This is a genomic window from Sphingomonas degradans (assembly GCF_053502645.1).
Genome location: NZ_CP177172.1, coordinates 2824478 through 2881709, shown reverse-complemented (window position 1 = coordinate 2881709; position 57232 = coordinate 2824478). Strand labels below are relative to the sequence as shown.

The window sequence follows — 57232 nt, the reverse complement described above, 5'->3', positions numbered from 1 at the left end:
GTGGCGGGATTGATGCGATCGAGCGAGTCTACGGGGATGGACTGCGCCTCGGTCACGTCGATGATGGCCAGCATGGCGTCCTCGCCACTGCCCAGCAGGGTCAGCAACCGGTTGGTCGCCCGGCCGTCCGGAAGGGCGGGGAGGTGCCCTGTGGCGCGGTGCGCGTGGATTGACAGGGGCGCCCCCCAGGCAGTGGGCGGAACAAGGGCACCAATAACCTCTCCCGCGACAACGCCGGGCAGTAGATCGGCCATCAGTTGCATATCGCCGATCGCGCCGATCGCGTCGGCAAAGCCCAGGATCGCGCCAGCGAACGGAATCGCGGCCAACCTGCGTCCGAACGATTCGGCGACCAGGCAAAGGGCAAGCGGCCCCTGACCAACGCCGCCCTGCGCCTCATCGACCGCGACGCCAAGCCAGCCCAGCGCCGAAAGTTCGGCCCACAGGATGCGGTCCCACCCGTCGGCGCCTTCGGCGGCGATGCGGGCACGTTCGGGCGTTGCTTCGGCGAAGAATACCCGCTCGAATTCTCCCTGCAGGTCGCGCTGCTCCGATGTAAATGACAGCCGCATCTGACCCTCCCCAATTAAGTATCCTGTTAAGCCTAGTGTGCGCAGTCAGGCAAGAGCCCCCGTGGTGCTGGGACGCAGGTTTCTTCCGGCGACCCAGTGGCAGGCGGCGCCGACCAATGTCGTGGAAACGACAATGGCGAGGGCGGGTGAGAGCCCATCGCCGCCGAACCGGGGCGCCAGGGCGCTGCTCAACGCCCCCACCGCTAATGGGCCAAGTCCAGCGCCGATCAAGTTGATCGAGACCTGGGCGACGGCAGCGCAGGCGCCGCGCATCGTCGGTGGGGAGAGGTTGAGCAGCAGGCCGTAGCCGCTTCCCATGAAACTGCTGATGCAGAAAGAGCTGCCCGCCACGCCGACAATGGCGAGCGGCAGGCCGTGCGCAAGCACGCCGAGGAGCCCAAATGCCGCTGCGGCAGCCATGGTCACCGCCATCAGCGCGGATGGCGCGTTGGGGGCTGTGCGCGACAGTCGATCCGCGACCAGCCCCCACAGCACCGAACCCGCGCCGCCGAACAGCCCGACGCTTATCGACACGACCAGCGCTGCATCGGGTAATCCGAGGCCATGGCGGCGAACGAGCAGCGAGATCAGAAACGCGTTGAGCCCGGCGGTCACGGTCGCTGCGACGATAATCCCCAGCAGCGTCCAGCGCAGTGCCGGGGAGTCGAGCAGCACGGCGAGTACGGCTCGGAGGGGAGGGCGGGGGCCGGCGGCATCGCCATGCGCGTCCAGCCGCCCCCGCGCAGGTTCGCGCACCGTGGCCAGGAGGAGGAGTGCGAGGATCAGGCCCGGCAATCCCGCGACCAGAAAGGCTGCGCGCCAACCATGGGCGGAGGCAATGATGCCGCTCGCGAGATAGCCGCCAAAGATGCCGAGCGTGATGCTGACGAAAAAAATGCCGGTCGCCGTCGCGCGGCGGCGGGGCGGGAAATAGTCGGACAGGATCGATAGTGCCGTCGGCGATCCGCCCGCTTCCGCCGCGCCTACGGTCATGCGGGCGAGCAGCAGCGTCGTGTAGTTGCCGGCAAAGCCGCTGAGAAGGGTCAGTCCGCTCCACAGTGTCAGCAGCGTGGCCAGCAGTCGTACGCGGTGGACCCGGTCGATCAGGAGGCCGAGCGGAATGCCCGAAATGGCGAAGGCCACCGCATAAGCGGGGCCTGCCAGCAGGCCGAGCTGCGTGTCTGAAAGCGCGAATTCCCGACGGATCGGTTCGAGCACCGCGTTGATGACGCTGCGGTCGACATAGTGGATGGTGTAGACGAGCGTCAGGAGCGCCAGAACGTACCAGCGATAGCGGCGGAAGGGTTCCGCGCTCGCCCTGCTCGGCGGGCTGTCGTCCATCGGTTCGATCCTCTCCATGCCCTGGGCCTTGGTGCCCATGGGCCGGACGCGCTCTGCGTCTCGCTTGCTAGAACTGGTATCCTGAATATGCCGCGTCGTCTATAGCGCTTCGGGCCGCTCCACGGTTTCCGTCATGCGTACCAGCGCGCGGACCACGCCGGTGCCGAAGAGTTCGGCGCCCGCGAGCGAAATGGCGACCTCGGGCCGATCGAGGGGGGCTACGAGGCCGATGTTTGACACGGTGACATAGGCTGCGCCGCCTTTGGCGAGATAGCGTGGTGCCTCCTGCACGAAACGCGCGAGGATGCGGCCGCCGGGATCGCAGAGCATGTGCCGCTCCATCGAATTGCGGGGCTCTGCATCGTAGAGTGGTGCATTGAACAGGATCGTATCGAAGCGCTCCTCCGCTGCGATCGCCGCGAACAAGTCGGAATTGCGGACGTCGATATCCAGGGCGTTGCGGCGGGCATTGTCGCGCGCGGTGGTGACGGCAAGTTCGGAGATGTCGACACCAACATAACGGCCGGGACCGAATTTCTGTGTCAGCCCGAGCAGGATGGCGCCGCTGCCGATGCCGACTTCGAGGATCGCGGGCGGTGTAGTGCTGGGCGCGCGGCCGAGGTGGCGAAGGACGAAGGTGCTGCTCGATGCATAGGTGGCGTGATAGACGCCGGCTGGGCATCGGATCGCAAGATCGTTGATGTGATAGTCTGCGTCGCTCGACTGTGTCCGCAGATGCGCTTCGTGTGCCAGCGCCACCGCGTCGCGATCATAGGCCGCCCAGTGGCGGATGCCGAGCCGCGTCAGTACTGCTTCGTGGCGTTGGCGATCGGCTTCGTCCGCGGTGCGGACATGGCTCGTAAGGGGTGCGGAAGAGGCCATGGGATTCCCGAATAAAGGGTCTAAACCAGTAGACTCTTTATGGCGCCTTGCAATAAGAAACGCCGGTGCGCAGCGGAACGCGCCCTTGGAGAGGATCGAATGCGCAAGCTGGTTGGGGATATGGAGGCCGCGCTGGACGGGCTGCTGTTCGACGGCATGACGATCGCGGCAGGCGGCTTTGGGCTTTGCGGCATCCCGGAAAATCTGATTGCGGCCATCCGGGCATCTGGGGTGCGCGACCTGACGATCGTGTCGAACAATGCGGGGGTCGATGATTTCGGCCTGGGGCTGTTGCTGCGTGGGCGGCAGGTGAAGCGGATGATCAGCTCCTATGTCGGCGAGAACAAGGAATTCGAGCGGCTGTATTTGTCCGGTGAACTGGAGCTTGAGTTCACCCCGCAGGGAACGCTTGCGGAGCGGCTCCGCGCCGGGGGTGCGGGTATCGCCGGATTTTATACCCGCACCGGCGTCGGCACGCTGGTGGCCGAGGGGAAGGAGCGCAAGCAGTTCAACGGCGAGACCTACATCCTGGAAACCGGGATCGTGGCCGACCTCGCCATCGTGAAGGCTTGGCGTGCCGATGATTGGGGCAATCTGCGCTATCGGAAGACCGCGCGGAACTTCAACCCGATGGTGGCCGCGGCCGGCAAGATGTGCGTGGCCGAAGTAGACGAGGTCGTGGCGGCGGGAGGCATTGATCCCGACGATGTCCACACTCCGGGCATCTATGTCGATCGCCTCGTCGTGGGTGCGTGTGAGAAGCGAATCGAGCAGCGCACGGTACGGGCGGAGCTCGCGGCGTGAGCGCTGTGGTCCCGCAGGGCTGGTCGCGCCTTCAGATGGCCCAGCGCGCCGCCTCGGAGCTGCGCGACGGCTTCTACGTCAATCTGGGGATCGGCATCCCGACGCTGATCGGAAACAATATCCCGCCGGGGATGGCGGTCGTCCTCCAATCCGAAAATGGAATGCTCGGGCTGGGGCCTTTCCCGGACGAAGCATTGATCGACCCGGACATTATCAACGCCGGCAAGCAAACGATCACCGAGCTTCCGTACACGGCCTACATGTCCTCTGCGGACAGTTTCGCGATGATCCGCGGCGGCCACATGGACCTTTCTTTCCTCGGCGCGATGGAGGTGTCTGCAACTGGTGACATCGCGAACTGGGTGGTTCCGGGCAAGATGGTGAAGGGGATGGGCGGGGCGATGGATCTCGTTGCCGGGGCTCGGCGGATCGTGGTGCTGATGGAGCATGTCGCGCGCGACGGCGCGCCCAAGTTCGTCCCCGCCTGCAGCTTGCCTCTAACCGGGCGGAACGCGGTCGACATGATCATCACGGATCTCGCCGTCTTCGCCCGTCCTGATCGTTTAGGATCCCCGTTCCACCTGATCGAGATGGCGCCCGGCATCGGCCTGGATCATGTCCGGGCCTGCACTTCTGCGCATTTCATCGTCTGAGGTGCTCTGTGTCTGGATCGAGTGAGAATAAATAGGCTACCATTTTAGCGTGTGCCCTACTATCGTTGGCGCAGACCGGCCGTCGCGCTGCCCGAGGGGTGATGCGGCGGCACGCGATCGGGAGAGGAAATCCATGGTCTTCGTACGACCCAAGCAACTCGCGGATGATTCGCGCGCCTTCTTGAACGTCGAGGCGCAGACGCGCACGGCCGAGGAGATCGCGGCGCTGCAAAGGGCAGGCGTGGCGCGTGAATGGGCGCGGGTGTGGGATACGCCGCTGCCCTTTTATCGCGACAAATATGAGCGTACCGGTCTGCGCCGCGACCAGGTGCCGGCGCTCGACGAGATTCCGGTCACCACGAAGAAGGAACTGCAGGCCAACGAGCAGGCGGAAAACGTGCCTTGGGGTAGCTGGTGTTCCGTCGCGCTCGAGGATGCGACCTATGTCGGTGCCTCGGGCGGGACCACGGGGCGGCCAATGCTCTATCTCCGCTCGACGCGCGATGCCTGGTTCATCGCCGAATCGCTGCGGCGCAATTTCTGGCGCTATGGGCTGCGCCCGTTCAGCCGCTTCACCAATGCCTGGCCGGGCGGCATCTACAGCGCGGGCGGATCGGGGGATGCGGCGAGTTCGATGGGGGTGATGGACATCCCGGTCGGGATGCCGTTCACCGTCGACGCGGCGGTCGAACATCTGCGGATCTGGCGTGACATGAAGCCACATGTCTTCATGATCACCGGCTCTCAGCTGCTGATCTACGAACAGGCTGCCGAGAAGCTGGGTGTTGATCTGAAAGCGATTTTTGGTGGCGGGACCGTCGCCATCGTCGAGGCGAGCCTGCAATTCGCGGAGCCGCGCCGGCGGCTGGAGGCGCGTTATGGCTGCCGGTTCATCAACATCTCCGGCGCGTCGGAGATCCCAGGCGGGGCCGTGTCGGATTGCGAGCACCACACGGGCTTTCACACCCATGCGGACCTTACCATCGCCCAGGTCTGCGATCCTATAACGGGCAAGGAAGTCGCTCCCGGCGAGCGCGGGCATCTGGTCTGGAGCTGTTACGGCACCGACTCCTTCTGGCTTCGCTACGACGTGGAGGATTGGGTTGAGCGCGCGGTCGGCGAATGTCCCTGCGGCGAGGCGGGCGCGCGCTACGTGCTGCTCGGTCGTGACGGGGATAGGGTGCGGATCGGCTCCCGGCAGATCTTCCCGCTCGACGTCCAACTAGCGCTCGATTCGATGGGGGCGCCCGAATTCCAGCTGCTCAATGGCGGGGCGGAGGCCACGCATGTCGCGCTGAAGGTCGAGACGAACGAACCCGATGCGCTGCGCGATCACCTTGCCACCGCGCTGGGCGTCCCGGTGGAGCTGCAAGGGGTCGAGCAGAATGCGCTGCCGCGGTCCACGTTCAAGCCGCGCCGGACCTGACGTGGCGCGCGGACCCGCGGAAGCGGCGGACGTGCCGGAAGGCGTCGCCGAGGCCATTCGTACGCTCATCCGCTGGGCGGGGGACGATCCCGCGCGCGAGGGCCTGGTCGATACGCCCGGGCGAGTCGCCCGGGCGTGGAAGGAATATTGCGCAGGCTATCAGGACGATCCCGCGCGGCACCTGTCGCGCGTTTTCGAGGAGGTCGGTGGCTATGACGAGATCGTGCTGCTGAAGGATATTCCGTTCCAGTCGCACTGCGAACATCACATGGCGCCGATCCTGGGCAAGGCCCATATCGCCTATCTGCCCCGCAATCATGTCGTCGGGATCTCTAAGCTCGCGCGGGTGCTGCACGGCTTTGCGCGACGATTGCAGGTGCAGGAGCGGCTGACCGCCGAAGTCGCCGACTGCATCTGGAAGAATCTCAAGCCGCACGGCGTCGCCGTAGTGATCGAGGCGAACCACGCCTGCATGAGCGCGCGCGGCGTCCGAACGTCGGGAGTCGGCATGGTCACCAGCCGAATGATGGGTGTCTTTCGCGACGATCCGCGCAGCCGCGAGGAAGTGCTGACGCTGATGGGGTTGCGCAGCTGAACGGAGGGGCGGGATGACGGTGAAGGATGAGGCCCTGATTCCGGTGCTGATCGGTACGGGCCAGGTGGAAGACCGGCCGGCGCGTGGCATCGAAGGGCTGGATTCGGGCGCGCTGATGGCAGCCGCTGCGCGCCGGGCGGGCGAAGATGCCGGCGGCGATCTTCTCGCCCGCACCGATTGGCTGGGCATCGTGAGCCAGATCTCCTTCCCCGAACAGGGGGGGCGGCTCGTTGCCTTTCTGGCGGAGGCGCTCGGTATCCGGCCGCACCAGGCGCAGGAAACTCCGCAGCCAACGGGCGACAGTCCGGTGCGATTGCTCCATGCGGCGGCGAATGCGATCGGCAGTGGCCGCGCGCAGGTCGCGCTTGTGGTCGGCGCGGAGGCGCTGCGGACCGCCGGGATGCGGGCCGCCGAACTTGCGGCGGCGGGTGGCGCCGTACCGCCCAGTCCGTTTGGCCGGCGGCCAAAATCGCCCGAACTGCGCCACCGTTACGGACTGAGCACCCCGACTGACGTCTATCCGCTGTACGAGAATGCCGGTCGTGCGGCCTATCGCCAGTCGCTGTCGGAAGGACAGGAAGAGACAGGGCAGATCTGGGCACGGCTCTCCGAGGTGGCCGAGCGTAATCCCGCGGCCTGGATCCGCCGCAAGCGGACCCCCGAAGAGATCGTGCGCGCCACGGCCGACAATCGCCCGATTGCTTTTCCCTATACCAAGTTGATGGTCGCCAATGCCTCGGTGAATCAGGGGGCGGCTCTACTGGTTACCAGCCTTGCTGTCGCGCGTGCCGCGGGCGTCCCCGAACAGCAGATCGTCTATATCGGTCGCGGTGCGGCGGCGCAGGAGGCGGAGGATCCGCTCGCGCGCGCAAACTACCATGAAAGCCCGAGCATGACCGTCTCGCTGGAACGGACGCTTGCGCTCAACGGTTTGCGCCCGGACCAGCTCGACCATGTCGAACTCTATTCCTGCTTCCCTTGCGTACCGAAAATGGCGCGCCGCGTGCTGGGCTGGGGCTTGGATCGCCCGGCCAGCGTATTCGGCGGCCTGACCTTCGGCGGTGGGCCGATCGGCAACTACATGACCCATGCCGCGGCGAGCATGGCCCTCGCGCTGCGCACCCGGGGCACATATGGGCTGCTGTTCGCCAATGGCGGCTATGCTACCCACAACCACAGCATCGTGCTGACCAGGATTCCGCAGCCTGCGGGGACGTTCCCCCAGAACTTCGACGTGCAGGCTGAGGCCGATGCCGCGCGAGGGCCCGTACCGCCGCTCGACCCTGGCTATGCCGGGCCGGCCACCGTCGAGACCTACACCGTGCTGTACGATCGGGAGGGCGCAGCGCGCTTCGGGGTCGTGCTGGGCCGTACCCCGGATGGCCGCCGCGCCATTGCCCGCGTCCCGGGGGACGATGCGCGGACCATCGCATGGCTCACTGCGGGCATCCACGAACCCGTCGGCCAGCCGGGGCAGGTGGTTGCCGAGGGCGAGCTGAACCGGTGGGTTGTCGCCTGAACATGGCGGCGGCGCGGCGCAAGGCTCCGCAAACCGATCGAGACGGCGTCCGGTTGGACGGTGCGCCGGAACAAAGGAGAGATACATGAGCGACGCCTATTCGATGATTCGCCTGCACGGCGTTGGCGACATCGCGCGCGAGCATCGCCGCTCGCGGCCGACGCGCCTCGCGGCCATCGACGGTGTGGTGCGTCACGATTATGCGACGCTGGACCGACGGACGACGCGCCTGGCGAACGCGTTCGCCGCGCGCGGCTTGGGAGCGGGCGACCGCGTCCTGTGGCTGGGCCAGAACAGCCACCGTATTCTCGAACTGCTGGTCGCCTGTGCCAAGATCGGCGCGATCCTGTGCCCTGCCAACTGGCGCGCATCGCCCGAAGAGGTGCGCACGATCATTGCCGATTTTGATCCCGCCGTGATCATTTGGCAGGATTTCGAGGTCGGCGAGGCCATGCGCGCTGCAGGCGATGCGGCTGCGCCCGGCACCTTGTGGCTACAGCACGACCTGGAGGGCGACGGGGGCTATGAAAGCTTCCTGGAGAGCGGCGGCGAAGGGGATCGGGATCTGCGGATCGATCCGTCGCTTCCGCTGCTCGCGATCTTCACCGCGGCCTTCGAGGGCAAGCCGAATGCGGCGCTGCTGGCCCACGACACGATCATGTACCAGAATCTGATCGTCGGGCGCGGGCAGGCGATCGACGAGAGCAGTGTCCATCTGAATTCCGGGCCGCTGTTCCATCTCGGTACCCTGATGGGAGCGCTCGCCGCATTCCATCACGGGGCTACCAACGTCTATACGCCGCGCGTCGACGCGGCCACCCTGCTGCAACTGATTCAGGACGAGCGCGCGACGCACGCCTTCATTCCCGGCCCGACGATCGAGCAGATCCGCGTGCTGAACGCGGACGGCCGCTACGACGTTTCGAGTCTGTGGTCGACGCCGGCCGCGCCCGAGTGGAAATATGCGATGTGCATGCCCGCCGATGCGCCGATGCTGCGCAAGGTGGGGGGCTATGGACAATCGGAGGTGATGGGCCTCATCTCCTTCGCTTATCTGGGCGGCACGGGGGCGGGCCGGGTCTCGCCGATGGCGCAGGTGGCGTTGCTGGACGACCATGGCGAGGAAGTCCCGCCGGGCGAAACCGGCGAGTTCGCCGTGCGCGGCCCGATGGTGATGACCGGCTATCGCGGTGCGGACGCCGAAAATGCCCGTCGCTCGCGGTTCGGATGGCATCTCACAAACGATCTCGGGCGGCGGAGCGAGGACGGCTCGCTGCAGTTCGTCGGCCCCAAGGCGGCGCTGATCAAATCGGCCGACGAGAACATCTATCCCGCCGAAGTCGAAAACTGCATTCGCCAACACCCGGCGGTGGCCGATGTGTGCGTGATCGGCGTTCCCGATCCGGTGTGGAAACAGAATGTGAAGGCGGTGATCGTGCTGAAGGCCGGCGCGGTCGCGGATGAAGCCGGCATCGTGGAGCACTGCCGCGCGCACATGGCCTCGTACAAAAAGCCGAAGGCCGTCGCCTTTGTCGAGGCGCTGCCGAAGATCCCGGGAACGCCTTTCAACGATCGCGGGGCGATCGACGCCGCCCATGGCGGCGGTGGCTATCCCAGCCTCAGGTGATCAAGGATAAAGAGTATACTGGTTAGCGTTGACCCTGCCGACCATTCGGCCTAGAGTTGGTTTTAGATAAAGCGCGAATCTTGATGCCTTCGGAGGCATGGGTAAGCGTTGCTCCCGGAGAGGCTACTAATTTATGCCCGTTCCACCCCTGGATTTTCTGCCCGAAGCATCGACGCTGTTCATCGGCGGGCGATGGGTGGCTCCGGCGACAGACCGCATCATCGCGATCCGCCACCCTGCGGATGGCACGCATGTGATCGACGTTGCCGAGGCGTGCGAAGGGGATATGGACGCGGCGATCGCTGCTGCCGATCGCGCCTTTCGTGAAGGTCCCTGGCCACAATTTCCGCTCGACGCCCGGCTGGCGGTGCTCGAACGCTGGGCGGAGGCGATCTCCAGGCGGATCGAGGATCTGGCTGTCGCGCACAGCGCCCAGATCGGCGTCCCGATAAGCTTTTCGCGAAACGTGGCGGGTGGTGCGTTGGCCAGTCTGCGCAACACCATCGCCGCGGCGCGGGCGCGGCCGATCGTTGAGGAGCGGCCTGCCGCGGGGGGTGTCGCGCAGGTCACGCGCGAGCCCGTCGGCGTGGTCGCGGCCATCATCCCGTGGAACTATCCCTCGCTGCTCGGCATGAACAAGATGGCGCCGGCGCTGGCGATGGGTTGCTCGGTCATCGCCAAGCCCTCGCCCGAGGCACCGCTGGATTCGCTGATCTTTGCACAATGCGCGGTCGAGGCGGGTTTCCCCGAAGGCGTGCTGTCGATCCTGCCGGCGGGGCGCGAAATCGGCGAACGCCTGGTGCGCGACGTGCGTGTCGACAAAGTGAGCTTCACCGGTTCGTCCGCAGCGGGCAAGCGGGTCGGCGCGTTGTGCATGGAGCGGGTGGCGCGGGTCTCGCTGGAACTCGGCGGTAAGTCGGCGGCGATTATTCTCGACGATTTTCCGATCGAGGCGGCGGTGCCGGTGCTGGTGGGCCAGTCCACCCTGTTCAACGGTCAGGCGTGCATGGGGTTGACCCGCGTCCTCGTCTCGCGGGCGCGGCACGATGCCCTGGCGACGGCCCTGGCGGAGGCGTATGCCGCGCTGACGGTGGGCGATCCCTTCGATCCCGCGACGCGGATCGGGCCATTGGCCAGCCCAGCCCAGGCACAGCGCGTTGCCGGATATATCGAGGCGGGCCAGCGCGAAGGTGCGCGGCTGATGACCGGCGGCACGGTCGAGGGATGCTTCGTCGCGCCGACCGTCTTCGCCGAGGTGTCGTCGGCGATGCGGATCGCGCAGGAAGAGATTTTCGGCCCCGTCCTTTGCGTGCTGCCCTATGACGACGTGGACGATGCGATCCGGATCGCGAACGACAGCGCCTATGGGTTGAGCGGTGCGGTGTTCACCGAGGATGCCGCCGTCGTGACGCATCTCGCCCGGCGGATCCGTACGGGGTCCGTCGCTCAGAACGGCATGGGGCCGCAGGGCGGCCTGCCGTTCGGCGGCTTCAAGCAATCGGGCATCGGGCGCGAAGGCAGTGCTGAGGCGCTCGATCTCTATACCGAAATCAAGACGATCTACCTGGCGGCGCGTCCGCCGGTGGCTGCGTCGTGATCGGCGCGGGCGCGCTCCGTCGCAGGAGGGCGTGACATGCCCTGCTGCGCCGCCGCGATCTTCCTGCTCGGCATGGTCTACGACGCGGTGACGGCCATCGCCGCGGCGCTGGGCGCGCGCAGGGCGACGACATCGATGCGGTCCAACGAGGTGGTCGATTGGGCCCCGGTCAGGCCCTGACAGGCAGGGGCAGTCCGACGGAAATTACGGCCGGCGGCGGACGACGAGGAAAGGCGAGAAATGGGTTCGATCGAAATGACCATGGCGCCGGGTGGGCGCGCCGACACGCTGCCACTGGGTCGGAAGGGTGCGGTCACCGCGCGTCGCCAGCGGATCACCTGGGCGGTGTATGGCGGTCTCCTTCTGCTCGGCGGAGCGCTATGGGCCTTTGCCGGCTCGCCGGGGCTGCGCGCGTTCGGGCTCGGGCTCTGGGCGCCGGGGATGGGGTTTCTGGCGAGCGGCGGCTGGCCGATCCTGCTGATCGTGCCGACACTCGCGCTGTTTGGTCTGGCGGTGTTCGCCTGGTTCGGCGCTGGCGCGATCGTGGCCCCGGTGCTGATCTGGCTCGGCGCGGCGTGGCTGGCCGCTGGCACGGTCGGCGAAACACCCTGGAAAGGCGCGCCGATCGTGGCGGCGCTGTTGATCGGTGCCGCCTTTGGCTATCAGGCACGGCGCTTGCGCAAGGCCCGGAAAGCACTGCTCGGCATTCGTCAGTGGCGGAGCGCCGCGCTGCCCGCTGCCATCGTCGCGGTCGACGCGCGTGCGGTAGACGCACCTGCCGACGCGGATCGGGTGCTGGACGACGAGATGCTTTCGGCGGTCGACTATCTGTTGGACCGGGCGCTGCAGCCGGTGGAAGCCTTTGACGGTTTCGATCGGGTCGACATCTTCCAAACGGCGTCGGTACGCTACCAGATCAACTTCATCGGCTATGCGCTGTCGATCCTGCAGATGCGCTACCTGCCCAATTTTCGTGGTTATCTCGCGCAGGGGCAGCGGCAGCTGATCGAGAAATATTTGCAGAAGCGGGTGTGGTCCTACTGGATCTATGAGTCGATGTGGGGACACCTCAATTTCACCAACTGGGACCCCGCCGCCAAGGACAATATCATGCTCACCGGCTATTTCGGTGCGCAGGTGAACCTCTACATGCTTGCCACCGGCGACATGCGCTACACCGAATCCGGCAGTCTGCCGTTCCGGCTGAACCGTCGCACGGTCTATGCGCATGACGCGCACAGCATCACGCGTTCGATCCGGAACAACATGGATGCATCGGCTTATTGCTTGTACCCTTGCGAGCCGAACTGGATCTATCCGGCGTGCAATTTCCGGGGAATGTTGAGCCTGACGTCGTTCGATACGGTGTTCGGTACCAGCTATGCGAAGGATATTGGCGAGCGCTATTGGGCGCAATTGGAGGAGGAATTCACCGATCCCTCCGGTAGCATCATCGCGCTCAAGTCGAGCATTACCGGGATGCCCTTCCCCTTCCCAGCGTCGGACCTCAGCTTCAGCGCGATGGCCAATGCCTTCGATCCGCAGCGTGCACGGCGGATGTGGGCATCCGCGCGGATCGGACTGGAGCGTGCCCTTGTCGAACGCGACGGCGTGCCGATGCTGGGCCTGCCGGCCGGCGGAATCGATTTCGGCAACTACCGTCGCGACGCGCGGACCTTGGCGGCGGCATCGATTCTCCAGGTGGCACGCGAGTTCGGCGATGAGGAAATCGCCTCGGCATCGTACAACACGCTCAATGCCGTCGGCGGCCGAACGCAGGATGCGGGGTTGCGCTTCCGCAACGGTTCAAACCTCGCCAACATCAATGCGATGCAGGGCATTTTCGCCCGCCGCGGGGACGTGCGGCGCAGTTATGCGGAGGGCGGTCCCCCAGCCGGACGGTCCGGGCCGAGGCTTGAATCTGTGCCATATCCGGCGGTGCGTGTCGCGGCGGCGCGCAGCGACGGCGAAGCCTTGCGGTTGGTATTGTCGAGCGGGTCCGGTGCCTCGCACCGCCTGGAATTTGCGAACTTGAATCCTGGCGGGCGCTATCATGTGCAGGAGCGGCCCGCATTGGCGTTCGTCGCCGATGCCAGTGGCGCCGCGACGATCGCGATCGAACTGTCCGGACGAACCGCGCTCACCATCGCGCCGGTAACTACCGTTTGACGCGGTTCGGCCTTACCCCTTTTCCTCATTCTCGGAGGTGCAGATGCCTATCAACGTGAAGGCTGCCGTCTTTCACGGCCCTGGCCAGCCGTTGACGATCGAAACGCTGGAACTTGCCGATCCGGGTGAGGACGAGGTGCTTATCCGGGTGCTGGCGACGGGACTGTGCCATACCGACCTGCACGTGATCGACGGCCATCAGCCGCAGCCGGTGCCGGCGGTGCTCGGCCATGAGTCGACCGGCATCGTTGTCCGCACGGGGAGCGCAGTGACCGATCTCGCGCCGGGCGACAAAGTGGTGCCGTTCCTGCTGCCGGAATGCGGGGTGTGCGCCAATTGCCGCTCGGGCAAGACCAACATCTGCGTGCGGCTCCGTGAGCGGACCGCGGGCGGCTTCACCCGCTTCTCTCAAGATGGTGCGCCCGTTCACACCTTCGTCGGGCTCGGCACGTTCGCGGACCATATCGTCGTCAAGGCCGATCGGGTCGGCAAGGTGCGCGGCGACGCGCGACCCGAAGGCGCCTGTTATGCTGCCTGTGGCGGCGCGACCGGCCTCGGCTCGGTAACGCACGCCGGCGTCGACGCGGAATCGGTCGTTGTGGTCTTCGGGTTGGGGGGCATCGGGCTCAACGTCGTGCAGGGCGCCAAGCTGGCGGGTGCGAAGACGATCATCGGGATCGACCTCAATCCCGAGCGGGAGGCGATCGCCCGCGATATGGGGGCGACGCATTTTCTGAACCCGAGCCTCGAGGCCGACATCGTCGCGGCGGTGATGGCAATCACGGGCGGGGGGGCGACCCACAGCTTCGAATGCGTCGGCGTGCCTGCGGTGATGCGGCAGGCGGTGGATGTCACCCATCCGGCGTTCGGCCACTGTACCTTGATCGGGATTGCGCCAGCGAGCGCCGAGCTTTCGCTGAGCATCCAGGGGATGTCGATGGGGCGAACGGTGGGTGGCGTGCTGATGGGCGGGATCAAGCCCAAGTCGACGCTGGGCGCTATCGTCGCCGACTATGCCGATGGCCGGGTGCGATTCGACGAATTGGTGAGCCACCGACTGCCGCTTGAGCGGATCAACGAAGGGTTCGACCTGATGCGCCAGGGCAAGAGCACGCGCACCGTGATCGTGTTCGAATAACGCGGGGGGCGGTGGGTGAGCATGTCGATGGAGCATCACCATCACGCGGCAGCGGCGGCCTATCCGGGGCTGGTCTGGCTGTTCCTGATCGCGGTCGCGGTCAGCGTCGTCGCGCTGGTGCGCGCTGATCCCGCCGCCGGCCGGCTGCCGCTCGCGTCGCGGGAGGCGCAGTTCGTTCATATCGTGATGAACGGCGCGATGGCGCTACACGCGGCTGCGCTCGGGATGAGTATGGCGATGATCGGGCTGTGGGGTCTCGCGGTGGTTCTGGCGCTGCGGCTGTGCTGGCTCGGGCTGGCGCACCCTGCCATGCCCCGGGCGAATGCCCGCCGCGAGCGGTTGGCCAGCACCGGCTATCATCTGTTTTCGACGATCGTCATGCTGTTCGCCATGCAGGTCGCCGGCGGCCTGGTCGGGTACGCGCTGGCATTGCTGTTCATGCTCGATGCCGGGGCGACCGTCCTGCTCGCTGCCACCTGGCCGAAATGGGCGCCCGCATTTCGCCGCGACGTCCGCATCGTCGGCCTCGCCGCATCGCCGGTGGTGACGAACGCGGCATCGGTCGGTCTGTGGCTCGCGACGGTCCCGCATGTCGTCATGGATATCGGAATGGTGAGCATGCTCCGGTAGAACGTCGCATCACATCAGCGCGCCGATCAAGGGTTTGGGGGAGCATCGTCGCTGGCGTCAACATGCGCCGGGTCGGCAGGCACCGCCGCCCTCGCGTGGCGAGTGAACTATCGAAAGGGGAGCGCGGCGATGTCGCGCCTAGGAGGATAGATGGCAGAAGACATTTTCATTCTGGCCGGCGCGCGTACAGCGATCGGCGATTTCGGCGGTAGTCTGAAGGACGTCGCCCCGGCCGATCTCGGCGCGACCGTGATCGGCGAGGCGATCCGCCGCGCCGGGCTTGCGCCTGAGCATGTCGAGCATGTCGTACTGGGGCAGGTGATCCCGACGCTGCCTTCCGATGCCTATGTTGCGCGCGTCGCGGCCGTCCGCGCCGGCATTCCGCATGCGGCCCCGGCGCTCACGCTCAACCGGCTGTGCGGTTCGGGGCTGCAGGCGGTGATCTCGGCCGCGCAGATGGTCGCGCTGGGCGAGGCGGGGGTGGCGGTCGCCGGCGGCGCCGAGAGCATGAGCCGCGCGGCGCATCTCGCCACCACCACGCGCTGGGGCACCAAGATGGGGGACGTGACGCTGCTCGACATGATGGTCGGCGTGCTGTCCGATCCGTTCGAGGGCGTACACATGGGCGTCACGGCCGAGAATGTCGCCGATCGCTTTGCCGTTAGCCGCGACGCGCAGGATGCGCTCGCCGCCGAAAGCCACGCCCGCGCCGCCCGCGCGATTGCCGAGGGGCGCTTCGAAGCGGAAATCGTGCCGGTCGAGGTCAAGACCCGCAAGGGCGTCACGGCCTTCGCCACCGACGAGCATGTCCGCGCCGAGACCACGGTGGAGAGCCTTGCCGCGCTCCGCCCCGCCTTTCGCCGCGACGGGTCGGTGACGGCGGGCAATGCCTCTGGCCTCAACGACGGCGCCGCCGCGCTGGTGCTGGCCTCCGGCACCCAAGTCGCCGCGCATGGGCTTCGGCCGATGGCGAAGATCCTCGGCTGGGGCCATGCCGGCGTCGATCCGCAGATCATGGGCGTCGGCCCGGTTGCGGCGGTGCCGATCGCGCTGCGCCGTGCCGGACTGGCGCTGGCGGCGATCGACGTGATCGAGGCCAATGAGGCGTTCGCTTCTCAGGCCTGCGCGGTCGCGGCGCAGCTTGGCTTCGACCCCGCCAAGGTCAACCCCAATGGCAGCGGCATCGCGCTCGGCCATCCGATCGGCGCGACCGGCGCGATCCTGGTGGTGAAGACGCTCTACGAACTGCGGCGGACCGGCGGACGCTATGGCCTGATCACCATGTGTATCGGCGGCGGCCAGGGCATCGCGATGGTCATCGAACGGGTGGAGATGGACGCATGAAGGTCTTGGTACCGGTCAAGCGCGTGCTTGATTACAACGTGAAGCCCCGCGTGAAAGCGGACGGGACGGGCGTCGATCTGGCGAACGTCAAGATGAGCATGAACCCCTTTGACGAGATCGCGATCGAGGAAGCGGTGCGGCTGAAGGAAAAGGGCGCGGCGACCGAGATCGTCGTCGTCACCATCGGCGTCGCCAAGGCGGAAACCGATGTGCTGCTCACCGCGCGCGCCATGGGCGCCGATCGCGGCATCCTGATCCAGACCGACGAGACGGTGGAGCCGCTGGCGGTGGCCAAGCTGCTCGCCAAGGTCGCGCAAGAGGAACAGCCCGGTCTGATCATCCTCGGCAAGCAGGCGATCGACGACGATTCGAACCAGACCGGCCAGATGCTGGCGGCGCTGCTCGGCTGGGCACAGGGCACCTTCGCCTCCAAGGTCGAAATCGCCGGCGAGCGCGTGAAGGTGACGCGTGAGATCGACGGCGGGCTGGAAACGGTGGACCTGAAGCTCCCCGCGATCGTCACCACCGACCTTCGCCTCAACGAGCCGCGCTATGCCACGCTGCCGAACATCATGAAGGCGAAGACCAAGCCGGTCGCGAAGAAGACCGTCGCCGACTACGGCGTCGACATCACCCCGCGCCTCACCACGCTGAAGGTCGTCGAGCCGGCCAAGCGCCAGGCAGGCATCAAGGTGGGTTCGGTCGACGAGCTGGTCGAGAAGCTCAAGGGCATGGGAGTCGCGTAATGAAGACGCTGGTTTGGGTCGAACACGACAATCAGAGCGTCAAGGACGCGACGCTCTCCACCGTCACCGCGGCTGCCAAGCTGGGTGAACTCCATCTGCTCGTCGCCGGCAAGGGTGTTTCGGGCGTAGCGGAAGCTGCGGCGCAGATCGCCGGCGTGGGCAAGGTCCATGTTGCCGACGATGCGGCATACGAGCATTTCCTCGCCGAGAATGTCGCGCCGCTGATCGTCGAGCTGATGGACAGCCATGACGCGGTTCTCTTCCCGGCGACCACCACGGGCAAGAACGTGGCGCCGCGCGTCGCCGCCGCGCTCGACGTGATGCAGATCTCGGACATCCTCTCGGTCGAGGGTGCGGACAGCTTCACCCGGCCGATCTATGCCGGCAACGCGATCGCCACCGTGCAGACCAGCGACACGAAGCTGGTGCTCACCGTGCGCGGCACCGCGTTCGACAAGGCGGCGACGACCGGCGGCAGCGGCACGGTGGAAGCCGTGGCCACGGCGGGCGACCAGGGCCTCTCGACCTTCGCCGGTTCGGAAATCGCCGGGTCGGAGCGTCCGGAGCTGACCAGCGCGAAGATCATCGTCTCGGGCGGCCGTGCGCTCGGCTCGTCGGAGCAGTTCCATGCGCTGATCGATCCGCTGGCCGACAAGCTGGGTGCCGCGGTCGGCGCCAGCCGCGCGGCGGTGGATGCCGGCTATGCGCCGAACGACTATCAGGTCGGCCAGACCGGCAAGATCGTGGCACCCATGGTCTATGTCGCGGTCGGCATTTCGGGCGCGATCCAGCACCTCGCCGGCATGAAGGATTCGAAGACGATCGTCGCGATCAACAAGGACGAGGACGCCCCCATCTTCCAGGTGGCGGATATCGGCCTGGTCGGCGACCTGTTCACGCTGGTGCCGGAGCTGACCGAAAAGCTCTGAAGCCGGGGAGCGACCGCTCCCGTCGTCTGCGCATCGCGCTGTAGGTGTTTAGCCCCGGCATTTGATGGGTCGGGTCGAGCGTAAATCGGTAGGGCCCGATTCTTTCGATGTTGCAGATGTATTTGAATGGTTTGAGGTTGTTGAGGGTCTTGAGTTGGCGGCCGTAATTATAGATTCGATAAGGTCGTGAGGGCGTGTGTTAAAATTTGACGGATATCGTGATGATGAACTTTTGCATTGTCTTGCTTGGTAATGCAGTTCATAATTTCGAATTGGTCATTGCCCATGGGCGCCTGATATTGGTGAGGCGATGTTAGATGCCGTTCTCTCGACAGGGCGTGTTGCTTAACCTCGTGTCCACGGAGCCGGCAGCAACTCAGTGCTAGCGGGAAACGCCAAAGGTGGCCGAGACGATCAACGGCCTCTATAAGGCCGAAGTTATCTTACGGCACCGGTCATGGCCCAGTGCGTCGGCAGTGTAAATGGCAACCCTGCGCTGGGTCGACTGGTTCAACCACCACCGCCTGTTCGGCCCCATCGGGCACATTCCGCCCGATAAGGCCGAAGCCAACTACTATGCAGCCGACGAGACACTCGATATGCTCGCATGACCCAAATGAAATTGGCTCCGGAAAACCCGGGACGTTTCAGTCGAGGGCGAGGGTGCTGCAACGCGCAGCCCATGCTTTGCGGCTAGTGCGGATCGACATTCAACGTAACCAGATCATGGCGGCGGCGAGGTGGATAAAGCCGGCGAAGTGGATAGAGCGACGATCATAGCGTGTGGCAAAGCGCCGGAAATGCTTGAGGCGACCAAAGCATCGTTCGATGCGGTTGCGCTGTTTATAGGCGACCGCGTCATGGGGGATTGGGAGCTTTCGGCAGCGGTTTGAGGGGATGACGGCCTCGGCGCGCATCTCTGCGATGATCGCGCGTAAGGCATTGCTGTCATAGGCTTTGTCGGCAAGCACGGCATTGCCGCTCTGCCCCTGAAGCAGAGCCGGGGCCTGGGTGATGTCGCCGGTTTGGCCAGGCGTGAGGATGAAGCGCAGCGGGCGACCGAGCGCGTCGGCCAGCATGTGGACCTTGGTCGTCAGTCCGCCTCGGGAACGCCCCAGCGCCTGGTCGCACGCCCCCCTTTTCCGGTCGCCGCATGCTGGTGTGCCCGGACGATCGTGCTGTCGATCATCAGATAGTGATTGTCCCGCTCGGCGGTCAACGCATCGAATACCCGTTCCCAAACGCCGGCATGGCACCATCGGCTGAAGCGGCGATGGGCGCTCTTCCACTTCCCATAGCGCTCCGGCAGATCGCACCAATGCGCGCCAGAGCGCAGCACCCACAAACATCCGTTTACGAACAATCGGTTATCGGTACCCGAGTGTCCCGGATCCGCCACCTTGCCAGGTAACAGCGATGCTATCCGTTGCCACTGCGCATCGCTCAGTTCGTACCGCTTGACCGCCATCAGTTGCGCCGCGTCTCAACACGGATGCCTATGAATCAGCGATCAGCCCATTTGGGAATCCCGAATGTCGATCCCCGCTAGCCTTTGTGCGCTCCCCGCACCGAGGCAGATTAGGTCCGAAATGAAGCAAACGGCCTAAACGCTCGAAAAAATTCCCCGACTACCATCGCGGGCGGCGAGGGACTGCCGCCCCGACGATCTGGAGGGGGGCAAATGGTTGCGATCTTCACGGGTGCCGGCACGGGCTTCGAGCGTGGATCGGGTTCGGTCCTGGGCGGTTCGGGCCTTCTGGGCAGCGCATCGCAGGGACGGGGCGGCGACAGCGTCGTCGTCAATGCGGCGAACGGCAATCTGCTGATCTCGCGGCAGGACGAATATCTCGTCGGCCGCGGTCCCGATGTCGCGGTCAGCCGCGCGTTCAACAGCCAGGCGACCGTCGGCGACGACAATAACGACAAATGGCGCCAGAGCACCGATCGCCGCGTGACGGCGGTCACCGGAACGACGGTGCGCCGCGTCGCTGCCGATGGCAGCGAGACGATCTACACCTGGGATGCGACCCGCTCCGCCTATGTCTCCAAGGAAGGGGCCGGATCGTACGACCTGATCGTCGCATCGGGAAACCAGTGGATCTGGACCGACGGCGACACCCGGCGGGTCGAGAAATACGATAATCTGAACGGCGGGCGCATCGTATCAGAGGGCGACAGCGATCTCAACGCGATCAGCTACACCTATATCGGCGACAAGCTCGACAAGGCGACGACCGCCGACGGCGCCTGGGTGCAGTATAGCTGGTCCGGCTACAACATCACCAAGGTCACCACCGGCTATACCGATTTCGCGACGGGCACCGCCAAGACGCTGTCCCGCGTCTGGTACGAATATACCGGCTCACAGCTCACCAAGGTCCGCACCGACCTGACCCCCGCCGACAATGTCCAGCCGAGCGACGCGGACTCCTACTGGACCAGCTACGGCTATGACGGGGCGGGCCGGGTGAACAGCATCACCCAGAAGGACGGGTCGAGCCTGGCCGTCGCCTATGACGGATCGGGGCGCGTGACCACGCTGACCCAGCTTGCCTCATCGGGCGTCAACCGGGTGACGACGCTCACTTATTATGCCGGCTATACTAGCGTGACCGACGCGACGGGTCAGGTGACGCGGCTCGATTACGATGCGGCGGGAAACCTCACCAAGATCACGGCGCCCGCCGCCTATGCCGGTGCCGCGCAGCAGATCGTGCAGTTCGCCTACAACGCCAATGGCGACCTGATCGGCACCACCGACGCGAGCGGCAATTCGGCAAGCTACACCTATGATGGCAACGGCAATGTCCTGACCGCCACCGACGAACTCGGCAACGTCGTCACCCGCACCTATGGCAGCAACAACGAGATGCTGACCGAGACGCGCACCGCGTCCGACGCGACCGGCGCGGCCGTCAGCATTACCGCCCGCTATGTCTACGACGCCGAGAACCATCTGCGCTATCTGGTCAGCGGCGAAGGCGCAGTGACCGAGTATCGCTACACTGCGGCCGGCGAGATCCAGTACAAGATCGACTATCCCGAGCAGAGCTACCCGATCGGTTCGGGCGCGCTCAGCGAAGCGACGATGGATGCGTGGCGCAACGGCCTGTCCGATCGCGCGTCGACCCAGATCACGCTCAACACCTATGACGCGCGCGGCAGCATGACTTCGTCGCGCAGCTTCGGGATCGCCAGCGCCGCGGGCGTGGAATCGACCGCGGAGGGCGCGAGCCGCGTCTATTACAGCTATGACCAGGCGGGCCGCCTGCTCTCGCGCAACAGCGAGGGGCAGGTCGCCGAGACCTTTGTGTATGACGGCATGGGCCGGATGATCGGTTCGACCGACGTCAATGGCGGCACCACCAGCCTGGTGTTCAACGACACGGCGACGACGACGACGGTGACGCTCGCCTCAGGCTATGTCACCACCTCCACCTACAACAAGGCGGGCGACCTCATCAGCCAGACCGATAGCGGCAGCTATGTCGCCGGCGGCACGGTGGCCAGCCAGTATGACAAGCTGGGCCGGGTGCGCATCGCAACCGACGCGGTCGGCCTCAACCGCTATTATGCCTATGACAAGGCCGGTCGCCTGATCGCCGAGGTCAATCATTATGGCGACATGACCGAGTATCGCTACGATGCGAACGACCGCATCGTGGCGACCACCCGCTACGCGACGCGCCTGACCAGCGGCCAGCTTGCTACCCTGCAGAATCCGGACAGCGTGTTCGACGTGGGATCGATCCGTCCCGCCACCTCGGGCTCCGATCTGTGGAGCTGGTCGGTCTATGACAAGCTCGGTCGCGTCGTCGCCTCCATCGCCGGCGACGGCAGCGTCGCCACCAGGGCCTTTGACAATGCGGGGCATCTGGTCAGCACCACCGCCCATGCGGTCAAGCTGACCGCGGGCCAGATCGCGGGCTTCAAGACCACGCCGCCGGTGATCGGCGACATTCCCGCGCCGACCGCGGCTGCGGCGGTGACGCGCAGCTTCTACGATCGCGACGGGCGGCTGATCGGCGTGCTCGACGGCGAGGGATTTCTGGCGCGTACCGTCTATGACAAGGCGGGCAACAAGGTCGCGCAGATCGCGTCGTACAATGCGGCGGCTGCCGGGCTGCGCGCCGCAGGCAGCTTCAACGATCTGGTGGCGAGCGTCGGCACGTCTGCCAACGACCGGACGGCCCGGTTCGTCTATGACGGGCAGGGTCTGCTCCGCTACGCCGTCGACGCCCTCAACCAGGTCACGGCCTATAGCTATGATGCGGCCGGACTGCAGACGAGCACGGTCCAATATGCCGCGGCGATGGCGGCCACCAGCGACTATACCTACGACAACGTCAAGGCGCTCACCGCATCGCTGACCGGCAATGCCAACAACCGGACGAGCTGGGCGGTCTATGATGCGGCCGGCCGGCTCTCCTTCTCGATCGATGCCGAAGGCGGCGTGATCGGGATGAGCTATGACAGCAGCGGCAAGGTGATCCGAACGGTCCAGTACGCGACCAGATATGTCACCGGCTCGCTGCCCACGCTCGCGACGATGAACAGCTGGTCGGGCAGCAACGCCGGGGGCGCTTCGGACCGGATTACCCGCACCTGGTACACCGCGCGCGGCGAGGCACGCTATGTGGTCGACGCCGAAGGCTATGTCTCGCGCACCGACTACAGCGCCAGCGGCAAGGTCGCCGCCCAGATCGTCTGGAGCAACAAGGTCTCGGTGTCGAACACGTCGACGATCGCGCAGGTCGATGCCGCAAGCGCGGGCGCGGGGGACTATGCCGCGCGCAGCTACGCCTATCATCCCGATGGCATGCTCTCCTCGGAGTATGATGCGCTCGGCGTCCAGACGCTGTACGACTACACCGCCACCGGCCTGCTCAACGCGCGCTATGACGCCTATGGCACCGCGGATCAGGTAATCACCGCCTATGGCTATGACGCGGCCGGCCGGGTGGTGACGGAGGTCAGCGCCTGGGGCACGGCCGACGCGTCGACCGTCAGCTATGCGTTCGACGGTCTCGGCAACCGGGTCCAGATGACGGACCCCAACGGCAACGTCACCACCTTCACCTATGACCGGCTCGGCCAGCTCAAGACGCGGACGGACGCGCTGGGCGGCGTTTCGAGCTACGAATACAACGCCTTTGGCGAGGCGTGGAAGGTCACCGATCCGCAGGGCAACGCCAGCTATAGCTGGTACGACAAGCTCGGGCGCATCACTCAGGTGCGCGACGCCGGCAATTACCTGACGGAGACGAGCTACACCGTCTTCGGCGAGAAGGCGACGCTGACGCGGCGCTTCAACCAGGTGAGCGGAACGGCGGTAATGGCGACGCCGCCATCGGTCACCGCAAACGCCGCCGAGGATGCGACGACCAGCTTCCTCTACGACAAGCTGGGCCGGCTCACGCGGACAACCGACGCAATGGGCTTCTACGAAAGCTATGCCTATGACGGGCTGGGCAATCGGGTGTCGGTCACGGCGAAATCCTCGACTGACGCCGTCGCCGCGGGGGCGACGACCACCTACACCTATGACCGCCTGGGCCACATGCTCACGGAGACCCTGCCCAGGGCGACCTATGATGCCGCCGGCAACCTCACCAGCTCGACCGTCGTCAACCGCTTCGAATATGACGCGCGGGGCAATCGCACCAAGGTGGTCGAGGCGGACAACCTTTCCTATCGGCGTACCACCACCTTCACGTTCGACAAGAACGACCGGCTGATCGAGCGGCGCGGGGACGCGGTCAACGTGATCGGCGACGATCTCGTCACCGTCTCCACCGTCACCCCGGTCGAGACGATCCGCTACGACGCGCGGGGCAACGTCAAGGAACGGATCGACGTCACCGGCGCGCGGACGCTGTATTATTACGACGCGCTCAATCGCAAAAAGGTCGAGATCCGCCAGACCTCGGCGAGCGAGAACAGCTATTCCAGCTTTACCTATGATGCGAACGGCAACGTCAAGTCGAACCGCGTCTATGCCGGCTCGATCACGCTGCCCGCAACCGTAGGCTCCACGCCGCCGGCGGCGCCCGCGACGAGCTATCGCGAGACGCTGTTCAACTATGACGCGCTCAACCGGATAAGCTCCAGCCAGGTGACGGGAGTCGTCACCGGCACCTATGCGACCGGCTATGCCGCTGCGAACCTCGTCACCAGCTATGTCTATGACGCTGCGGGCAATCTCCAGAAGGTCACCGATCCGGCCGGGGGCGAGACCTATAGCTGGTACGATGCGCTCGGGCGCAAGACCGGGCAGCTCGATGCGGGCGGGTATCTGACCGCCTGGGCGTATGACCCCGACAACAACGTTACCGAGGAACGCCGCTACGCCAACCAATATACCGGCGGCGTATCGCTCGGCGGAGCGCCGGGCGTGGCGACCAGCGGGTCGGACCGCGTCACGCAATATGGCTATGATCGCCAGGGCAATCGCACCTGGGAAGCGCGGCTCGGGGTCGAGGCCTATACGGTCAATGCGAGCACTGGTGCGCTGACGGCGGTCAGCGGCACCGCCACTGTCCAGTATCTCTACAACGGCCTGGGTCAGGTGGTCCGCAAGACCGAGGCGGCGGGCGACCAGACATTCTACAGCTATGACGGCGACGGCCGGCTGAGCGTCGAGACGCGCTCGGGCTTTGTCGATTTCAACGGCCAGTGGGTCTCGCCCACCACGCAATATCTGTACGACGGGCTCAACAATCTTTCGCGCACCGTGCAGTCGGGCGCGACCAACGCCGCCACGCGCGTGACCACCTACAGCTATGGCGCCGACGGCCGCCTGGCGAACATGACCGACGCCAGCGGCTTCACCCGCAGCTACGCCTATGACGTGGCGGGGCGCGTCAAGAAGGAGAGCTATACGCGCACCACGGCGGCGGGCGGCACCGTCACCGATGCGGTCGCCTCCCGCTACGATCTGGCGGGCCGCAAGGTGTTCCAGGGCGTCGCCAGCTGGAACGGCAGCAGCTTCGTGATGATCGACTACAGCCAGACCCAGTACAACAATTACGGGCAGGTCTGGAGGAACGGCGTCAACGGGCTGTGGCAGATCGAGAACCAGTATGACAATGCCGGCCGCCTGGCCGCGACCAGTGCCGGGGACGGCATCTGGAAGTTCTTCGGCTATGACCGCAACGGCAACCAGACCGTGGCGATCACCTCGGCGGGAACGAACCTGGCGGGGCAGTCCTTCCTGGGCGCGCTGTCGCTGGTCGGCCTGTCGACGGTCAACGCGACCTACACCAGCTATGACAAGCGCAACCTTGCCGTCCAGGTGGTGGAGGAAGGGCGCCAGCTGAGCCTGTCGACCAGCGACCAGTTCGTCACGGCGCGCACCTACAATGCGTTCGGCGAGATCGCGAGCGAAACCAACGCGCTCGGCGCGACGCTGAACTACACCTACAACACGATGGGCAAGCTGGCGAAGAGCGAGAGCCCGACCGTCTCGATCACGCTGGAGAACGGCACCCAGCAGAACGTCCGCCCCACCGAATATTATTACTACGACCTGAGCGGCCGCCTCATCGCCGCGCGGGACGCGAACAGCAACCTGTCGACGCGCAACCTGCTCGCCGGCACCGGCTATGGCACGAGCCAGGCGCTGGTCGTCACCAGCTTCGCCGCCGATGGCGGCAGGGTCACCAATGCCTATGACATCCACGGGGACACCCGCCGCATCACCGATCAGATCGGTCGCGTCACTACCCAGGATTTCGACGCGATGGGCCGCGTCACGACTGTCTCGCATTATGGTGGCCTGACCGAGAGCTATGCCTATGACGGCCTCGGCCAGCGTATCCAGGGGTGGAACAACCAGTACCAGGATCCGATCTACGGTCCCGAGGAGTCCTATTGGGTCGAGGACCCATACGATCCGTACGATCCGTACGGCGGCTATGGCGGCGGCCACTGGGAATATTACACCCCGATCATCGGCTACACGCCCGAAAAGGCGCTGACCGAATATGACGCGATCGGGCGCGTGACCAGCCAGCGCGGCTTCGGCGGTGACGTGACCACGGCGTCCTACAGCTGGAACAGCGGCATCACGACCAGCGGGATCGGCACGTTCGGCGGCTGGACCCAGGTCACCACCTACGCGAACGGCAGGACGCTGGTGGAGAGCGAGGACGTCTTCAACCGCACTACGGCCAAGACCGACCTGGGCGGCCATGGCTGGACCTACAGCTACGACATTTCCGGCCGCCTCAGCCAAGTGGGCACGGGCGGGGTGTACACCACCTATGCCTATCTCAACACCGGCACGGTCGGTCAGACCATCGTCGGCACGCCCACGCCGCAGGTGAATACCAACTGGGCGCGCACCGTCTCCACCTACAGCTACGACAAGCTGGGCCAGCGCCTGACCGAGCAGACCAGCGAAGAGGCCGGCTATTACACACCCGGCTATTGGTACGAGGAATACGACCCCTATTACGGGTACGTCTACAACAGCTACTGGGTCGACGAGACCTATTACACGACCTCGGCGACGCTGCAGAGCTCCAGCGCCACCTATGACGCGCTCGGTCGCCTGAAGACCTTTGTCGAGAATGGCACGGCGACGATGCCGGCGGCCAACATCGCCTATGAGTATGACGCCAACGGCAATGTCCGCCGGACGATGGCGACCTACCGCACGCTCGACTATCAGGGCAGCGTCTCGTCCTATTCGACGACCAGCGATTACTGGTTCCGCTACGACAGCATGAACCGCGTCGTAACCGACAAGGGCGTTCTGCGCGGCGGCCAGGTCGTCCGCGGCGAGGCAGTGTACGGCACCGGCGGCGGACAGGACATCCTGTACGATCTCGCCGGCCAGCGCGTCGCGGTGATGCGCACCGAATATTCGCCCGGCTATTACGACTATGAGTGGGGCTATTATTACGAGGGCAGCTATTACGAAAGCCGCGAGAGCTACACCTACGACAGTGCCGGCCGGCTCTATGAAATCCAGACGTCGACGGGGAACTGGGTTGCCGAGATCTACGACTATTACACGGGCATTGCGACACCCCCGGGCACGATCCCGGCGGCGCCCGCCTCGGGTACGGTCCGCTCGCGCTTCTACTATGACCTGCTCGGCCACCTGACCCAGCAGAACGACTATGAAAGCTATGGCTCGGGCGTCGCCTATAGCCGCTACGTCACCTACAACAACAAGGGTCAGATCAGCTACGAGAGCACGTCGACCAAGAAGTATGACGGCCACACGTATCAGTCTTACAGCTATTACGACTATGGCTATGGAAGCAACTATGCGCTCGGATCGGTGCTGAGCGTATCGACGGTCAACTACCGCAATTACAACAATGGCGATGCGCCCGACACGCTGACGACCAACAGCTATGCCTGGTGGGACGGCGCCGTGCAGTCGCAGATCGCGCACAAGCCCAATACCAGCCAGTCGACGACCTATTACACCAGCTTCTATTATAACGGCCTGGGCCAGCTAAGCTCGCTCTATGTCGGCGACGCGCGTTCGCGCACCGTCTCGTTCAAGCTGAACGGCGAGGGGCAGATCATTCGCCGCGACGAGCAGGACTATAACTGGTCCAACGGCGATCCGCACGAAATCTGGTACCGCTTCAACGGACGCCAGCTCGGCTATGTCGGCAACAACGGAACGAACGACGTGTCGACCGCGCAGTCGATCAGCGAGCGGCAGACCGTCTCGCCGACCACGCCGGGCGCGTTCCGCAACGGCGCGAGCTATGGCAGCTCCTACGCCGAGTTCGCCAACAGCTACGACCCGATCAACAGCTACAGCCAGGGCTCCTCGAGCGGCAGCTATACGGTGCGCGCGGGCGACACGCTGCAGGGCATCGCGCTGTCGATCTACGGCGACTCGAACCTCTGGTACCGCATCGCCGAAGCCAACGGCCTGACCGGTGCATCCGCGCTGATCGAGGGGCGCACGCTGCGGCTGCCCAGCGGGGTGGTCAAGACCGGCTACAACGCGTCCAGCCTCAAGCCCTATAACCCCGGCGAGGCCATCGGCGACGTCACGCCGTCCACCCCGCAGCCGCAACAGGCCAAGAAGAACAAGTGCGGCGTCTTCGGCGCGATCATCCTCGCGGTGGTGGCGATTGCGGTCACGGTGGTTACCGCCGGCGCGGCACTGGCGGCGGCGGGGCTCGCGACCAGCGTAGGCGCAGGCATCGGCGCCGTTGTCGGCGGCGGCGGCCTGATCGCGGCGGCCGGCGTGGCCGGAGGGCTGGCAATCGGGGCAGGTGCTGCCGCGATCGGATCGATTGTCAGCCAGGGCATCGGCGTCGCGACGGGCATTCAGGACAAGTTCAGCTGGAAGGCGGTCGGCATGGCGGCGATCGGCTCGCTCGTCTCGGGCGGCCTGAACGAGGCGTTCGGAGGAGGCGGGATCATCGGCGCCGCCGCCCGCGGTGCTGCGGGAAGTGCCATCACCCAGGGTATCGGCGTCGCGACCGGCCTGCAGGACAAGTTCAGCTGGGCGGGGGTTGCCGCCGCGGGCGTGGGCGCGGCGGTAGGCTACCAGGCCGGCAAGTGGATGGGCGTCGAACCGATCAGCCAGAACAACTCGGTCGGCAACTATCTCGTCAATTTCGCCCAGGGCGCGGCGAGCACGATCGCGAACGCGGCGACGCGCAGCGCGATCGAAGGCACGAGCTTCGGCGATGCCGTCGTCGCGGCGCTGCCCGATGTCATCGCGCAGACCATCGGCGACATCCTTTTCAACGGCGTGACCAGCAACAAGGAGCAGGCACGCATCCAATATGCCGAGACGCAGACCGCAGCATTCGCTGAGCAATACGGCATCACCGACAAGGAACAGCTCGCCCAGGTCCGCCAGGCCTATCTCGACGCGCCAGGGATTTCCGAGGACTATGCCCGCCCGCAAGGCCGGCATGAGACGATCGGCGAATATGAGGCGCGCCGCCAGGCCGCGCTGACCAGGCTCGACGGCAACAAGCGCGTGCTGGCAACCGTCGCGGGTCGCGCGCTGGGCTATAACGACGATCAGATCCGGGAGGCGATCCGCGCCGGCGGACGCGGCTATGATCCCCAGAAATACGACGCGGAAACCAACCCGACGCCTGCCCCTGCCGAACCGAGCGGGAATGTGCTGCCCGAGGTCATCGTCATCGGGCACCGGTTGGAGACGCTTCCCACCGATGGCACCCGCGAAGGTGCGGCGCTCGGCGTCGTGGCCGTCGATAGTGCGGTTAGCATCGTCGGCGATAAGGCGCAGCGGATCGGCCAGGTCATCGAATCGCGGCCCTGGCTGCGGATCGGCATCACCGTGGCGGGCTATGCCGCCGACGCCGCGACGCTCTATTTCGGCGGCCCGGCCAAATTCTTCATCGGCCAGGCGATCGGGCACGCCCAATCGGGCGGCGTCCAGATCGTCTCCGACGCGGTCGGCAATCGCTATGATGACAAGGGCTACGACGCGACCCAGGCATCCGCCGGCGCGGTCGGCGCCGCCACGCTGCTCCAGCTTGCGATAAGCTCGCGCGACATCGTCAACACGCTGCGAGCGCTGCCTTCGATTGCAAAGGGCATCGCGGGCCGCCTGCGCAGCGTCGTGCGGCGTGCGCCGACTGGCGAGACGCCGCCTATCTCCACGCCGGATCCGACGCCCACCAACAGCCGGATGCCCTATGCGCGCCATCGGCCAAGCTACGCGAGGGGGCAGGTCGATACGGTCTGGCAGAACGCGTTGGAACGCGGAGGCGGTGTGGTGCGTGATCCCAATACCAATGAGATACTCACTTGGGATCGCAGCCGCGGCCGCAACGGCCAGTGGGACATGGGCCACTTGCCGGGGAAGGACTACAAAACCCTGCATGATCGGTATATGAGCGGGCAGATCACTCGCGAGCAGTTCCTGCGCGAGTATCACGACCCGAACAACTACCGGCCCGAGGCGCCCAGCGCGAACAGGAGCAGGAGATATCAATGATCCCAGAGGCGCCCGTCTTCACGCTGATCCGGTCCGATACGCCCGCGATCGAGTCGCGGATCAGCGCCGAGGACATCCGGGCGAAGGGCGATATCGGCCAGACGACGCTCCAGGAGGCGATCGCGAACCGCAAGCCCGAGCTGGCGAGCTGGCTGGTCGAGCGCGGCGTCGATCTCGATAACCGCGATCGTTCGGGCTATACGGCGCTCCATTACGCCCTGGAGTATCAGTACTTCCCCCTCGCCGAGCAGCTGATCCGTGCGGGCGCGGATGTGAATGCGACGAACAAGCACGGCAATGCGGCGCTCTGGACCGCGGTGATGTCAGCGCGGGGAGACTATGCGCTGGTCGACCTGCTCCTTGCGCATGGTGCCGATCCAAACAGCCGCAACAAGGTCGGCAAGTCGCCCCTGGATGTGGCGATCGAGCTGGGTGACCCGAAACTGATCGAGAGACTGCGGAATGCGTCAAAAACAGTATAGGATCGCCGCCGACAAGATCGTGCCCGTCGTTACCGGCTGGGGGGCGGCAATGGCAACGGATCGCATCACGGTTGACGGCAGCACGATCGGCTATGCCTATCGGGAGGCGCCGATCAACGACGCGGACAGCGGCTGGCGCTTTTTCGCGGGGGATGAGGATGGCGCCTATATGGCGGACCCGTCGCACCATGACGTCTATGCGGTGAACACGATCGCCAATTACGATCCGGCGATCCTGTCGATCCTAGAAAGCGAGATCGGCAGCGCGTTCGAGCGGGATCCGAATGGCCCCTGGCGCGCGGTCGTCGATCAGCAGAACTGATCGACCGGGCGCTCGGACTCGGTCCGCCGCGCAGGCCCGCGATATCGGCCGGACGCTGCGATGGGACACGAACCCCCGAAACGGAGCCACAAAGAATAGGCCGAATTGGAGGAAAATCCGCTTGGGGTTGGCTGGATAAGCTCTTTTAAAAGAGGGATTTCCACGGCGAATCGCAGGATTTCTGCGGCCCGATCCGATGCAAGGCATACGGACCAATCCTTTGTCCCGGGCTGGTTGACGGGACTCACCTGCCGGTGTCTCTTGTAAGGACAGTAACCGGGGGGTGACATGTCGGGTCTCGTCGAGGCGGCTACGGCTATTCTCAGTGCGTCCGCAAGGAAGTTGGAGGTGGCGGCACACAATGTCGCGAATATCTCCACGCCGGGGTTTAAGAGGAAAGTAGGATTTTCGCAGCTTCTTCGTGCGGAAGATGGCTCATCGGCCCCTTCTTCTGAAGTTATGGTGCAGCGCAGCTTTGCACAGGGCAATCTCACCGAAACGCGTAATTCGTTCGACTTGGCGATCAGCGGCGAAGGCTTCTTCGCGCTTCGCGCCGGCGACCGCGTCGTCTATTCGCGCCAGGGCCAGTTCACACGCTCCGCCGACGGCACGCTCGTGTCGCCCCAGGGCTATGTTCTGCAACAGCAGGGCGGCGGCGACCTGGTGCTGGACCGCGCGAGCGCGGCGATCCAGCAGGATGGCACCGTCCTCGATGACGGGCGCCCGGTCGCGCGGATCGAGCTGTTCGCGACCCCCGATCCGAGCGCGTTGCAATCGGTCGGCGAATCCCATTTCTCTGCGGGAGTCGCGCTGATGGAGCCGGTACGCGATCCCGTGATCCGCCAGGGCATGGTCGAGAGCTCGAATGTCGAGATGGGGGACGAGATGATCGCGATGATGGCGGCGCTCCGCCAGTCGGAGGGCGGTGCCCGCCTCGTGCAGGTCTATGACGACCTGATCGGCCGCGCGATCTCCAGCCTGGGGCAGACGCGATGAGCGACGCCTTCTACGTGGGTGCCGTGGGCCTCCAGGCGCAGCAGCGCGCGCTGGACGGGATCGCCAACAACATCGCCAATGTGAATACGCCCGCGTTCAAGCGAGTCCAGCTGCGCTTTGCCGACGTCGTCGCGAACCGTCCGCCGGAAGTGGCGACGCCCGACCTGCGCCAGCCCGTCGCCGATACCGCAGGAGTGATGCTCGACACACAGTTCATGCTGAACGAGCAGGGCGAACTTCAGCGGACCGGCCAGCAGCTCGATCTTGCGATCGACGGCGCCGGCTTCATCGAGCTGATGGGGCCGGGCGGCCAGACGCTGCTGTGGCGCGGCGGCGCGTTGAAGGTGAATGAGGACGGCCAGCTCGCGACCAGCCACGGTATCCCGCTCCGTGCCGCGATCACTGTGCCGGGCGACGCCGGCGCGATCGCGATCGGCAGCGACGGCGTGGTCCGCGCGACGGTGCCGGACAGCGCCGATCCGGTCGAGCTGGGCCAGATCCAGTTGGTGCGCATCAATGATCCCCTCGCGGTCGCCCGGCTGGATGGCGGGCTCTACCGGGTCGAGGATGCGAGCGCGCTGAGCGAGGCGTTGCCCGGCGAAGACGGGACCGGGATGCTCGTCCAGGGCTCGATCGAGCAGTCGAACGTCGCACTCACCGACGAGATGGTGCGCCTGATGCTCGTGCAGCGCGCCTATGCCGCGAATGCGCAGATCGTGCAGGCCGCGGATCAGCTGATGGGCGTCGCGAACGGATTGCGGCGATAGGGTCATGGCAGGGCATTTGGTCACGGCGCTGGCAATCGCCGCCGCCCCCGCCGGCGGGGCTCAGGAAGCGGTGCTGAAGGCGGCGGTGCAGGTGCGCGCTGCCGAGCTGCGCGTCGGCGATCTGGTCAAGGTGCGCGGGGGAGGGTTGCCGGTCCGCATCGCCAGTCTGGTGGTGGCGCGGCTGCCGCGTGGCGCGACAGCGCTCGACCTGCCGGCAGCCACCCTCGCCACGCTGGTGCGTCGCCGGGTGCCCGGGCTGCGGATTGCCGCGCCGGCCGGGACGGTCCGTATTCGCGCGACTCTCGCCAAGCCCGCCGCGCCCGACGGGAGAGGCTGTTTCGCCGCGGCTTTCGCCGTCCCGGCCAGTCGGGCAGTTGCTGCCGGCGATGTGGTCGCCACCGAGTGCCGTGATGTCGCACCGGCACGGCTACGCTATGCGCAGGGCGGGCTGGCGGTCGCGCGGGCGGCGCTGCCGGCGGGCAGCTATCTCGGGCGCCTGGCGGCGCTTCCCGGGCGCGCGATTGCCCCCGGCGCCGCACTCACCCTGCGCTCGCAGGCAGGCCCGGTGACGATCGAGCGCGCGGTGACGGCGATGCAGCCGGGCCTTTCGGGCAAGCGCCTGTTCGTGCGCGATGCCGAGGGCAAGGTGTTCGCGGTGCCGCTTGCGCTGGCCCCGGAGGGGGAAGTGCGATGAGGCGCATGGTTGTGCGTTCGGCTGCCGCGTTGCTCATTGCGGCACCTGCCGCTGCCCAGGATCTCTACAGGGGCGGCAACTGGTCCTCGATGGCCGCCGATCGCCGCGCCAGCGGCGTGGGCGACGCGATCACCGTCGTCGTCCAGCAGGCGGCAGAGGCGTCGAACACCACCCAGAACGTCGGGCGAAAGAGCACCGACCTTTCGGGCGGGCTCAACGCCGGCTCGGTCAATGAGAGCGGGCAGCTCTCCCTCGGCGGCGGCTATGCAGGGCGCGGTGAGATGCGGCGCAGCGAGCGGCTGGTCGCGCAGCTCAGCGTCACGATCGAGGCGGTGCTGCCGAACGGCGATTACCGCATCGTCGGCGAGCAGCGCCTGCATGTGAATGGCGAAAAGACGCTGATCGCGGTGCGCGGGCGGATCCGTCCCGAGGATATCCGCAGCGACAACAGCGTGCTGTCGAGCCGGATCGCCGACGCGCAGATCAACTATGACGGCAAGGGCTTCGTCTCGCGCAGCGCAAAACCCGGCCTGCTCAACCGCATCTTCTCCTTCCTGGGGCTGGGCTGATGCGCGTTCTCGCGACCCTTGCCGCTGCGGCGCTGCTGTGCGCTCCCGCCGCGCCCGCCATCGCCCAGCCGGTGCCTCTCAAAAGCCTCGGCAGGTTCGACGGCTGGCGGCAGAACGCACTGGTCGGCTACGGCCTGGTCACCGGGCTGGCCGGCTCCGGGGACACGCGGCGCAGCGTGGTGACGCGCCAGGCGCTGCGCAACGTGCTGAGCCGTCTCGGCACCAGCGTTACGGAGGACCAGATCAGCAGCCGCAACGTCGCGGTGGTGATGGTCACTGCGGTGCTGCCGCCCTCCGCCAATGTGGGCGATCGGATCGACGTCGCGGTCTCGTCGATCGGCGATGCGCGCAGCCTGGCGGGGGGCACGCTGATCCTGACGCCGCTGCTCGGGCCGGATCAGCGCACTTATGCGCTCGCGCAGGGGGCTCTGCTCGTCGGCGGCTATCGCTTCGACGCCGATCTCAACCAGCAGCAGCGCAACTATCCGACCACCGCCCTGCTCCAGGGCGGCGGCACGATCGAGGCGGCGGTCGAATCGGCGGTGCTGCGGGGCGGCAACGAGATCGCATTCCTGCTCTCGAACCCGAGCTTCTCGACCTCGCAGCGCATTGCCGACCAGATCAATCAGCGGTTCGGACTGGGCACGGCGACAGCCAGGAATGCCGATGAAGTGCGCATCCGCTTTGCCGGAGCGCCGGGCGAAGTCACCGGCTTCGTCGCGCAGCTCGAAAATGTCCGGGTCGAGCCCGACGTTGCGCCCCGTATCGTCATCAATGAGCGCACCGGGACCGTGGTGGCCGGCGGCGACGTAATGATCTCCAGCGTCGCGATCGCGCAGGGCGATATCAAGGTGACGGTGACCGGCGAGCGCAGCGCGTCGCAGCCCCTCGGCTTCTATGGCGGCTTCGCCAGCGATGTCGGCAGCCTCATCGTCACCAACACCAAGCTGGAAGTGGCGGAGGGCGTGGGGGACCAGTCGTTCCGGTTTCCCAACACCTCGGTCGCCGATCTCGTCCAGGCATTGTCGCGCGCGCGTGTCGATACGCGGCGCATGATCAGCATCCTCCAGGCAATCAAGACTGCGGGCGCGCTGCACGCGGAGATCATCGTTCAATAGCGTACGCAAACAGGGTGGGGACATGGATAGTATTTCGACGGCCTTGATCGCCAAGGCGCTGGATGGGCTGACGGCGCGGTTCCAGGCGACGGCGCAGAACATCGCGAACGCGAACTCGCCCAATTACCGGCCGATCCGTGTCACCTTCGAAGACAGCCTGCGCAGCGCCGCCATGCAGGGGGGCAGGGCGATCGCCGGGGTGGAGCCCAGGGTCGAGCTCGCGCCGATGCCGCGCATCGCCAGCGAGATGCGGCTCGACCTGGAAATCGCCACCGCCTCGCAAACCGCGATGCGCTACGGCGCCATCCTCTCGATCCTCGGGCGCCAGATGGACTTGTCGCGCACCATCGTTTCGGGAGGACGCTGAGATGGACGCCATTGCCATCAGCCGCACCGGCCTCGACGTCGAGTGGCAGCGCCTTCAGGTGATCGCGCAGAACCTCGCCAACATGAACACCAGCCGCACCGCTTCGGGCGAGCCAGTCCGGCCGATGCGCCTGCTCTCGGGTCCGCAGGTCGATTTCGCGCATCTGCTGCGCCCCGAGGGCAAGACGCCGGGGGGTGTGGAGGTGCTGGGGGTCGAGCCGATGGCGACGGGCGTCCGCCGGGTCTACGAACCGGGGCATCCCCATGCCGATGCGGATGGCTTCGTCACCTATCCCGATCTCGACCACGCAGCGGAGATGACGCTGCTCATCCGGACCTCGCGCGCCTATGAGGCCAACCTGACCGCGATGAGCATCGGGCAGCAGATGTATTCGCGCGCTGCCGAACTGGGCAAACAGTCGTGACGGGGGTCGAGGGGATCGCTGCGATCGGCAGCATCGATGCCGCGCCGCTCGCGCTGCGCCTCGGCGAGATGACGGCGACGACCGCCCAGCCTGCGGGCGGCACCGGCTTCGGCGAGGTTTTGATGCGCGGGCTGCGCGGCGTCGACGAACGGATCGCGACGGCGGACAAGCTGGTCCAGCAGTTCGCGATCGATGACACGATGCCGGTGCATCAGGTCACGATGGCGCTGGAGCAGGCGCGCCTTTCGGTCGAACTCGCGATGCAGGTCCGCTCGCGGATCGTCGAGGGCTTCCGCGAAATCATAAACATGCCGCTGTGATCGGCTGAATCCCGATGCAGAACGCCGTTCCCGATTCCACCGCGCAGCGCGGGCAGCTCTATCTTCTGGGCGGCGTCTTCGCGCTGGTCGTGGCGCTGCTGGCCGTCGGCTATTTCCTGTTCCTGCGCACCGAGTACGCCGTGCTCGCACAGGGGCTTCGCCCGACCGACGCTTCGGCGATCGTCGCCGAGCTCGACAAGCGCGGCGTCGCCTATCGCCTGCGCGATGGCGGCGCGACGATCCTGGTGCCGGAGGGGCAGGCGGACGCCACGCGCGTCGCGATCGCCGGATCGGACGCAGCGGCGCGCGGCCAGATCGGCTTCGAGCTGTTCAACAAGTCCGACATGGGGCTCACCAACTTTGCGCAGAAAATCAATTACCAGCGCGCGCTCCAGGGCGAGCTGGTCCGCACGATCATGGCGATGGAGGGCGTGGACACCGCCCGCGTCCATCTCGCGCTGCCGGAAAAGGCGCTGTTTCGCGGCGACCGGGTCGAACCCAGCGCGGCGGTCACCGTGACCATGAAGCCGGGCCAGACCGCCGATCCGGCACGCGTGTCGGGCATTCAGCAGCTCGTCGCGGCGGCGGTGCCGGACCTGCCCCGGCCCAAGGTCGTCGTGCTCGACGGCGGTGGCCATGTCATCAGCCCGACACTCGCGACCCCAGCCGATGGCGGCTTGGGCGACGGACCGCCCGCCGAGGTCGCCGAGCGCAAGGCGGTCGGGGACTATTATCGCGCGCGGGCACAGGGCGCGATCGAGCGGCAGATGCCGGGCGTTCGCTTCGCGCTGCGTGTGCTGGTGCTTCCCCGCGAGGCGGCGGCGGGCGCGACGGCGGACGCGGCGATGCCGACCGACTGGGCGCCCGCGGGAGAGGGCGCGGCGCGCAATTTCCGCATCCGCATCCTGTTCATCAGCGAGGCGCCCATCGCGCCGGAGGACCAGCAGGTCGCGCGCGGCGCCATCGTCCAGGCGACGGGGTTGAGCGAACAGGCCGGCGACACCCTGTCGTTCGAAACCGGCCCCATCGATCCACTCGCCGCGCCCCTGCCGATCGCGCAGCCCAGCTACCCGGCGGCCAGCCTGCCCACACCCACGCCTCCGGCAGCGACCCTGGGAATCGCCTGGCCACCGCTCTGGCTCTGGCTCGTGGCGGGCGTCGCGCTGGCGGCCTTGCTGGTCTGGCGCTTCCGCCGCCCGAGCGCCCGGCTGAGCGGCGAGGAGCATGAGGCGTTCGCGCAGCGCCTGCGGCGTCAGCTCAACATGACTGAGGAGGCGGGTGATGCTGCTGCCTGAGGCGCGGCTCGACATCCTGCTCGACGAGCTGCGCGGCATGGCCGCCGCGGATCGCAATGCGGTGCTCGCGCGGCTCAGCCGCAGGGAGCGCCACCGAGTCCGCAAGCATCTCGCCGCGCAGTCGGCCACTCGGGCGACGGAAGCGGCAGCCTCGCCTTATTCGGCCGACATCGCGGCGCGGCTCGCGGCGCAGGCTGGCGGGCTCACCGTGGCGGGCCGCCGGGCGCTGGATGCGTTTCTCGCGCCGGCGGGGCAGGGGCCCGCGCGAGGCCCGTCGCTCGCCCACGCAGTTGGCGGGCTACTCCGGGCACGGGGCAAGCTGCCATGACAATGCTCATCAAATCCGACGCTGGCATCGCCGTTCGCCGGTTTGTCTGCGCCGCGCCCCTGCCGGCGGAGGCGGAGGAGGCGGCGGCGTCTGCAATCGCCCCCTCCGACATCGAGCGCGCGCAATTGCTCGCCGAGATCGATCGCCTCCATCGCCGACACGATGCGGCGGAGGATGCGACGCGCCGCGCGGTCGAGGCCGCGCGCGAACAGGGCCGGCGGGAAGGGTTTGCCCGGGCCGAGCGGCGCGACGCCGACGGCATCGCCGCGATCCGCCAGGGCGTGGAGCAGGCCCGCGCCGACTTTGTCCGGCAGCTCGATGCGCTCGATCGGCTCGCCCCGGAGCTCGCCTGCACCGCGCTCGCCAAGCTGTTCGCCAATGTCGACGACTGGGCGGCTGCCGCACAGGCGATGATCGCACGGCAGCTCGCCGCGCTTCGCCGGTCGAGCGTGGTGGCGATCCGAGTCAGCGCGGAGGATTTTCCCGACGCCGAAGCCGTCGCCGCGCTGTCCGCCACGCTCGCGGCGGAGGGGCTGCGCGTCGAGAGCGATCGTACGCTGCGCGCCGGCGCGAGCCGGATCGAATGCCGCCTGGGCCAGATCGATCTCGACGCGCGCACCCAGTGGCAGGCGGTGTCGGCGCTGCTTGAGGAAATGACTCGATGACCGCCCACCCCTTCCTGCTGCGCCTGCGCGACGCGGAGCTGGTCCGGCCCGTCGGCTTCGTCCGCAAGGTCGGGCACGGCCATTTCGAGGCGGACGGGCCGGCCTGCACCGTGGGCGACCTGTGCGAAGTGGCGGGAGAGGGGGGCGTGGTGTGCGCGGAGGTCGCCGCCGTCGATCACGCCGCGCTGACCCTCGTGCCCCTGGAGCAGAACCGCCAGGTCCGGCCCGGCGCGCAGGTGACGGCGCTGGCCGGGGGCGGCACGGCTGCGGTCGGGGATGGCTTTGCCGGGCGCGCGATCGATGCGTTCGGGCGCCCGTTCGACGGCAAGGGCGCGATCCCCACCGGCGCCCGGATGCCGCTTTCGGGATCGGTACCGCGTCCGCTCGATCGCGCCGCGCCCCTGCTGCGGGTGACGACCGGCGTGCGCGCCATCGACGGGCTGCTGACGCTCGGCATGGGCCAGCGCGTCGGCATCTTCGCGGCGGCGGGGGTGGGCAAGACCAGCCTGCTCGAACAACTCGCTGCACAGGTTGCGTGCGACCGCGTCGTGCTGTGCCTGGTCGGTGAGCGCGGGCGCGAGGTGGAGGCGATCTGGCGCGCGCTGTCCGCCCGCAGCGATGCGAGCCGCTTCACGCTCGTCGCGGCCACTTCCGACGAGACCGCCGCGCTGCGGGCCCGCGCCGCAAACGTTGCGCTCTGCTTGGCCGAGTATTGGCGCGATCGCGGCGAGCAGGTGCTGCTGGTGGTGGATTCGGTGACGCGCCTCGCCATGGCGCTGCGCGAGATCGGCCTTGCCGCAGGTGAGCCGCCGACCGTGCGCGCCTATACGCCCAACGTCTTCGCGGCCCTGCCGCGTCTGGTCGAGCGGTGCGGGGCGACGGGCGGCGGCGCGATCACGGCGGTGATGACCGTGCTCAGCGAGACCGACGATGTCGACGATCCGATCGTCGAAGTGATGAAATCGCTGCTCGACGGCCATATCGTGCTGTCGCGCACCCTGGCCGAGCGGGGGCATTTCCCCGCCATCGACGTCTCGCGCAGCATCAGCCGGCAGGCCGCGCGGCTGATGGAGCGCGCGCACGCTGCGGCCGCGCGCGCCGCCATCACCCAGCTCGGCGTCTATGACGAAGCGCGGGTGATGATCGAAAGCGGCGTCTACAAGAGCGGCGCCAATGCCGAGATCGATCGCGCGATCGCCACCCGCGCGAAGCTGATGGCGTTCCTGCGCCAGGGGCAGGATGAGCAGTCGGCGTTCGCCGATACGCTCTCCGGCCTCACTGCAGCGGTCGGGAGCGGCGACCATGCGTGACCGCCGCGTCGATCGCGCGCTGGCCGATATCGCCGCGCTCCGTGACGCACAGCGCACCGCCGCGCATCAGGAACTGGCGGAGGCCAGGGCGCGCGAGGATGAGGCCGTGGAAGCGTCGCGGCGCGCCGACCTCCGCACCGAAAGCGCGGCACGCGCCTGGGACCGGCATCTCGGCAGCGCGGCTTTCGCACCGGAGCTTGCCCGCGCGCTGGCGAACGCGCTGGTCGACCATGGCCGGGCGAGCGCCTTTGCGCAGATGCATCGCGATCAGTGCTTCGCGGCGTCGGCGGTTGCGGAGCGTGCGTGGCACGATGGCGACGCACGCTGCCGCCTCGCCGGCCGCGCGCTCGACGACAGCCGCCGGGCGCTGCGGCGCGCGCGCGACAGCCGCGCGCTTGATGCGCTGGCAGACCGCATCGCTTCGAACTGGAGACGCGCATGATTGGAGTCCTGTCCCATGCCGGGCCGATGCCGCGCGGCGGACGCGATCCGGGCGAACCGCCGCGCGGCCCGGTGGCGAGTGACCGCTTCGCACAGTTGCTCGGCGCCGGCGACACCGCGCGCGAGGTGGAGGGCGCCGCCCCCGCCGACGCGACCGCGCTGGTCCCCTCGGTCCCCCACCCCGCGCAGTCGCAGGGCGCGCCGACACGGCCCATCGGACCTGTCGCGCCGGACGCTTCGATCGTCGCGCCCCGGCAGGATGGCACGACCGACCCGTCGCCACAGGCCCCCGCGCCGCTCGCCCGTGTCTTCAACCAGGATGGCTTTTTCGGGCACCCGGTGACGACTCCCATCCAGGCCGTGACCGCTGTGGAGGGTGATGTCCCGAGCGCGCAGGCCCCCGTGGCTGCGCCAGCGGACCGGGCTTCCGCCGAAGAACCCGAAGCCGGATCGCCCACGCGCAGCGGCGCCGATGGCGCGCGGCTACTCGCCTCTAAGAATGCGCCGGTGGCGCGCAGCGTGCGGGCGGTTGCGCCGGGCGCTTCGCGGGGAGCGGCCATCGCCGCAGTGCCCGCGCCGCCCGACCGTGCCCAGACTGCCGAGCCGCTCGCGCCCCCGCAGCGCCGTGCCTATCGCGCGCCCCCTGCCGCGCGCTCTGCGGTGCATGTCGCGCTGAGCGAGATCGACAACGGGCTTCAGGTCGCCGCGCGTATCGAAAATCTGGACGAGGCCGAGCGCCAGCAATTGCGCGATGAGATCGTCGCGATGCTCGGTCGCCACGGGCTTTCCGCCGCGCGCGTCCAGATCCACGGCCTCTTGCCCAGGGAGAAGCAACGATGATCGCGCAAACCGCGCCGGTAGCCGCCGGCGGTACCGGCCAGACGACCCAGCAGAATGGCGGCACCGCCGCAACCGACGCCTTCGGGCTCGGCTTCGACGCGCTGCTCAAGATCATCCTGACGCAGCTGACCTATCAGGATCCGCTGAAGCCGATGGACAATTTCCAGTTCGTCTCGCAGCTCGCGCAATTCTCGCAGATTCAGCAGAGCCAGACGATGAATGACCGGCTGGAGATGCTGGTCTCCGCCCAGGCGACCAGCCAGGCGACCGGTCTGCTCGGCACGCTGGTCGACGTGCCCGCCGGGGCGACCACGCTCACCGGCACGGTCACGGCGGTCTCGTTCGACAACGGCACACCCCGGATCACGATCAAGACCGCCGACAACCGCACGATCAGCAACCTCGCAATCTCCGCCGTTTCGCAAATCAGGAAGGGGAATTAAGCCATGTTCGGAGCCATCTATATCGGCCTGAGCGGTCTCAACGCCTATTCGCGCGGGCTCGAACAGGTCAGCAACAACGTCACCAATCTCAACACGTCGGGCTTTCGCGGTTCGACGGTGACGTTCCAGAATTACTATGGCACCGGCAGCCGCGGCGGCCTCGCGCACGACAGCGACAGCCGGGGCAGCGGCAACGGCGTCGGCATCGGCGAGAGCCGGCTCGACCTCACCGCCGGCCAGCTCCGCCAGACCGGTCGCGATCTCGATCTGGCGATCGACGGCGGCGGGTTCCTCGTCCTGCTGGACGGCGACAAGATGCTCTACACGCGCACCGGCAGCTTCGAAGTCGATGACAAGGGCTTCATCGTCCTGTCCGGCACCGACTACCGGCTGGCGACGCTCGATTCCTCGGGGCGCCCGGTCAGCCTGTCGATCGATCAGAAGCGCACCAGCGCGCCGATCGGCAGCACCACGATCACCTTCACCGACAATCTGTCGAGCACCGCCACCACCGCCGTCCCGATCAACGACATGACGGTGTACGACCCCAGCGGCGGCGCGCACAAATGGAGCGCGAAGTTCGAGAAGGGTACGACCGCCGGCGCCTGGACCGTCACCATCAGCGACGACAAGGGCGTGATCGCCACCAAGGCGCTCAAGTTCAACGGCAGCGTCGTCGATCCCACCACCGCCAAGATCGAGGTCGAGGACACGACGAACCATTTCAAGGTGACCTTGGATTTCTCGTCGGTGCAATCCTATTCGTCCGGCGACACCTCCAATTTGCGCGCATCCGCGATCGACGGGCACGGCGTTGGCGCGCTGACCACGGTGACGGTGAACGCCACCGGCCATCTGGAGCTCGCCTATTCGAACGAGCAGAAGCTCGATCTCGGCGCCGTCGCGCTGGCCGATTTCCGCGACACCCAGTCGCTGACCGAAAAGGACGGCGGCCTGTTCAGCTATGATGGTCGCGGGGAGCGCATGTACCTGGCGAGCGAAGACCCGCGCGTCGGCCTGGTCAAGGCCAAGCAGCTGGAGGCGTCGAACGTCGATCTTTCCAAGCAATTCGGCGACCTGATCCTGATCCAGCGCGGGTTCCAGGCGTCCTCGCAGATCGTCAGCGTGTCCAACGACATGATTCAGCAGCTCTTCGGCATCCGGGGCCAGGGATGACGCAGGACCATAGAGCGTGGCTGCCTGAGGGCACGGCAGTGCCTGCTGCTACGCAGCGCGCGCTGGCCGATCTGGTCGAAAGCTGGTCGGGCGAATGGTTCGCGGAAGAGCGGATGCGTGTCGCGGGCGCGCTGGCGCGCGTCGCTGCGCCGCGTATCGAGTCGCGCAAGACGGTGTGGCATGGCTGCGACGAGGGGGTGGCCATCGGCCTTCCGCCGTCGGGCACCACGGCGCTGGGCGCCCTCGTGCTCGGGGTGGCGACTGCGATCGACCAGCGCAACCCCCAGGACATCACGCTGCTCGAAGCGCTGGGCAAGGCGTGTCTTCAGGACCTCAAGTCGCGCCTCGCGCAGCGGCTCGCGCTCGACAGCGCGGTCTGGCGCGAGTCCGAGGGGCGGGCCGGGGAGGGGCCGGTGGTCCGGCTGGAGATCGTCACGGCCACGCGCGGGCTGGTGGTCCAGGTCGACCTGTCGGCATCGTGTTTCGCACGGCTGGTGCGCCGTACCCTGCCCGATCCCCCAGCGGGCGCACCGCTCGGCTCCGGCGGCACCGCGCTCGCCCGGATCTCGGTCTCGCTCTCCGCATCGCTCGGCCGCAGCCGCATCTCGGTCGCCGAGCTTGCGGGTCTTGGCTGCGGCGACGTGCTCGTGCTCGATCAGCCGACCGACGCCGCGCTGCCGCTCGCGGTGGGGGGCGTGCCGCTCGCCCGGGGGCGCTGCACCGTTGTCGAGGGCGAGCGGGGCCCCGCCCTCAGGATCCTGGATGCTCCAAGCCGAGGAATAGCTGCGTGATTGGACATAGTGATGCTCCTGCGGAGGCGAAGCGGATGGAGCCCGCAGTTGCAGACACCACGCCAGACCGGCGGGCGACGGCGCGCGTCAGCAGCAAGCTGATCGAGAATGTCGGTGTGGAGCTTGAGGCGTTTCTGGGCGCCGCATCGATGACCGTCGCCGATCTCACGGGGCTGGCTGCGGGCAGCGTGGTGGCACTCGACGCACAGCTCAACGTTGCCGTCGATCTGCGCCTGAACGGTGTCGCGGTCGCGCGCGGGGAACTGGTCGCGGTCGGCGACAAATTCGGGGTGCGCCTCTCCGAGATCGTACAATGGCCCGACTGACAGCCCTATTTGCCTGTGGTGCTGCGTATCTGGTCCATGCCCCCGCCGCGTTTGCGCAGGCGGGGCGATTGGGCGGGGGCGGGCAGCTGAACCTGTCGCTCACGCGGATCGTGATGGCGCTGATGCTGTGTCTGATGCTCGCGGCGCTTGCTGCCCTCGCGCTGAAGCGGAGCGGCGGACGCATCGATCTGCCCCGGCTGCGGGGGCTGGTGGCGGCGCTGCCGGCGCAGCGGCGCGTGGAAGTGATCGAGACGCGCCGCGTCAGCCAGTATGCGGATGTTTGCCTGTTGCGCTGCGACGGCCGAGAATATCTGGTCCTTTGCGCGCAGCAGCAGCAGACCGTGCTGCGGGAAAGCGCCTGCGCAGCGGTGCCTTCGCCATCGCTCGCAGCGACGGGCGGGGCGGGGGAGGCCGGCTGATGCGGTTGCCCCCGGTTGTCCGGATCGGCCTGCTCGCCGGCGGGCTGCTCGTACCCGCCACTGCCTTTGCGGCAAGCGGGGCGGGGATGAGCACCGATCTGGTGCGCACGATGCTCCTGCTGACGCTGCTGGCGGTCGTGCCGGCGATCTTCATCAGCATGACCAGTTTCGTCCGCATCATCGTCGTGCTGGCGATGGTCCGCCACGCCTTTGGAATGCCCGAAACGCCACCCAATCCGGTGCTGATCAGCCTCGCGCTGTTCCTGACCGCCTTTACCATGGGGCCGACGCTGACCGCAGTGAACGGTCAGGCGCTCAAACCGCTGATGGCGGGCAGCGTCACGGTCGAACAGGCGCTGGACAGGGGCAGCGGGCCGCTGCGCACCTTCATGCTGGCGCAGACGCGGGATAGCGATATCGAGGCGATCTACGCCATCGCCAGGGCGCCGGTGCCCGACCGGCCCGAACAGGTGGAGCTGCTGAAGCTCACGCCCGCCTTCCTGCTCAACGAACTGCGGGTGTCCTTCACCATCGGCTTCGTAATCCTGCTGCCCTTTTTGCTGATCGACCTTGTCGTGGCGTCGATCCTGCTCGCGCTGGGGATGATGATGGTCCCGCCCTCGACGATCTCGCTGCCGATCAAGATCCTCATGTTCGTGCTGATCGACGGATGGGGGCTGATCCTGCGGGGCGTGCTGGGAAGTTTCAAATGAAGCAGCGCCGGGGCGGCACTTCCTCGGGGATTGAGCTGCTGCTCGTTCCCCCCAGGGTCGAAGCATCCTTGTGGCGGCGCTTCCGCTTCGAACGCGAACTGCGCTGCAAAGAACAGATATTCACCCGCTACCGCACACTCGCGCGGGCCATCGCGCTGCGCCAGTTCCGCGCCCGGCCGCGCAACGGCGGCGAACTGAACGACATGGAACAGTTCGCGTACGAGGGGCTGCTCGTTGCGATCGAGCGGTACGACCCGTTGCGCGGCGTGCCCTTCGGTGCGTTCGCGCGGCGAAGGATCATCGGCAGCATCGCCGATGGCGCCGCGCGGATGAACGAGATCGACGCGCAGTACAGCTATCGCCGCCGGATCGAGACGGAGCGGCTGCGTTCGCTGCGCGCAGAGGCAGAGCCGACCGATCCGCTTGAGGCATTGTCCGACCTTGCTGCCGGGCTGGCGATCGGTCTGATGCTGGACGGTTCCAACCTCGTCGAGCCCGGAGATGGGGTCGACCGGCGACCCAACGCCTATGAGAGCCTTGCGTGGCGACAGCTCAATGCCGAGCTTCACCATGCGATCGATCGGCTCCCCGAGCGCGAGGCGGCGATCATTCGCCAACATTATGAGAACGGCGTAAGCTTCTCGCAGATCGCGCACCTGCTGGGCCTTTCGAAAGGGCGGGTCTCGCAACTCCATGCGCTTGCGCTGGGCAAGCTGCGCGCGCGACTGGGATATCGGTGATGGAGACGGACATGACGCAGTGCAGTGACGAGGAGATGGCGCAGCTGCTCGGCGCCATGCAGGCAAGCACGCCCGACGAAATCGCCTTTGCCGAACGGTTGATCGAGGCCTATCCCGGCGATGCCCGGCTCCATTTCCTGCTTGGCTCGATGCTCGCCGGATCGGGCCGCCCGATCGAGGCGCACGCTGCGCTCAGCCGGGCGGTCGAGCTTGCGCCCGACTTCGCGCTGGCGCGTTTTCAGCTCGGCTTCTTCGAGCTGACGTCGGGCGAGGCGGCGCGTGCGATCACCACCTGGGAGCCGCTCGATCGTCTGCCGGGCGATCATTATCTCGCGCATTTCGTCCGAGGGCTGCGTCACTTGATCCAGGACCATTTTGGCGAGGCGATCCGCGAGCTGACGCAGGGGATCGCAGTGAACGACGACAATCTGCCGCTGAACCGCGACATGCAGCTCCTTATCGACGAATGCAGCCGCCTCGCCGGTGCGACTGCGGCCGTGAAGCCCGCCGAGGAAGAGGCTTCGGCCACGTCCTTCCTGCTCGACCAGATCGAGCGCGGAACGACGCACTGAGCATGTTCGGCGCATGACCAGCATCGGCAATGTCGATCAGGTGCTGCTGCTGCTGCGCGAGCAGTTGCAGCGGACGGGCCGCAACCGTGGCGCATCGCGTCGGGGGCGCACCGCCGCGTCCGGAGCATCGTCCGCGCGCCCGCTGGATCGCGTTCGCGCGCTTGCCGCACTCGACACGCTGGACGAAGAGGAACTGCGTCGCGCGATGGTTCGGGGGCTGCTCGCCGAGCAGTTCGGCGAAGCTGTGGCAAACGATCCCGCGCTGATCGCCATCGTCGATCAGGTGAGCAGGATCATCGGCGAGACGCTTGAGGGCCGCCAATTGATGGACCGGGCGCTGGCCCATTTGAAGGAAGCACGCGCATGACCCAGACCGCCCCCGCGCAGAGCCGGCACGATCGCCTCGTCGCGCTGCTTGCCGAAGACCCGGACAATGTCGCGCTCATCGCCGATGCAGCGGAAGCGGCGTTCGCCGAGGAGCGCTTCGACGCCGCCGGGGATTTGCTCGATCGACACGCGCGGCTCCGGCCGCTGCCGCCGCAGTTGCAGCATCTTTCGGGGCTTGTGGCGATGCGCCGCCTCGATTGGGCGGGTGCCGCCGATATTTATGCCGCGCTGCTCGGCGAAGGTGCGGACGCACCGGCGGTGCGCTTCAATCTCGCCTGGTCGCTCGCGATGGAAAAGCGCTTCGAGCCGGCGCTCGCCGCGCTCGATCCGGCGACCAGCGATGCACTGCCGCAGGCGGCGCAGCTGGAGGTGCAACTGCTTCACCAGCTTGGCCAGATCGACCTGGCTGCGGCACGCGCGCGCGCGCTGCTCGATATTCATCCCGAGCACCGCGGGCTCAACGCCGTGGTTTCGACGCTGGCGATCGACATCGAGGATACCGATCTTGCCACGCGCACCGCGCGGGCCGCGGGCGATCACCCCGACGCGCTTACGACCCTGGGCACGCTCGCGCTCGGCGGGGAGGACCCGGCGGCGGCGGCGGCGCTGTTCCAGGCCGCACTGGCCCGCGCGCCCGCCGCGCCCCGCGCGCGGATCGGACTGGGCCTCACTCGGATGCTGGCAGGCGATCAGGCGATGGCGGCGCGCGATCTCGACAAGGGTGCCGAGCTGTTCGCTACGCATCTCGGCTCGTGGATCGCGGCGGGCTGGGCGCATGTGCTTGCAGGGGACCGCGCCGCCGCCCGCGGCCGCTTTGAGAAGGCGTTGGCCCTCGACGACAGCTTCGGTGAGGCGCAGGGTTCGCTTGCCGTGGTCGAGATGCTGGACGGGCATATCGAAGAAGCGCGCCGGCGCACCGCCATCGCGACGCGCCTCGACCGGGAGAGTTTCTCGGCGGCATTCGCCTCGATGCTGATCGCTGCCAGCGAAGGAAATGCCGAGCAAGCCGCGCGCATCTTTGAAACCGCACTGCGAACCCCGATCGGCCCCGACGGCAAGACTCTGGCCCAATCCCTGGCAAAGCTCGGCGGGCGATAGGGGAGGCTCAGGCCTCCAGCCGCACCACGTCGAACGACTTCAGGCTGACGCGCATCGGTATCTCGCTCACCGACAGGATCGACAGCTTCGGGATGCTGCGGCGCGTAAGGTTCTTCAGGTGCCGACGGACTTCGCCGCCGCACAGCAGAACCGGCGCGCGGCCCTGGCGGAACATCTCCTCGCTCATGGGCGCGAGGCGGCGCAGGATCTGCTCTGCCAGCCGAGGCTCGACCGCGAGCGCGCTGTTGCCCGCATTGGCGCCGATGCTGGCGGCGATCTGGTTCTCCACGCGCGGGTCGAGGCTGAGCACCGCCAGCTCGCGGTGGCTGCCGCGCAGCTGGTGGCAGATGGCGTAGCTCATCCGCTGGCGAATCTGCTCGGTCAGCTCGATCGGATCCTTCTGGGTGCGCGCCAGATCGACGAGATGCTCGACGATCAGGTCGAGATTCGCAATCGACACCCCTTCGCCGAGCAGATTCTGCAACACCCGCTGCACGTCCGAAAGCGTTAGGGTATTGGGGATCAGGTCCTCCACCAGCCCAGGCTGGCGCTCACGGACCTCGCCCAGCAGCGCCGCGACGGTGGCGCGAGTCAGCAAGGTCGCGGTCTCGCTTCGCGCGATCTCGCCGAAATGCGTGACCATCATCGTGATCGGATCGATGATCGTATAGCCCGCCTCACGCGCCTCCTGCGCCATGTCCTCGGCGATCCAGAATGCAGGCATCCCGAATGCGGGGTCGATCGTCTCCTCGCCGGCCAATCGCCCCTTGGCATTCTGGTTGGCGATCGCCAGCACCCGCTCGGGCTGCACTTCGGCGGCACCATAGCGTGCGCCGAACAGGCGGATTTCATATTCGAAGCTGGCCAGCCCCTGGCCGTCGACGAGTTTCACCGCCGGGAAGCCGATTCCCAGCTCCAGTTCCTGCGCGCGGCGCAGCCCGGCGAGGCGCTCGAGGATCAGCGCGCCGTCCTTCTCCCAAGCCGCGCCAAGCTCGCTGCCGAACCGGATCTCCACCGCCGGCACCGGAGCCGCGCCCGATGCAACCGCCGCGTCCGCCGCTTCCTCGCCGGTGCCGTCCTGCGTCGAGGTGCGGCGACGCAGCCGCCAGCCGACGATGCCCGCCGCCACACCGATCAGCAGGATCGGCCATTTGGGCATGCCCGGCATCAGCATCAGCGCGAGCAACACCGCCGAGACGATCAGCGGGATGCGCGGCTCCGACGCGAGCTGGCGGAATATCTCGGTGGAAAGCTGCCTGTCGGCAGCCGATCGAGTCACGATGATGCCCGTCGCGATTGATATGATCAGCGCGGGCAGCTGGGTGGCGATGCCGTCGCCGATCGTCAGCAGCGTGAAATGCTGCAGCGCCTCGGCCCATTCCATGCCCATCTGGCTGACGCCGACGATCCATCCGGCGATGATGTTGATCAGCAGGATGATAATGCCGGCGATCGCGTCGCCCTTCACGAACTTCGATGCGCCGTCCATCGCGCCATAGAAGCTGGCTTCCTTCTCCAGCTCCTCGCGCCGGCGCACCGCCTCCTTCTGGTCGATCAGCCCCATGTTGAGGTCCGCGTCGATGCTCATCTGTTGGCCGGGCATCGAATCCAGCGTAAAGCGCGCCGCGACTTCGGAGACGCGCTGCGCGCCGCTGGTGACCACGACATACTGGACCACGACGAGGATCGAGAAGACGACCAGGCCGATCACGAAATTGCCCTGCACGGCAAAGGCGCCGATCGATCCGATCACGTCCCCGGCATTGCCGCCGGTCAGGATCAGGCGCGTCGCCGCGACGTTGAGCGATAGCCGATAGAGCGTGGCCACGAGCAAAAGCGACGGAAAGGTGGAGAACTCCACCGGCTTGCCGACATAGAAGGTCAGCAACAGGATCGTCAGCCCGACCCCGAAATTCACGATGATCGCCAGGTCGAGGAACGCGGGCGGGATCGGCACGAACAGGATCACGAGGATCGCGATCGTCGCGCCGACGAGCACCAGGTCCTTCTGGTTGCGGAACAGCTTGTCCAACATCATGCGGCTTCCGGATGGTCGGGGGCGCGGCGGAGCGCGATGTATAGCTCGGCCACGGCCTCGTAGGTGGAGGCAGGAATGGCACCGCCCGCGGGGCAGGCACGGAACAGCGCGCGCGCCAGGGGCGGCCGCTCGACGATGGGGATGCCCAGGCGAAACGCCTCGTCCTTGATCGCCAGCGCGAAGCGGTTGCGGCCCTTGGTCGATACTTCGGGCGCGATCATCCGCTCGGGATCGTAGCGGAGCGCCACGGCGAAATGCTCGGGATTGACCACGACCAGGTCCGAGCCGGGCAGCGCGCCCACACCTTCGCTCTGCTTGACGAATTCGGCATGGAGCTGCTTGCGCTTCTGCTTGATCCGCGGGTCGCCCTCGCGGTCCTTGCTTTCGCGCGTCACTTCGCGGCGGCTCATCCGCATCTGCTTCAGGAATTCGCCGCGCACCAGCAGCTGGTCGAGGATCACGAACCCGATGGCGATCGCGATGAACACGAACAGCAGCCGCAGCCCCGCGCCGGCGAGCGCCTCGGCCAGCCGCTCGCCATCGCCGGCGGCAAACGCGAAGCGGGCGATTGCATCCCGGACGACGAACCAGGCGGCAATCGCGTACGTTGCGGACTTGAGTACGGTCTTCAGCGTTTCCTTGAGCATCCGCATCGAGAACAGCCGCTTCAGCCCGGTTGCGGGGTTCAGCCGGTTGAAATCCGGCTTGAGCGGCTGGGCGGTGAACATCAGCCCGCGCAGCTGGAGGATCTCCAGAAAGATCACCACCGCGACGATCGTGCCGCCGAGCAGAGCGAGCGGTCGGATGGCCGCCCAGGCGATCGTGCCGATCATCGCCTGGGCCAGTTCGGGATCGGCCGCGCGGTCGATCCCGGCGGAAAAGCTCTTGCGCATCAGCTCTGCGATCGCGGCGATCGTCGCCGGCCCGGCCACTGCGCCGAACCCGGCCAGCGCGATCAACCCGCCCAGGAAGCCAAGCTCTGCACTGCGCGCGACCATTCCCTTTTCCCGCGCCTTCTTGAGCTTGAAGGGCGTTGGCGCCTCGCTGCGGTTCTGCTCCCGCTCCGCCATGTCAGATCAGCCGCGGCATGGTTTCGATCGCGCTCCGCATGAGTTGCGCAAACACGGCTCCTGAGAAGGAGAAGGCCAGCGGCAGTGCCGCCATCGTCGCCAGCGCCTTTACCTGGAAGCCCAGGAGCAGCACGTTCATCTGCGGCAGGGTGCGGGAGAGAAACGCGACGATCAGGTCGAGCAGGAACAGGACGAGCAGCACGATCCCGGCCAGCCCGATCGCCATCAGGAACACCCCGCCCATATAGTCGATCATCGGCGCCGGGTCGCCATCCAGGCGCGCGGCTCCCAGCGGCACCTTCGCGATCGAAGCGGCCCACACCGCGAGCAGATCTTCCGGCCCGCCAAGGGCGAAGAACACCGCCGCGCCGGCATAGGCGAACAGCGTGCCGGCCAGCGGCATCTGCGCCCGCGTCGTGGGATCGACGAGCACCGCCAGCCCGAAGCCTGCCTGGATATCGATCGTGCGCCCTGCTGTCAGCAGCGCGGCGAAGGCCAGTTGCAGCGCCAGGGCGAGCGATATGCCCAGGAAGAGCTCGCCCAGCACGACAGCCGGCAGGCCGGCCTGCCAGAACGGCGCGCGCCAAGTCGCGTCCGGATTGCCCGCGACCAGCCAGGCGGAAAGGGAAATCGCCAGGATCAGCCTTACCGTCGCGGGCACACGCAGCAACGTGAAGGGCTGGGCAAAGCCGAGGATGGGCACAATCCGCAGGCTCAGCAGCAGGACCGCCACCGCTTGATCCGTCAGATCCTCCATCGATCAGCCCGCGAGTGCCGGGATCACCAGATAAAGGCCGCGCGCGAAATCCGTGATCCGCGCGATCATCCAGGGGCCGAGCAGGATCAGGAGCATCGCCGCGACGAGCAGCTTGGGGACATAGCTCAGCGTCATTTCCTGCATTTGCGTGGCGACCTGCAGGATGCTGATCGCAACGCCGACGATGAGCGTGGCTAATAACACGGGACCGGCCACGATCACGCAGTTCCACAGCATGTCATCAAGCAAGTTGAGTGCGCGGTCGGCTTCCAAGACATCCCCCCGGATTAAGATCGATCGCCGAATCGGGATCAGCGTAGCTGCCCTCTTCGAGCATAGGTGCGTCTGGGAACTTGAGAAGCAAAAAGCGCTAGGTTCAACGACTTTGGTTCAAACTCCGGATCACGCGCATAGCTGATGCGTTCGGAGCATGCGCGGATAGTCCGCACTCCCGGAGATCGCATGCCACGGTCGGCCTGGCTGCGCGAGTTGCATGGAGGCGCTGGCTTGGTTCCCGTACGCGCCCGATGCGGCAGCGCGGAGTTGCCCGGCGCTCCGACCGATGCCAGCAGAACCGATCCCTATGGCCGGTTCGCGATGGTCGATGGCCGTTTATCGACGCGCATTCTGTTCTTGGCCTTGGCGATCTATACGCCGAGCTAAGCCAATGTCTGCGTTCACGATCTGACACCGATAACTGCCGGTCGGGCGGGAATCGGCCGCTCATGACGTGCCGAAAGATGCCGCAAGAGCTTCAAAGTTCTGTGGGACAAGATATGGAATGCGATCTGACCACATCGTCCGAAATGGCACAATTCCGCCATTTTTCGCTTGACGATGGTGACCCCTACGGCTTCTACGGAATTGGCGTACGCGATTGATAAATAATGACAATGTGTTTCGGATGACAGTCCGGTACCATCAGAAGTACCATGAGTCCTTCGGACTAAATTTATCGCGTTGAGCGGGGAAGGGGGCAACGGTCACAGCGGAGCTTAAAGGCAAGCTCGTTCTTCCGAATCGTTCGGAGGGCTGTTGCTCAAATAGACGCCGAGAAGGGTTATCACGTCATCAGCGTCCGATCGCAGCCCGCCCCGCTGTGACCATCGCGCCGAAAGTCGCGGTACGCATGGATTGGTCATGCGGCGACGGCTGGCGCCACAAGCCCGCCGCCTGCGCGTGTGGTCGTGTCCATCATGCGCAACAGCGCGGTGATACAGGTCGCCGAATAGCAAGCAACCAAGGCCAAAATCGTTTCGCGCATATCGTTCGCGATTGTCCTTTGATGCTGTCCGCGCGAGTGTCTCGACATGGGTGCATATTTCGAATCACTGCGAATCCGTCGCTACCCGGCGCGATCCGCAATGTCCGAACATGTCCATGACGCACCTAGCCTCTGCATTCTGATTTCCGGAGGCTATGAGGAAAACATCCGTGGACGGCAGGATGCCTATCTGGCGGGAAACTTGTCTTTCTGCCCGGCCCATGCGCCGCATTCGCAATCCATCGGTCGCGCTGGTGCCGCGAAGCTGCTGCTGACTCCCACACGCTCCGGCCTGGAATTGCTATCTGCCCATGCCCAACTCGACGATGCGCCCGCATTTCATGCCGAGGCGGTCGCAACGATCGGTCGTCGAATGGTGGCGGAAATGTCGATCGATGACCCATTCTCCGAAATCGCGATCGAGGGCCTCGGCTATGAATTGGTGGCTATCTTCGCCAGGTCGACCGCGCAGCGGCAGGACACGCCCGCGCGCTGGCTGCGGGACGCCTGCGACTATATGGCGGCGCATGCCTGCGAGGCGCGGAGCCTGGGCGAGATCGCGGCGGCGGTGGGCTGTGACCCGGTTCGCCTGTCGCGCGGCTTTCGGCGCGCGCACGGACACAGCATTGGCGAGCACCAGCGCAAGCTGCGGGTGTCGGCGGCGTCCGAACTGCTCGCGACGACCCCGATGCCGCTCGCCGAGATCGCCCAGGCCTGCGGATTCTACGATCAGGCGCATCTGACGCGCAGCTTTAAGGCCGTGGTTGGCTGCACGCCCGCAGTTTTCCGCAAAGGCCTTTAGCGTACAATCGTCCGCCGCGTCCAAGACGAAGGCGCGCAGGCGGCGTAGCAGGCGACGTATCCGGAGGAGAACGCGCCGATGACAGCCCCCACAATGCGCCGAAGCATGATATTGCTGGCTGCCACCTATATGCTTGGGCTCTCGCTGCACGGGGCGTCCGCGCAGGAGGCGGGATCGCAGTTTCGTCGAGGCGATTGGCTGGAGGACTTTCAGCAGCTCAAGGCCGGGCTCGAGCGCGCGTACGTCAATCTCGCCTGGATGGGATCGCAGCAAAGCGGGATCGATGTACCGCGCCTGGAGCGCCGCACGCAGGATGCCCTCGCCCAGGCCACTACGGACAGCGAAGCGGAGAAAGCCCTGCTCGATTTCGTGGCAGGCTTTCACGACGGGCATCTGTCGCCCTTGTCCCGGCTTGCCGTTCCCGCGGGCGCGCCGGCGCCAGAGCCCGAAGACGCGGCCCTGGTTCGCGGGGACGCGCTGACCGGCTGCGCTGCGCTCGGCTATGCTGCCACCAGTCCGGTCGCGTTTTCGTTGCCGTTCGAAAGCCTGCCGGGCTTTGTGATGCTCGGCGACGGTCTGAGCGCTCCCTTCCGTAGCGGTCTAGTCCCGGGGCCGGACGGTCGCAGGATCGGGATCGTTCGTATCCAGTCGTTCCAGTCGACCGCGTTTCCAGACCTGTGCACGCGCGCCTGGTCTGCGCTCGAAGCCGCCGACACGCCGCTTACCCCTCGCGCGATCGAGGATGAGGCGAGCGACCTCTGGTTCGCCGCCCTTGCCGAGACGCTGGCGAAGCTCCGCGCGCAGAAGGCCGTCGCGGTGCTCGTGGATGTCGGCAACAATAGCGGCGGCGATGACAGCGGCGACTGGATGCCGCGCATGTTCACCGGTCGCACTGTTGCCTCCGCGCCGCTGTGGATGGTCGATGCGCCCGTCTCGGCGAGTTATTTCGACGAGCAGATCCGCTCGATGAACCGAGGTCTGGCAGCCAAACCCAAGGCCGACGGCGCCAGGGCGCTGGAGCAGGCGCGCAATTTCTTTGAAAGTGCAAAAGCACGGATCGGGACGCAGCGCTGCGAGCTGGCCTGGGTGTGGACCGAACAGCGCCCGTGGAAACTGGAGGGGTGCAACAATCTCCTCGCGGCCGGTTCCGCAGGCGGCTTCCTGCGCAGCGCGCCCAGGAGCGCCTATGGCGATGGCAAACTGGCGAGCCGGCTCTCCTGGTCCGTCGCTATCGCGCGGCATTTCGGCGCATGGACAGGCCCGGCCTATGTCCTCGCCGACAAGCGCAGCTTCTCCGCCGCGGAGATGTTTGTTGCGACGATGAAGGACAATGGCATCGCCAAGGTGCTTGGCGCGCGGACCGGAGGGGACGGGTGCGGATTCATGGCGGATGGCGATCCGCTGGTCCTGACCCATTCGCACCTGCGCTTTCGGGTCCCCAACTGCATGCGGCTCCGGGCCGACGGTACGAACGAGGTTGCGGGCATCGCGCCCGATTTCCCGATCGTGCCGATGCAGGGCGAGAGCGCCCGGGCGCGCGCGGCGCGCGCACTCGCGGTGATTGCCGGCGACCTTCCGAACGCCAGATAGCTATGGGCAGCGCTGCTGCTAGGTCATGCTCACGACGTTGCTAGCCGCTGATGGCGAAGATCGCGCCAGGTGCGATGCCACATCCCGCGGAAGAGAAGGCCAGCCGTTATGAGCGCGGTTTCCCGCTGGCAGCCCCGGTCAGGACGGTAGCGACCTGTCGATCTTGAAGAACTTCAGGTTCAGGACACGTCCGTTCGACAGCGCAAAGCCGATGATCCTGCCCCGTCCGTCTCGGCGGAATTGCAGAGCCCCGGCGATGGATTGCGTGACGAAGGCGTCCGGCTCGCGCAGGAAGCTCGGCTGCTGGCGGATCATCGCCTCGCCAAACGCGCCGCTCAGCCACAGCGTGCCGCCCCGGATCGCGACGGTATAGAGAAGCTTGAGCTCGGGGCTGTAATAGTCACCCACATAATCGAGCATCTTTGCCGCAGTTACGTCGGGGACGTCGGTTGGCGCGATCCGCCTCGCGATACGATCATGGTCCGGTTCGTGGATGACGAGCGTATCGGCATCGGGGAAGCTGAAGGTGACAGGTGCGTTTTGGAGGGAGAAGTCGCGTGGACCGGATGCGGTCAGTTCGTCCCGGTCCTGCAGGACGAGCTTGCCGTTGCGCAGAGAGACAGCGAACAGGACGCCCGGTTCTTCCTTGTAGGTACCCACAAAGGGCGCCAGTTGCTTCTCGTCCAGCAGGACGGCCTGATGCTTGACGCCCGCCGCGGCCTCCGGAGCATCGCCCAGATACAGATCGGCGATTTTGCGTGCCAGTTCGACGGGGTTAAGCCCTTCGCTGTTGCACAACAGGCTGATCGCCAGATGCCGTTCGGGCAGCATCAGGAAATCGGCGACATAGCCGGGATCGGTGCCGCTATGCTCGACGGTCATCGCGCCGCGATATCGGCCAATTTCGAAGCCGGAGGCATAGGGCTGGGTCTTGCCCGACGCATCGGGCTGCGTCGCAATCATGGCGTCGAAGATCGCACGGGTTCCGACCTTGGGGACGTCGAAGTTCATCGCCCAGCGCGCCATGTCCGCGACGCTCGTCTGCACGCCCGTCGCGCCATAGGTGGAATAGGGAAGCGATCGACGCTGATACCCGCCACCGGTCGGTGCATAGGGTTGCGCATGGCCGGTACGGATGATGCGGAAATCATCCTGCACCCAGCTGTCCACCATGCCGAGTGGCTGGAACACCCGCTGCTGCATGAACTGCCCGAAAGGCTGTCCCGACACGCGTTCCACGACGAGCGCGAGCAGCGTGTAATTGCTGTTGGAATAGGCGAAGCGGCTGCCTGGGGGAAAGTTCAGGTCGCGCTGGCCGTAGAGAATGCGGGTCACGTCTTCCTGCGTGATCGTGTCTTCCAGACGGCGCCCTGAAAGCGCGAGCAGACTCCATTGATCGCGCAGGCCGCTGCGATGGTGCAGCAGATCGTCGATCGTGATCGGCGTCCCGAAATCGTGAAGCTCGGGCACATAGTTGCGGACTTCGTCCCCCAGCGACAGCCTGCCCTCGGCCCGAAGCAGATGGATGGCAAACGCGGTGAACTGCTTTGATACCGACGCGATGTGGAAGCTGGTGGTAGCGGTGTTGGCGACCGGCCCCTCGACGATGGCACTGCCGTAGGCGCCGGTGAACACCACCCGCTGGCCCTGCGTAACCGATACCGCGCACCCCGGACCGGTGGGACTTTCCCAGCGGTCGAACAGGGTGTTGATCGCGGCGGCGGCGACAGGGCGATCCTCCGCCCGTACCGCCGTTGCGAACAGGGCGGCAGCGATGCTGGTCAGCGTGGCCCACGGCAACGTCCGACCTGTGGAACCCGCAATCGCGGCGCGCAGGCTCACGGCTTCGGCCCCTGCAGCTCCGCCAGCGCGGCGCGCGCGCTTGGCATGGTGGGATCGAGGGCCAGCGCCTTCTGATAGCTGCGGATCGCGGAGAGACTATCGTTCGCGGCGCGATAGGCCTCGCCCAGGCTGTCATAGCCGTTCGCCGATTGCGGATAGCGCTCGGTTGCCCAGAGGAACACCTGGATGGCGGCGGCAGCGCGACCGTCGCGCAGGAGGCGATAGCCGAGCGCGTTGAACGCCCCCGCGCTGAGGTCATATTCGTCCTGCCGCGATGCCAGCGCGGCATAGGCCGCCGCCATCGCGGCTGGACCCTGCGTGTAGGCGGCAGG

The 57232-nt window shown here is 66.6% G+C and carries 52 protein-coding genes and 2 pseudogenes (2 of these 54 cut by a window edge); 44 read left to right on the top strand and 10 right to left on the bottom strand.

Going from position 1 to position 57232, the window contains the following annotated elements; translation table 11 throughout:
• The 3 genes in view from ACG3SL_RS13055 to ACG3SL_RS13045 are tightly spaced (at most 60 nt apart) and all read right to left on the bottom strand, a layout consistent with a single transcriptional unit that may run on beyond the window.
• Positions 1–572, bottom strand: partial view of an acyl-CoA dehydrogenase family protein gene (locus ACG3SL_RS13055; protein WP_448661590.1) — the 5' portion only. 538 nt of this gene lie to the left of the window's left edge; the window shows 572 of its 1110 coding nt (coding positions 1–572); it begins with the start codon at positions 570–572; the stop codon falls past the left edge of the window.
• Between the two features lie 45 nt (positions 573–617).
• Positions 618–1952 carry a spinster family MFS transporter gene (locus ACG3SL_RS13050; RefSeq protein ID WP_448661589.1) on the bottom strand — a complete coding sequence of 445 codons (1335 nt, stop codon included), beginning with the start codon at positions 1950–1952 and terminating at the stop codon, positions 618–620.
• Positions 1953–2012: 60 nt separating this feature from the next.
• Positions 2013–2795, bottom strand: a complete 783-nt coding sequence (locus ACG3SL_RS13045; protein WP_448661588.1) for a methyltransferase — start codon at positions 2793–2795, stop codon at positions 2013–2015.
• 99 nt (positions 2796–2894) lie between these two features.
• Between ACG3SL_RS13045 and ACG3SL_RS13040 the strand changes: the two genes are divergently transcribed.
• From ACG3SL_RS13040 to ACG3SL_RS12970, 15 genes and pseudogenes are all read left to right on the top strand, one after another.
• The gene (locus tag ACG3SL_RS13040; protein WP_448661587.1) at positions 2895–3599 is read left to right on the top strand and encodes a CoA transferase subunit A; all 705 of its coding nucleotides are present in this window, start codon (positions 2895–2897) and stop codon (positions 3597–3599) included.
• Entirely contained in the window at positions 3596–4252 is a 657-nt protein-coding gene (locus ACG3SL_RS13035; RefSeq protein WP_448661586.1) for a 3-oxoacid CoA-transferase subunit B, read from the top strand. The genes ACG3SL_RS13040 and ACG3SL_RS13035 overlap by 4 nt, the downstream gene beginning before the upstream one ends.
• A gap of 133 nt (positions 4253–4385) precedes the next feature.
• Positions 4386–5678, top strand: a complete 1293-nt coding sequence (locus tag ACG3SL_RS13030) for a phenylacetate--CoA ligase family protein (RefSeq protein WP_448661585.1) — start codon at positions 4386–4388, stop codon at positions 5676–5678.
• The gene (gene folE / locus ACG3SL_RS13025; protein WP_448661584.1) at positions 5638–6273 is read left to right on the top strand and encodes a GTP cyclohydrolase I FolE; all 636 of its coding nucleotides are present in this window, start codon (positions 5638–5640) and stop codon (positions 6271–6273) included. The genes ACG3SL_RS13030 and folE overlap by 41 nt, the downstream gene beginning before the upstream one ends.
• Before the next feature lie 13 nt (positions 6274–6286).
• The gene (locus ACG3SL_RS13020) at positions 6287–7792 is read left to right on the top strand and encodes an acetyl-CoA acetyltransferase (protein WP_448661583.1); all 1506 of its coding nucleotides are present in this window, start codon (positions 6287–6289) and stop codon (positions 7790–7792) included.
• 85 nt (positions 7793–7877) lie between these two features.
• Positions 7878–9419, top strand: coding sequence for an AMP-binding protein (locus ACG3SL_RS13015; RefSeq protein ID WP_448661582.1), 1542 nt, complete (start codon positions 7878–7880; stop codon positions 9417–9419).
• Positions 9420–9552: 133 nt separating this feature from the next.
• On the top strand, positions 9553–11016 hold the full coding sequence (locus ACG3SL_RS13010) for an aldehyde dehydrogenase (protein WP_448661581.1): 1464 nt from the start codon (positions 9553–9555) through the stop codon (positions 11014–11016).
• 36 nt (positions 11017–11052) lie between these two features.
• On the top strand, positions 11053–11196 hold the full coding sequence (locus ACG3SL_RS13005) for a hypothetical protein (protein ID WP_448661580.1): 144 nt from the start codon (positions 11053–11055) through the stop codon (positions 11194–11196).
• 75 nt (positions 11197–11271) lie between these two features.
• Positions 11272–13185 (top strand): linalool dehydratase/isomerase domain-containing protein, encoded by a 1914-nt coding sequence (locus ACG3SL_RS13000; protein WP_448661579.1) that lies wholly within the window; start codon positions 11272–11274, stop codon positions 13183–13185.
• A 43-nt stretch (positions 13186–13228) separates the two neighbouring features.
• Complete coding sequence (locus ACG3SL_RS12995) at positions 13229–14323, top strand: alcohol dehydrogenase catalytic domain-containing protein (RefSeq protein WP_448661578.1); 1095 nt, start codon at positions 13229–13231, stop codon at positions 14321–14323.
• A 15-nt stretch (positions 14324–14338) separates the two neighbouring features.
• On the top strand, positions 14339–14953 hold the full coding sequence (locus ACG3SL_RS12990) for a hypothetical protein (protein WP_448661577.1): 615 nt from the start codon (positions 14339–14341) through the stop codon (positions 14951–14953).
• Between the two features lie 150 nt (positions 14954–15103).
• Positions 15104–16297, top strand: coding sequence for a beta-ketothiolase BktB (gene bktB, locus ACG3SL_RS12985; RefSeq protein WP_448661576.1), 1194 nt, complete (start codon positions 15104–15106; stop codon positions 16295–16297).
• Positions 16294–17043, top strand: a complete 750-nt coding sequence (locus tag ACG3SL_RS12980) for an electron transfer flavoprotein subunit beta/FixA family protein (RefSeq protein WP_448661575.1) — start codon at positions 16294–16296, stop codon at positions 17041–17043. The genes bktB and ACG3SL_RS12980 overlap by 4 nt, the downstream gene beginning before the upstream one ends.
• Positions 17043–17972 carry an electron transfer flavoprotein subunit alpha/FixB family protein gene (locus ACG3SL_RS12975; protein WP_448661574.1) on the top strand — a complete coding sequence of 310 codons (930 nt, stop codon included), beginning with the start codon at positions 17043–17045 and terminating at the stop codon, positions 17970–17972. The genes ACG3SL_RS12980 and ACG3SL_RS12975 overlap by 1 nt, the downstream gene beginning before the upstream one ends.
• 401 nt (positions 17973–18373) lie before the next feature.
• A pseudogene (locus tag ACG3SL_RS12970) lies at positions 18374–18583 on the top strand (IS3 family transposase); the annotation flags it as partial.
• 99 nt (positions 18584–18682) lie between these two features.
• On the opposite strand, the pseudogene ACG3SL_RS12965 reads toward ACG3SL_RS12970, so the two are convergent.
• Positions 18683–19440 (bottom strand): annotated as a pseudogene (locus ACG3SL_RS12965) (IS5 family transposase).
• A 213-nt stretch (positions 19441–19653) separates the two neighbouring features.
• Between ACG3SL_RS12965 and ACG3SL_RS12960 the strand changes: the two are divergent.
• The 27 genes from ACG3SL_RS12960 to ACG3SL_RS12830 all read left to right on the top strand — a co-directional run bounded on the left by ACG3SL_RS12960 (position 19654) and on the right by ACG3SL_RS12830 (position 47537).
• Positions 19654–29934: a GH-E family nuclease gene (locus ACG3SL_RS12960; RefSeq protein WP_448661573.1), complete on the top strand. Its 10281-nt coding sequence runs from the start codon at positions 19654–19656 to the stop codon at positions 29932–29934.
• Complete coding sequence (locus ACG3SL_RS12955; RefSeq protein ID WP_448661571.1) at positions 29931–30416, top strand: ankyrin repeat domain-containing protein; 486 nt, start codon at positions 29931–29933, stop codon at positions 30414–30416. The genes ACG3SL_RS12960 and ACG3SL_RS12955 overlap by 4 nt, the downstream gene beginning before the upstream one ends.
• On the top strand, positions 30397–30738 hold the full coding sequence (locus ACG3SL_RS12950; RefSeq protein WP_448661569.1) for a DUF2185 domain-containing protein: 342 nt from the start codon (positions 30397–30399) through the stop codon (positions 30736–30738). The genes ACG3SL_RS12955 and ACG3SL_RS12950 overlap by 20 nt, the downstream gene beginning before the upstream one ends.
• A 288-nt stretch (positions 30739–31026) precedes the next feature.
• Positions 31027–31734, top strand: a complete 708-nt coding sequence (locus ACG3SL_RS12945) for a flagellar hook-basal body protein (protein ID WP_448661568.1) — start codon at positions 31027–31029, stop codon at positions 31732–31734.
• Positions 31731–32501, top strand: coding sequence for a flagellar hook-basal body protein (locus tag ACG3SL_RS12940; RefSeq protein WP_448661567.1), 771 nt, complete (start codon positions 31731–31733; stop codon positions 32499–32501). Before ACG3SL_RS12945 ends, ACG3SL_RS12940 begins: the two co-directional genes overlap by 4 nt.
• 4 nt (positions 32502–32505) lie before the next feature.
• Positions 32506–33195 (top strand): hypothetical protein, encoded by a 690-nt coding sequence (locus tag ACG3SL_RS12935; RefSeq protein ID WP_448661566.1) that lies wholly within the window; start codon positions 32506–32508, stop codon positions 33193–33195.
• Positions 33192–33764, top strand: coding sequence for a flagellar basal body L-ring protein FlgH (locus ACG3SL_RS12930; protein ID WP_448661565.1), 573 nt, complete (start codon positions 33192–33194; stop codon positions 33762–33764). The genes ACG3SL_RS12935 and ACG3SL_RS12930 overlap by 4 nt, the downstream gene beginning before the upstream one ends.
• On the top strand, positions 33764–34882 hold the full coding sequence (locus ACG3SL_RS12925) for a flagellar basal body P-ring protein FlgI (RefSeq protein ID WP_448661564.1): 1119 nt from the start codon (positions 33764–33766) through the stop codon (positions 34880–34882). Before ACG3SL_RS12930 ends, ACG3SL_RS12925 begins: the two co-directional genes overlap by 1 nt.
• 22 nt (positions 34883–34904) lie before the next feature.
• On the top strand, positions 34905–35249 hold the full coding sequence (locus ACG3SL_RS12920; RefSeq protein WP_448661563.1) for a flagellar basal body rod protein FlgB: 345 nt from the start codon (positions 34905–34907) through the stop codon (positions 35247–35249).
• A 1-nt stretch (position 35250) separates the two neighbouring features.
• Entirely contained in the window at positions 35251–35673 is a 423-nt protein-coding gene (gene flgC / locus ACG3SL_RS12915; protein WP_448661562.1) for a flagellar basal body rod protein FlgC, read from the top strand.
• Entirely contained in the window at positions 35670–35993 is a 324-nt protein-coding gene (locus tag ACG3SL_RS12910; protein WP_448661561.1) for a flagellar hook-basal body complex protein FliE, read from the top strand. The genes flgC and ACG3SL_RS12910 overlap by 4 nt, the downstream gene beginning before the upstream one ends.
• A gap of 14 nt (positions 35994–36007) precedes the next feature.
• Positions 36008–37288, top strand: a complete 1281-nt coding sequence (gene fliF / locus ACG3SL_RS12905) for a flagellar basal-body MS-ring/collar protein FliF (RefSeq protein WP_448661560.1) — start codon at positions 36008–36010, stop codon at positions 37286–37288.
• Complete coding sequence (locus tag ACG3SL_RS12900) at positions 37275–37616, top strand: hypothetical protein (RefSeq protein WP_448661559.1); 342 nt, start codon at positions 37275–37277, stop codon at positions 37614–37616. The genes fliF and ACG3SL_RS12900 overlap by 14 nt, the downstream gene beginning before the upstream one ends.
• On the top strand, positions 37613–38281 hold the full coding sequence (locus ACG3SL_RS12895) for a FliH/SctL family protein (RefSeq protein WP_448661558.1): 669 nt from the start codon (positions 37613–37615) through the stop codon (positions 38279–38281). Before ACG3SL_RS12900 ends, ACG3SL_RS12895 begins: the two co-directional genes overlap by 4 nt.
• Positions 38278–39591 (top strand): FliI/YscN family ATPase, encoded by a 1314-nt coding sequence (locus tag ACG3SL_RS12890; RefSeq protein WP_448661557.1) that lies wholly within the window; start codon positions 38278–38280, stop codon positions 39589–39591. The genes ACG3SL_RS12895 and ACG3SL_RS12890 overlap by 4 nt, the downstream gene beginning before the upstream one ends.
• Positions 39584–40033 carry a hypothetical protein gene (locus tag ACG3SL_RS12885; RefSeq protein ID WP_448661556.1) on the top strand — a complete coding sequence of 150 codons (450 nt, stop codon included), beginning with the start codon at positions 39584–39586 and terminating at the stop codon, positions 40031–40033. The genes ACG3SL_RS12890 and ACG3SL_RS12885 overlap by 8 nt, the downstream gene beginning before the upstream one ends.
• Entirely contained in the window at positions 40030–40872 is an 843-nt protein-coding gene (locus ACG3SL_RS12880; protein WP_448661555.1) for a hypothetical protein, read from the top strand. The genes ACG3SL_RS12885 and ACG3SL_RS12880 overlap by 4 nt, the downstream gene beginning before the upstream one ends.
• On the top strand, positions 40869–41315 hold the full coding sequence (locus ACG3SL_RS12875) for a flagellar hook capping FlgD N-terminal domain-containing protein (protein ID WP_448661554.1): 447 nt from the start codon (positions 40869–40871) through the stop codon (positions 41313–41315). The genes ACG3SL_RS12880 and ACG3SL_RS12875 overlap by 4 nt, the downstream gene beginning before the upstream one ends.
• A gap of 3 nt (positions 41316–41318) precedes the next feature.
• Positions 41319–42491, top strand: coding sequence for a flagellar hook-basal body complex protein (locus ACG3SL_RS12870; protein WP_448661552.1), 1173 nt, complete (start codon positions 41319–41321; stop codon positions 42489–42491).
• A 38-nt stretch (positions 42492–42529) separates the two neighbouring features.
• On the top strand, positions 42530–43282 hold the full coding sequence (locus tag ACG3SL_RS12865; RefSeq protein WP_448661551.1) for a FliM/FliN family flagellar motor C-terminal domain-containing protein: 753 nt from the start codon (positions 42530–42532) through the stop codon (positions 43280–43282).
• Positions 43279–43608, top strand: coding sequence for a FliM/FliN family flagellar motor switch protein (locus ACG3SL_RS12860; RefSeq protein ID WP_448661550.1), 330 nt, complete (start codon positions 43279–43281; stop codon positions 43606–43608). The genes ACG3SL_RS12865 and ACG3SL_RS12860 overlap by 4 nt, the downstream gene beginning before the upstream one ends.
• Positions 43596–44027, top strand: coding sequence for a hypothetical protein (locus ACG3SL_RS12855; protein WP_448661549.1), 432 nt, complete (start codon positions 43596–43598; stop codon positions 44025–44027). Before ACG3SL_RS12860 ends, ACG3SL_RS12855 begins: the two co-directional genes overlap by 13 nt.
• Positions 44027–44740 carry a flagellar type III secretion system pore protein FliP gene (gene fliP / locus ACG3SL_RS12850; protein ID WP_448661548.1) on the top strand — a complete coding sequence of 238 codons (714 nt, stop codon included), beginning with the start codon at positions 44027–44029 and terminating at the stop codon, positions 44738–44740. The genes ACG3SL_RS12855 and fliP overlap by 1 nt, the downstream gene beginning before the upstream one ends.
• Entirely contained in the window at positions 44737–45480 is a 744-nt protein-coding gene (locus tag ACG3SL_RS12845; protein ID WP_448661546.1) for a sigma-70 family RNA polymerase sigma factor, read from the top strand. Before fliP ends, ACG3SL_RS12845 begins: the two co-directional genes overlap by 4 nt.
• Before the next feature lie 11 nt (positions 45481–45491).
• Complete coding sequence (locus ACG3SL_RS12840; RefSeq protein WP_448661545.1) at positions 45492–46052, top strand: hypothetical protein; 561 nt, start codon at positions 45492–45494, stop codon at positions 46050–46052.
• A gap of 13 nt (positions 46053–46065) precedes the next feature.
• The gene (locus tag ACG3SL_RS12835) at positions 46066–46419 is read left to right on the top strand and encodes a hypothetical protein (protein ID WP_448661544.1); all 354 of its coding nucleotides are present in this window, start codon (positions 46066–46068) and stop codon (positions 46417–46419) included.
• The gene (locus ACG3SL_RS12830; protein ID WP_448661543.1) at positions 46416–47537 is read left to right on the top strand and encodes a tetratricopeptide repeat protein; all 1122 of its coding nucleotides are present in this window, start codon (positions 46416–46418) and stop codon (positions 47535–47537) included. Before ACG3SL_RS12835 ends, ACG3SL_RS12830 begins: the two co-directional genes overlap by 4 nt.
• Positions 47538–47544: 7 nt before the next feature.
• Here the strand turns inward: ACG3SL_RS12830 and ACG3SL_RS12825 are convergent, their stop codons facing one another.
• Genes ACG3SL_RS12825 through fliQ form a run of 4 tightly spaced genes read right to left on the bottom strand, consistent with a single transcriptional unit; the run spans position 47545 to position 51675 of the window.
• Positions 47545–49575 (bottom strand): flagellar biosynthesis protein FlhA, encoded by a 2031-nt coding sequence (locus ACG3SL_RS12825; RefSeq protein ID WP_448661542.1) that lies wholly within the window; start codon positions 49573–49575, stop codon positions 47545–47547.
• Complete coding sequence (locus ACG3SL_RS12820; RefSeq protein WP_448661541.1) at positions 49572–50645, bottom strand: EscU/YscU/HrcU family type III secretion system export apparatus switch protein; 1074 nt, start codon at positions 50643–50645, stop codon at positions 49572–49574. Before ACG3SL_RS12820 ends, ACG3SL_RS12825 begins: the two co-directional genes overlap by 4 nt.
• Position 50646: 1 nt before the next feature.
• Positions 50647–51378 (bottom strand): flagellar biosynthetic protein FliR, encoded by a 732-nt coding sequence (locus ACG3SL_RS12815; protein ID WP_448661540.1) that lies wholly within the window; start codon positions 51376–51378, stop codon positions 50647–50649.
• Positions 51379–51405: 27 nt separating this feature from the next.
• Positions 51406–51675, bottom strand: a complete 270-nt coding sequence (gene fliQ, locus ACG3SL_RS12810) for a flagellar biosynthesis protein FliQ (protein ID WP_448661538.1) — start codon at positions 51673–51675, stop codon at positions 51406–51408.
• Between the two features lie 1091 nt (positions 51676–52766).
• Here fliQ and ACG3SL_RS12805 point away from each other — a divergent pair.
• The gene (locus ACG3SL_RS12805) at positions 52767–53468 is read left to right on the top strand and encodes a helix-turn-helix transcriptional regulator (RefSeq protein WP_448661537.1); all 702 of its coding nucleotides are present in this window, start codon (positions 52767–52769) and stop codon (positions 53466–53468) included.
• 105 nt (positions 53469–53573) lie between these two features.
• Positions 53574–55058, top strand: a complete 1485-nt coding sequence (locus tag ACG3SL_RS12800) for a S41 family peptidase (protein ID WP_448661536.1) — start codon at positions 53574–53576, stop codon at positions 55056–55058.
• A gap of 138 nt (positions 55059–55196) precedes the next feature.
• Here ACG3SL_RS12800 and ACG3SL_RS12795 read toward each other — a convergent pair whose 3' ends face one another.
• Both ACG3SL_RS12795 and ACG3SL_RS12790 read right to left on the bottom strand, forming a co-directional pair.
• Complete coding sequence (locus ACG3SL_RS12795; RefSeq protein WP_448661535.1) at positions 55197–56900, bottom strand: serine hydrolase domain-containing protein; 1704 nt, start codon at positions 56898–56900, stop codon at positions 55197–55199.
• Positions 56897–57232 carry the final stretch of a serine hydrolase gene (locus ACG3SL_RS12790; RefSeq protein ID WP_448661534.1) on the bottom strand. 1134 nt of this gene lie beyond the right edge of the window, so only the last 336 of its 1470 coding nucleotides appear in the window; the start codon falls outside the window, past its right edge — the gene reads right to left on this strand; the stop codon is at positions 56897–56899. The genes ACG3SL_RS12795 and ACG3SL_RS12790 overlap by 4 nt, the downstream gene beginning before the upstream one ends.

Coding starts and splice junctions, on each gene's coding strand:
- ACG3SL_RS13050 (WP_448661589.1), bottom strand. CDS start 1,952: ATGGGCACCAAGGCCCAGGGCATGGAGAGGATCGAACCGATGGACGAC.
- ACG3SL_RS13045 (WP_448661588.1), bottom strand. CDS start 2,795: ATGGCCTCTTCCGCACCCCTTACGAGCCATGTCCGCACCGCGGACGAA.
- ACG3SL_RS13040 (WP_448661587.1), top strand. CDS start 2,895: ATGCGCAAGCTGGTTGGGGATATGGAGGCCGCGCTGGACGGGCTGCTG.
- ACG3SL_RS13030 (WP_448661585.1), top strand. CDS start 4,386: ATGGTCTTCGTACGACCCAAGCAACTCGCGGATGATTCGCGCGCCTTC.
- folE (WP_448661584.1), top strand. CDS start 5,638: ATGCGCTGCCGCGGTCCACGTTCAAGCCGCGCCGGACCTGACGTGGCG.
- ACG3SL_RS13020 (WP_448661583.1), top strand. CDS start 6,287: ATGACGGTGAAGGATGAGGCCCTGATTCCGGTGCTGATCGGTACGGGC.
- ACG3SL_RS13015 (WP_448661582.1), top strand. CDS start 7,878: ATGAGCGACGCCTATTCGATGATTCGCCTGCACGGCGTTGGCGACATC.
- ACG3SL_RS13010 (WP_448661581.1), top strand. CDS start 9,553: ATGCCCGTTCCACCCCTGGATTTTCTGCCCGAAGCATCGACGCTGTTC.
- ACG3SL_RS13005 (WP_448661580.1), top strand. CDS start 11,053: ATGCCCTGCTGCGCCGCCGCGATCTTCCTGCTCGGCATGGTCTACGAC.
- ACG3SL_RS13000 (WP_448661579.1), top strand. CDS start 11,272: ATGACCATGGCGCCGGGTGGGCGCGCCGACACGCTGCCACTGGGTCGG.
- ACG3SL_RS12995 (WP_448661578.1), top strand. CDS start 13,229: ATGCCTATCAACGTGAAGGCTGCCGTCTTTCACGGCCCTGGCCAGCCG.
- bktB (WP_448661576.1), top strand. CDS start 15,104: ATGGCAGAAGACATTTTCATTCTGGCCGGCGCGCGTACAGCGATCGGC.
- ACG3SL_RS12980 (WP_448661575.1), top strand. CDS start 16,294: ATGAAGGTCTTGGTACCGGTCAAGCGCGTGCTTGATTACAACGTGAAG.
- ACG3SL_RS12975 (WP_448661574.1), top strand. CDS start 17,043: ATGAAGACGCTGGTTTGGGTCGAACACGACAATCAGAGCGTCAAGGAC.
- ACG3SL_RS12960 (WP_448661573.1), top strand. CDS start 19,654: ATGGTTGCGATCTTCACGGGTGCCGGCACGGGCTTCGAGCGTGGATCG.
- ACG3SL_RS12955 (WP_448661571.1), top strand. CDS start 29,931: ATGATCCCAGAGGCGCCCGTCTTCACGCTGATCCGGTCCGATACGCCC.
- ACG3SL_RS12950 (WP_448661569.1), top strand. CDS start 30,397: ATGCGTCAAAAACAGTATAGGATCGCCGCCGACAAGATCGTGCCCGTC.
- ACG3SL_RS12945 (WP_448661568.1), top strand. CDS start 31,027: ATGTCGGGTCTCGTCGAGGCGGCTACGGCTATTCTCAGTGCGTCCGCA.
- ACG3SL_RS12940 (WP_448661567.1), top strand. CDS start 31,731: ATGAGCGACGCCTTCTACGTGGGTGCCGTGGGCCTCCAGGCGCAGCAG.
- ACG3SL_RS12935 (WP_448661566.1), top strand. CDS start 32,506: ATGGCAGGGCATTTGGTCACGGCGCTGGCAATCGCCGCCGCCCCCGCC.
- ACG3SL_RS12930 (WP_448661565.1), top strand. CDS start 33,192: ATGAGGCGCATGGTTGTGCGTTCGGCTGCCGCGTTGCTCATTGCGGCA.
- ACG3SL_RS12925 (WP_448661564.1), top strand. CDS start 33,764: ATGCGCGTTCTCGCGACCCTTGCCGCTGCGGCGCTGCTGTGCGCTCCC.
- ACG3SL_RS12920 (WP_448661563.1), top strand. CDS start 34,905: ATGGATAGTATTTCGACGGCCTTGATCGCCAAGGCGCTGGATGGGCTG.
- flgC (WP_448661562.1), top strand. CDS start 35,251: ATGGACGCCATTGCCATCAGCCGCACCGGCCTCGACGTCGAGTGGCAG.
- fliF (WP_448661560.1), top strand. CDS start 36,008: ATGCAGAACGCCGTTCCCGATTCCACCGCGCAGCGCGGGCAGCTCTAT.
- ACG3SL_RS12900 (WP_448661559.1), top strand. CDS start 37,275: ATGCTGCTGCCTGAGGCGCGGCTCGACATCCTGCTCGACGAGCTGCGC.
- ACG3SL_RS12895 (WP_448661558.1), top strand. CDS start 37,613: ATGACAATGCTCATCAAATCCGACGCTGGCATCGCCGTTCGCCGGTTT.
- ACG3SL_RS12890 (WP_448661557.1), top strand. CDS start 38,278: ATGACCGCCCACCCCTTCCTGCTGCGCCTGCGCGACGCGGAGCTGGTC.
- ACG3SL_RS12885 (WP_448661556.1), top strand. CDS start 39,584: ATGCGTGACCGCCGCGTCGATCGCGCGCTGGCCGATATCGCCGCGCTC.
- ACG3SL_RS12880 (WP_448661555.1), top strand. CDS start 40,030: ATGATTGGAGTCCTGTCCCATGCCGGGCCGATGCCGCGCGGCGGACGC.
- ACG3SL_RS12875 (WP_448661554.1), top strand. CDS start 40,869: ATGATCGCGCAAACCGCGCCGGTAGCCGCCGGCGGTACCGGCCAGACG.
- ACG3SL_RS12870 (WP_448661552.1), top strand. CDS start 41,319: ATGTTCGGAGCCATCTATATCGGCCTGAGCGGTCTCAACGCCTATTCG.
- ACG3SL_RS12855 (WP_448661549.1), top strand. CDS start 43,596: ATGGCCCGACTGACAGCCCTATTTGCCTGTGGTGCTGCGTATCTGGTC.
- fliP (WP_448661548.1), top strand. CDS start 44,027: ATGCGGTTGCCCCCGGTTGTCCGGATCGGCCTGCTCGCCGGCGGGCTG.
- ACG3SL_RS12845 (WP_448661546.1), top strand. CDS start 44,737: ATGAAGCAGCGCCGGGGCGGCACTTCCTCGGGGATTGAGCTGCTGCTC.
- ACG3SL_RS12840 (WP_448661545.1), top strand. CDS start 45,492: ATGACGCAGTGCAGTGACGAGGAGATGGCGCAGCTGCTCGGCGCCATG.
- ACG3SL_RS12835 (WP_448661544.1), top strand. CDS start 46,066: ATGACCAGCATCGGCAATGTCGATCAGGTGCTGCTGCTGCTGCGCGAG.
- ACG3SL_RS12830 (WP_448661543.1), top strand. CDS start 46,416: ATGACCCAGACCGCCCCCGCGCAGAGCCGGCACGATCGCCTCGTCGCG.
- ACG3SL_RS12825 (WP_448661542.1), bottom strand. CDS start 49,575: ATGATGTTGGACAAGCTGTTCCGCAACCAGAAGGACCTGGTGCTCGTC.
- ACG3SL_RS12820 (WP_448661541.1), bottom strand. CDS start 50,645: ATGGCGGAGCGGGAGCAGAACCGCAGCGAGGCGCCAACGCCCTTCAAG.
- ACG3SL_RS12805 (WP_448661537.1), top strand. CDS start 52,767: ATGTCCGAACATGTCCATGACGCACCTAGCCTCTGCATTCTGATTTCC.
- ACG3SL_RS12800 (WP_448661536.1), top strand. CDS start 53,574: ATGATATTGCTGGCTGCCACCTATATGCTTGGGCTCTCGCTGCACGGG.